At 41.0% G+C, this 57,671-nt stretch carries 37 protein-coding genes and 1 pseudogene (1 of these 38 running past the window's edge); 20 read left to right on the forward strand and 18 right to left on the reverse strand.

Translation table 11 applies throughout. The features are described 5' to 3' along the window. The first annotated feature begins 112 nt into the window (after positions 1-112). The 5 genes from D0T60_RS10275 to D0T60_RS10295 all read left to right on the forward strand — a co-directional run bounded on the left by D0T60_RS10275 (position 113) and on the right by D0T60_RS10295 (position 6,836). Positions 113-2,995: a sugar-binding domain-containing protein gene (locus D0T60_RS10275; protein ID WP_163218097.1), complete on the forward strand. Its 2,883-nt coding sequence runs from the start codon at positions 113-115 to the stop codon at positions 2,993-2,995. Between the two features lie 6 nt (positions 2,996-3,001). Continuing rightward, complete coding sequence (locus tag D0T60_RS10280; RefSeq protein WP_163218098.1) at positions 3,002-4,180, forward strand: rhamnogalacturonan acetylesterase; 1,179 nt, start codon at positions 3,002-3,004, stop codon at positions 4,178-4,180. A 27-nt stretch (positions 4,181-4,207) separates the two neighbouring features. Continuing rightward, complete coding sequence (locus D0T60_RS10285) at positions 4,208-5,695, forward strand: glycoside hydrolase family 28 protein (protein ID WP_163218099.1); 1,488 nt, start codon at positions 4,208-4,210, stop codon at positions 5,693-5,695. A gap of 14 nt (positions 5,696-5,709) precedes the next feature. After that, a complete protein-coding gene (locus tag D0T60_RS10290; RefSeq protein ID WP_163218100.1) occupies positions 5,710-6,375 on the forward strand; it encodes a GDSL-type esterase/lipase family protein in 666 nt (221 codons plus the stop codon). A 275-nt stretch (positions 6,376-6,650) separates the two neighbouring features. Next, on the forward strand, positions 6,651-6,836 hold the full coding sequence (locus D0T60_RS10295) for a hypothetical protein (protein ID WP_163218101.1): 186 nt from the start codon (positions 6,651-6,653) through the stop codon (positions 6,834-6,836). Positions 6,837-6,933: 97 nt separating this feature from the next. Here the strand turns inward: D0T60_RS10295 and D0T60_RS10300 are convergent, their stop codons facing one another. Next, a complete protein-coding gene (locus tag D0T60_RS10300; protein WP_163218102.1) occupies positions 6,934-9,429 on the reverse strand; it encodes a beta-galactosidase in 2,496 nt (831 codons plus the stop codon). Between the two features lie 388 nt (positions 9,430-9,817). On the opposite strand from D0T60_RS10300, the gene D0T60_RS10305 reads away from it, so the two are divergent. Genes D0T60_RS10305 through D0T60_RS10315 form a run of 3 tightly spaced genes read left to right on the forward strand, consistent with a single transcriptional unit; the run spans position 9,818 to position 13,206 of the window. Beyond that, on the forward strand, positions 9,818-10,471 hold the full coding sequence (locus D0T60_RS10305) for a succinate dehydrogenase cytochrome b subunit (RefSeq protein ID WP_370524413.1): 654 nt from the start codon (positions 9,818-9,820) through the stop codon (positions 10,469-10,471). Positions 10,472-10,507: 36 nt separating this feature from the next. Beyond that, positions 10,508-12,451 carry a fumarate reductase/succinate dehydrogenase flavoprotein subunit gene (locus D0T60_RS10310; protein WP_163218104.1) on the forward strand — a complete coding sequence of 648 codons (1,944 nt, stop codon included), beginning with the start codon at positions 10,508-10,510 and terminating at the stop codon, positions 12,449-12,451. Further along, the gene (locus tag D0T60_RS10315; RefSeq protein WP_163218105.1) at positions 12,451-13,206 is read left to right on the forward strand and encodes a succinate dehydrogenase/fumarate reductase iron-sulfur subunit; all 756 of its coding nucleotides are present in this window, start codon (positions 12,451-12,453) and stop codon (positions 13,204-13,206) included. The genes D0T60_RS10310 and D0T60_RS10315 overlap by 1 nt, the downstream gene beginning before the upstream one ends. An 88-nt stretch (positions 13,207-13,294) precedes the next feature. Here D0T60_RS10315 and D0T60_RS10320 read toward each other — a convergent pair whose 3' ends face one another. From D0T60_RS10320 to D0T60_RS10350, 7 genes are all read right to left on the reverse strand, one after another. Continuing rightward, positions 13,295-15,355 (reverse strand): acetate--CoA ligase family protein, encoded by a 2,061-nt coding sequence (locus D0T60_RS10320; protein ID WP_163218106.1) that lies wholly within the window; start codon positions 15,353-15,355, stop codon positions 13,295-13,297. A gap of 127 nt (positions 15,356-15,482) precedes the next feature. Beyond that, positions 15,483-17,573 (reverse strand): M3 family metallopeptidase, encoded by a 2,091-nt coding sequence (locus D0T60_RS10325; RefSeq protein ID WP_163218107.1) that lies wholly within the window; start codon positions 17,571-17,573, stop codon positions 15,483-15,485. Between the two features lie 25 nt (positions 17,574-17,598). Beyond that, entirely contained in the window at positions 17,599-18,708 is a 1,110-nt protein-coding gene (locus D0T60_RS10330; protein ID WP_163218108.1) for a hypothetical protein, read from the reverse strand. 9 nt (positions 18,709-18,717) lie between these two features. Next, entirely contained in the window at positions 18,718-19,794 is a 1,077-nt protein-coding gene (locus tag D0T60_RS10335) for a DNA adenine methylase (protein ID WP_163218109.1), read from the reverse strand. A 112-nt stretch (positions 19,795-19,906) separates the two neighbouring features. Next, entirely contained in the window at positions 19,907-20,998 is a 1,092-nt protein-coding gene (locus tag D0T60_RS10340; protein WP_163218110.1) for an endonuclease/exonuclease/phosphatase family protein, read from the reverse strand. Between the two features lie 3 nt (positions 20,999-21,001). Beyond that, the gene (locus D0T60_RS10345) at positions 21,002-21,943 is read right to left on the reverse strand and encodes a rhomboid family intramembrane serine protease (protein ID WP_239059540.1); all 942 of its coding nucleotides are present in this window, start codon (positions 21,941-21,943) and stop codon (positions 21,002-21,004) included. Beyond that, positions 21,921-22,643, reverse strand: coding sequence for a rhomboid family intramembrane serine protease (locus tag D0T60_RS10350; RefSeq protein ID WP_163218199.1), 723 nt, complete (start codon positions 22,641-22,643; stop codon positions 21,921-21,923). Before D0T60_RS10350 ends, D0T60_RS10345 begins: the two co-directional genes overlap by 23 nt. Positions 22,644-22,858: 215 nt before the next feature. On the opposite strand from D0T60_RS10350, the gene D0T60_RS10355 reads away from it, so the two are divergent. After that, positions 22,859-23,131, forward strand: a complete 273-nt coding sequence (locus D0T60_RS10355; RefSeq protein WP_163218112.1) for an HU family DNA-binding protein — start codon at positions 22,859-22,861, stop codon at positions 23,129-23,131. Between the two features lie 63 nt (positions 23,132-23,194). Here the strand turns inward: D0T60_RS10355 and D0T60_RS10360 are convergent, their stop codons facing one another. Next, positions 23,195-23,524, reverse strand: a complete 330-nt coding sequence (locus D0T60_RS10360) for an outer membrane beta-barrel protein (protein WP_163218113.1) — start codon at positions 23,522-23,524, stop codon at positions 23,195-23,197. A 566-nt stretch (positions 23,525-24,090) separates the two neighbouring features. Continuing rightward, positions 24,091-24,438 (reverse strand): WYL domain-containing protein, encoded by a 348-nt coding sequence (locus D0T60_RS10365; protein ID WP_163218114.1) that lies wholly within the window; start codon positions 24,436-24,438, stop codon positions 24,091-24,093. A gap of 88 nt (positions 24,439-24,526) precedes the next feature. On the opposite strand from D0T60_RS10365, the gene D0T60_RS10370 reads away from it, so the two are divergent. Beyond that, positions 24,527-29,989 (forward strand): alpha-2-macroglobulin family protein, encoded by a 5,463-nt coding sequence (locus D0T60_RS10370; protein WP_163218115.1) that lies wholly within the window; start codon positions 24,527-24,529, stop codon positions 29,987-29,989. 25 nt (positions 29,990-30,014) lie between these two features. Next, positions 30,015-31,229 (forward strand): hypothetical protein, encoded by a 1,215-nt coding sequence (locus D0T60_RS10375; protein WP_163218116.1) that lies wholly within the window; start codon positions 30,015-30,017, stop codon positions 31,227-31,229. Positions 31,230-31,280: 51 nt separating this feature from the next. Here the strand turns inward: D0T60_RS10375 and D0T60_RS10380 are convergent, their stop codons facing one another. Then, complete coding sequence (locus tag D0T60_RS10380; protein WP_163218117.1) at positions 31,281-32,108, reverse strand: hypothetical protein; 828 nt, start codon at positions 32,106-32,108, stop codon at positions 31,281-31,283. A gap of 541 nt (positions 32,109-32,649) precedes the next feature. On the opposite strand from D0T60_RS10380, the gene argS reads away from it, so the two are divergent. After that, positions 32,650-34,443, forward strand: coding sequence for an arginine--tRNA ligase (gene argS / locus D0T60_RS10385; RefSeq protein ID WP_163218118.1), 1,794 nt, complete (start codon positions 32,650-32,652; stop codon positions 34,441-34,443). Between the two features lie 18 nt (positions 34,444-34,461). Here the strand turns inward: argS and D0T60_RS10390 are convergent, their stop codons facing one another. From D0T60_RS10390 to D0T60_RS10410, 5 genes are all read right to left on the reverse strand, one after another. Beyond that, positions 34,462-36,024, reverse strand: a complete 1,563-nt coding sequence (locus tag D0T60_RS10390) for an ATP-binding protein (RefSeq protein WP_163218119.1) — start codon at positions 36,022-36,024, stop codon at positions 34,462-34,464. Positions 36,025-36,063: 39 nt separating this feature from the next. Then, positions 36,064-38,412 (reverse strand): type I DNA topoisomerase, encoded by a 2,349-nt coding sequence (topA, locus tag D0T60_RS10395; RefSeq protein ID WP_163218120.1) that lies wholly within the window; start codon positions 38,410-38,412, stop codon positions 36,064-36,066. A gap of 205 nt (positions 38,413-38,617) precedes the next feature. After that, positions 38,618-40,489: a TonB-dependent receptor gene (locus D0T60_RS10400; RefSeq protein WP_163218121.1), complete on the reverse strand. Its 1,872-nt coding sequence runs from the start codon at positions 40,487-40,489 to the stop codon at positions 38,618-38,620. Between the two features lie 5 nt (positions 40,490-40,494). After that, entirely contained in the window at positions 40,495-43,521 is a 3,027-nt protein-coding gene (locus tag D0T60_RS10405; protein WP_163218122.1) for a tetratricopeptide repeat protein, read from the reverse strand. A gap of 61 nt (positions 43,522-43,582) precedes the next feature. After that, positions 43,583-44,128, reverse strand: coding sequence for an NUDIX domain-containing protein (locus D0T60_RS10410; protein ID WP_163218123.1), 546 nt, complete (start codon positions 44,126-44,128; stop codon positions 43,583-43,585). A 53-nt stretch (positions 44,129-44,181) separates the two neighbouring features. On the opposite strand from D0T60_RS10410, the gene D0T60_RS10415 reads away from it, so the two are divergent. The 5 genes from D0T60_RS10415 (at position 44,182) to D0T60_RS10435 (ending at position 51,368) form a co-directional block, all read left to right on the forward strand. Then, on the forward strand, positions 44,182-44,877 hold the full coding sequence (locus D0T60_RS10415) for a ComF family protein (protein ID WP_163218124.1): 696 nt from the start codon (positions 44,182-44,184) through the stop codon (positions 44,875-44,877). A gap of 415 nt (positions 44,878-45,292) precedes the next feature. Further along, positions 45,293-46,954, forward strand: coding sequence for an alkaline phosphatase (locus D0T60_RS10420; protein WP_163218125.1), 1,662 nt, complete (start codon positions 45,293-45,295; stop codon positions 46,952-46,954). A gap of 159 nt (positions 46,955-47,113) precedes the next feature. Further along, entirely contained in the window at positions 47,114-48,319 is a 1,206-nt protein-coding gene (locus D0T60_RS10425) for a hypothetical protein (RefSeq protein WP_163218126.1), read from the forward strand. 82 nt (positions 48,320-48,401) lie between these two features. Next, positions 48,402-50,477, forward strand: a complete 2,076-nt coding sequence (locus tag D0T60_RS10430; RefSeq protein WP_163218127.1) for a TonB-dependent siderophore receptor — start codon at positions 48,402-48,404, stop codon at positions 50,475-50,477. Positions 50,478-50,489: 12 nt separating this feature from the next. Beyond that, the gene (locus D0T60_RS10435; protein ID WP_163218128.1) at positions 50,490-51,368 is read left to right on the forward strand and encodes a DUF4249 domain-containing protein; all 879 of its coding nucleotides are present in this window, start codon (positions 50,490-50,492) and stop codon (positions 51,366-51,368) included. Here D0T60_RS10435 and nrdG read toward each other — a convergent pair. Continuing rightward, the gene (gene nrdG / locus D0T60_RS10440) at positions 51,267-51,824 is read right to left on the reverse strand and encodes an anaerobic ribonucleoside-triphosphate reductase activating protein (protein WP_163218129.1); all 558 of its coding nucleotides are present in this window, start codon (positions 51,822-51,824) and stop codon (positions 51,267-51,269) included. The genes D0T60_RS10435 and nrdG overlap by 102 nt on opposite strands. Further along, positions 51,824-54,034: an anaerobic ribonucleoside triphosphate reductase gene (locus D0T60_RS10445; RefSeq protein WP_163218130.1), complete on the reverse strand. Its 2,211-nt coding sequence runs from the start codon at positions 54,032-54,034 to the stop codon at positions 51,824-51,826. The genes nrdG and D0T60_RS10445 overlap by 1 nt, the downstream gene beginning before the upstream one ends. A 441-nt stretch (positions 54,035-54,475) precedes the next feature. Here D0T60_RS10445 and epsC point away from each other — a divergent pair, with 441 nt between their 5' ends. From epsC to D0T60_RS10460, 3 genes and pseudogenes are all read left to right on the forward strand, one after another. Then, positions 54,476-55,366 (forward strand): serine O-acetyltransferase EpsC, encoded by an 891-nt coding sequence (gene epsC / locus D0T60_RS10450; protein WP_163218131.1) that lies wholly within the window; start codon positions 54,476-54,478, stop codon positions 55,364-55,366. Positions 55,367-55,392: 26 nt separating this feature from the next. Then, a pseudogene (locus D0T60_RS10455) lies at positions 55,393-56,547 on the forward strand (class I SAM-dependent RNA methyltransferase); the annotation flags it as partial. Positions 56,548-56,602: 55 nt separating this feature from the next. Next, a protein-coding gene (locus tag D0T60_RS10460; protein ID WP_239059541.1) for a S9 family peptidase crosses the window boundary here: on the forward strand, positions 56,603-57,671 show its 5' portion. 1,091 nt of this gene lie beyond the right edge of the window; the window shows 1,069 of its 2,160 coding nt (coding positions 1-1,069); the start codon lies at positions 56,603-56,605; the stop codon falls past the right edge of the window.

Raw genomic sequence — 57,671 nt, forward strand, 5'->3', positions numbered from 1 at the left:
TGCTATTCTTTCTTTTGTCTGAATTCAAAGTAATAGATTGAAAAATGATTTAAAACGCTCCTCGGCAGTGGGGAGCACAACTTAATTTACGTATGAAAACTTACATGATACCATGAAAAAACTATTCATCTCTTTTATATGGTTTTTAGTAGTCTCATCAACTCTATCTGCCCAACAAATCCTTAGCCTATCCGGCGAATGGGAATTCGAAATAGATAGGCAAGACATCGGAGTCAAAGAAAGCTGGTTTGCCAAAAAACTATCCGACCGAATCAATCTGCCGGGGTCTATGCCCGAGAAACTGAAGGGCGACAATGTAAATGTACACACTCAATGGACAGGTAGTTTATACGATAGTTCTTTCTACTTTAATCCATACATGGAAAAGTTCAGGGTAGAAGAAAACTTTAAGGTTCCCTTCTTCCTTACACCAGATAAACATTACATCGGTGTGGCCTGGTATCAAAAAGAAATCATCCTCCCTAAAAATTGGAAAGGCGAACGTATTGTATTATTCCTCGAACGCCCACACATTGAAACAACGGTTTGGGTGAACAACCGCGAAGTTGGTACGCAAAATAGCCTTTGTGTGCCTCATGTGTATGATATCACCTCGTTAGCTTCCCCCGGTAAATGCAGAATCTCCATTCGGGTAGACAATCGCATCAAGAATATCAATGTAGGTCCCGATTCGCATAGTATTACCGACCAAACCCAAGGAAACTGGAACGGTATTGTAGGCAAAATTGAGTTGCAAACTACCCCCCGGATTCATTTTGACGACATTCAAATCTATCCCGACCTTGCCAACAAGAAGGCAATTGTGAAGATGAAAGTCAAAACAGAACCGGCAACCAATGCAACCATTAATATACAACTATCGGCAGAGAGTTTTAATTCGCCCGTTAAACACAAAGTACCCGCTGTTATCCAACGCTTTACGATAGCGGATGGAGAACTATTCGAAATGGAACTACCCATTGGCGACGGCATGCTTACGTGGGACGAATTTGACCCTGCTTTATATATGCTCCAAGCAGAACTGACAATAGGTAAAAAGAAAGATATCAGGAAAGTGCAGTTTGGTATGCGTGAGTTTACCATCCAAGGCAAATGGTTTTATGTAAATGGAAACAAAACCATGCTACGTGGCACAGTAGAGAATTGTGACTTCCCGCTCACCGGTTATGCACCAATGGAGGTAGCAGACTGGGAGCGGGTATTCCGCATCTGCCGGAATTACGGTCTGAATCATATTCGTTTCCACTCTTTCTGTCCTCCGGAGGCAGCATTTATTGCCGCCGATCTGGTAGGTTTTTACCTTCAACCCGAAGGCCCAAGCTGGCCTAATCATGGTCCGAAGCTCGGCATGGGGCAACCCGTTGATACTTATCTGATGGATGAAACCATCCGCTTAACTAAAGAATATGGCAATTATGCCTCCTATTGTATGCTGGCCTGTGGCAATGAACCTGCCGGACGCTGGGTACCCTGGGTTACCAAGTTTGTTGAATATTGGGAGAAAGCAGACCCTCGGCATGTATATACCGGTGCTTCTGTAGGCGGAAGCTGGGCATGGCAACCACGCAATCAATATCATGTAAAGGCAGGAGCCCGCGGTTTGAGCTGGGCAAGCCAACGACCGGAATCGATGTCGGACTTCAAGGAGAAGATAGATACAGTTAGTCAGCCATTCGTATCACACGAAACCGGGCAATGGTGTGTTTTCCCCAACTTTGGCGAGATACGCAAATATACAGGAGTAAACAAAGCGAAGAACTTTGAGATATTCAGAGAGATTCTTGAAGATAATAACATGGGGCATAAATGGCACGATTTTATGATGGCTTCCGGTAAATTGCAGGCGCTTTGCTACAAACACGAAATTGAAAAAACACTCCGCACACCCGATTATGCAGGTTTCCAATTACTTGCCCTGAATGATTATTCGGGTCAGGGAACTGCATTGGTAGGTTTACTGGATGTATTCTTCGAAGAAAAAGGATACATCAATGCACCCGAAATGAGACGCTTTTGCAGTCAAACCGTACCTTTAGCACGTATTCCTAAATTTGTATATAAGAATGATGAAACATTCAAAGCAGCCATTGAAGTGACACATTTCTATAAAGCACCTTTAAAAAACGCAAAGGTAACATACACCATCAAAGATGTATATGGAAAGGTATTTGATAAAGGAATCGTATCAACCAAAGATATTCCTGTAGGAAACTGCTTTGAACTGGGCGAGATTAATTATCCGCTCAAAGCCATTGCCTCTCCCCAAAAGCTAAATCTGGAGATTCGTATAGAAGGTACCGACTTTGTAAATGATTGGGACTTCTGGGTGTACCCTGCACAAGTTGAAATAATAAAAGGCAATGTATACATCACAGATACATTAGATACACGAGCGAAAGAGATTCTTCAAGAAGGAGGAAATGTATTGATAACCGCCGCCGGGAAAATATCCTACGGAAAAGATGTAAAACAATACTTTACGCCTGTATTCTGGAATACTTCCTGGTTTAAAATGCGTCCGCCCCATACCACAGGTATCTGGGTAAATAACGATCATCCTTTATTTAAAAACTTCCCTACCGAGTATCACAGCAACCTGCAATGGTGGGAGCTATTGAATAAATCGCAGGTAATGCAATTCTCCGATTTCGAGAACGACTTCCAACCCTTGGTGCAAAGTATCGACACCTGGTTTATCAGTCGCAAAGTCGGAACTTTATTCGAGGCGAAGGTTCTAAACGGCAAACTAATGATGACAAGTATGGACGTTACAAGCAAACCGGACGAAAGATTCGTGGCCAGACAAATGTACAAAGCCATACTCGACTATATGAACTCGGATTATTTCCGCCCCACAGACAGTGTGGCACCCCAACAAATCGAGGATCTATTTACCAAAGTAGCTCCTAAAGTCAACTTCTTCACAAAGGATGCTCCCGACGAATTGAAAGTACCAAACAACAAAAAGATATAAAAGAATATGAGAAAAATTACATTCATTTTAGTAGCTACTATATGTGCTTTCTGTCAGGCACAGCAAACATCGTATTCATTCGACTTTACCAAAGAAAAGGAGGTAAGACCAGGAATATCTGTCGACGTGCCCGATGGAAACTATAAAGTGACGATCAAAATCGGCTCTAAAAAGAAAGCGGGAATGACTACCATTTATGGAGAATCCGGAAGATTATTCATAGAGAATCTACCCACCAGAAAAGGAGAAATAGTAGAAAGAACATTTACTATTAATAAACGAAATCCTAAGATATCAGATAAAGAATCGGTTAAAATCAAACCGAGAGAAAAGACTAAGAAGAATTGGGACGATCAGCTCTCCTTTGAATTTAGTGGAGATGCCCCTCAGGTAGCAGGATTATCTATTGAAAAGGTAGAAGATGCCATCACTGTTTTCTTATGCGGAAACTCTACCGTAGTAGATCAGGACAATGAACCTTGGGCCAGCTGGGGACAAATGATTCCTCGTTTCTTCAATGAGAAAGTAGCGATAGCCAACTATGCGGAATCAGGCGAATCGGCCAATACATTCATTGGTGCCGGAAGACTCAAAAAGGCACTCACCCAAATGAAAGCCGGAGATTACATCTTCATTGAGTTTGGACACAACGACCAAAAACAAAAAGGACCGGGCAAAGGTGCCTACTACTCATACATGACCAGCCTGAAAACGTTTATTGATGAAGCTGTAGCCAAAGGTGCTCACCCTGTATTGGTAACCCCTACACAACGAAGAAGATTCAATGAACAAGGAAAGATTGTTGATACACATGCAGATTACCCGGAAGCCATGAAGTGGTTGGCTGCCAAAGAAAACATCTCTCTAATCGATCTTCACTCTATGACACGTACCTTATTTGAAGCATTGGGAGTTGAAGATTCTAAAAAAGCATTGGTACACTACCCGGCTAATACATATCCCGGACAAACCAAGGCATTGGAAGATAACACCCACTTCAACCCGTATGGTGCGTATCAAATAGCCAAGTGTGTGATTGAAGGCATTAAAATGAATAAGTTACCTCTGGCAGACAACATTATATCAGACTATCAGGGATATAACCCTGCTCAACCTGATAAGGTAGAGTCATTCCACTGGGTGCAACGCTCTTTTGTAGAGATTGAAAAACCGGACGGAAATTAAGATAGAACACTTAAGAAATAGGAATATATGAGTTTAGATTTTAAGGGTCTGATTGTATGGATTGCAGCGATTGCAACTCTGACAGGATGTACGACACAATCCTCTGCTGAACAAATCCCCTCCTTCAGCTGGATAGAATCGGACCATAAGGTAGATTTTTCATGGGTAAAAGATGTGGGAGCTAAACAGTTCCCGGAAGGAAACGTTTTCAAGGCAAACTCATTTGGAGCTGTTAACGATAGCACCCACCTAAGCACAAAAGCCATTCAGGAGGCTATTGATGCTTGCCATGAAGCAGGGGGTGGTACTGTTTCGTTCGATCCGGGTTATTATGTCACAGGAGCACTGTTTATTAAAGAAGGGGTAAACCTGGAAATCAGTGAAGGGGCTACCCTCCTTGCCAGTACAGACATTGATGATTATCCGGAATTCAAATCGAGAGTAGCAGGCATCGAAATGATGTGGCCGTCTGCCGTACTCAATGTAATGGATACTAAAAACGCAGCCATTTCCGGCAAAGGACAAATCGACTGTCGCGGCAAAGTGTTCTGGGATAAGTACTGGGAGATGCGTAAAGAATACGAAACAGAAGGGCTGCGCTGGATTGTAGACTACGATTGTAAGCGCGTTCGCGGTATCCTTATCTCCAACTCCTCGAATGTATCCTTGAAGGATTTCACCCTGATGCGTACCGGATTCTGGGGCATACAAGTGCTTTACTCCCAATATTGTACAGTGGATGGTTTAAAGATCGATAACAATATCGGCGGACACGGCCCAAGTACCGACGGAATTGACATCGACTCTTCCTCTTACATTTTGGTAGAAAACTGTACCATCGATTGCAACGACGATAACATCTGCCTGAAAGCCGGTAGAGATGCCGACGGTTTGCGCGTAAACCGCCCTACCGAATATGTAGTTATCCGCAATTGCGTAGCACACAAAGGCGGTGGGTTAATGACTTGCGGCAGCGAAACATCCGGAGGCATTCGTAATATCTTAGCTTATAACCTAAAAGCTTACGGCACATCTACTGCCATGAGACTAAAATCTGCCATGAACCGCGGAGGAGTTATCGAAAACATTTATATGAGTAATGTAATAGCCGATGATGTAAAAAATCTATTGGTAGCCGACCTTAACTGGCATCCTACTTACAGCTACTCAAAGCTCCCCGAGAAGTACATTGGCCAGAAAATACCTGAGCACTGGCAAGTAATGCTTACTCCCGTGGAGCCTAAGGAGAAAGGATATCCCCACTTTAAGAATGTATATATGGCTAACGTAACAGCTACGAATGTAGACCAGTTTATTTCCACCTCGGGAAAAGACGAGACATTGCAACTGGAGAACTTTGGCCTTTATAACATGGATATAGAAGCACAAAAAGCAGGAAAGATTGTGTTCACCGAGAACTTTACTCTAAAAGATATCCGACTTAAAACAACCGAAAACGATCAGGTAGAGTTAACCAATAACTCTCAACTGACTGCACAGATTCTTTATAAATAAAACATCTATTATCAATGAAACGAATTACCCTTCTTCTATTATTAGTTTGCTGCATAGGATTGCAAGGCTTTGCAACCAAAATCAAAGTAGCCTGCATTGGGAATAGCATAACCGCAGGGATCGCCGCCTCCGACAGAGCCGCCAAAGGATATGTAGGTGTATTCACGGAAATGATGGGAGAAGAGTATGACGTTCGCAATTTTGGGGTTAGCGGTGCTACCTGTTGCAGAAACACACATAAACCCTATAATCAATTAGAGGCATTTACAAAAGCGAAAGAATTTGAGCCTGATATCGTTACCATCGCCTTAGGCACCAATGACTCGCAACCCAAAGTATGGAACAGTGGTGAGTTTGCCAAGAACTTCGAAGCAGATCTTAACTACTTATGTGATGAATTTGCCAATCTATCTTCCAAGCCTCAAATATATTTGTGTCTTCCTATTCCCATCTTTCCGAGTGAACGTTGGCAGCATCAGCCTGAGGTATTAGCCAACGAGATTATTCCTATTATAAAAAAGGTAGCCGAAGAAAGAGGATATCCAATTATTGATTTATATAGTGCTTTATCTGATAAAGGTGAAGAGTGTTATCCGAAAAATGATAAGTTACATCCGAATGACTTGGGGCATAGGGTGATTGCGGAGACGATTTATCAGGTGGTTGCGGCTAAAAGGTAGAGAGTTCTTCTAAGCTGGTTTTCTTTTAATTGTTCGACCTCAGAGATTTCTCGTGGAAAATCTGTTCAGATCGATTTTTTCGACCAAAAAGTGTCACAAGTGTCACACACCGCTCTAACAAGTTGATTTACAGGATTGAATAGTGGGTGATACTTTTCTAAAAAGCATCACCGAAGTGTCACAAGTGTCATCCTGACAAGTGGTGTTTTGTCCGAAATTCAGATACAGTTTTTAAACTTTTTCTCCACCCGGGTGGAGAGGGTTTCTCCATCCGGATGGAGAAGACTCGTACATCCGGATGGAGAAACCACCTACACCCGGGTGTGGAAGAATGTATGAAACTATTGAAGAATAATAGCGGAAATACGTATACCAATACAACGGCTATCGTTTTATCCTCAGATCAGACATACGAACAAGGTGAGCGCTACTCCATGACAGCGGCGATGCAATTGCAATAATAACTGCATCACTTGGAACGCGAAAGCCAACTAAAAACCCGGAATTTCTATCATCCAAATCTCTTAAGGTGATAGAACTTCCGGGTTTTCATCAATTTTATTCCCCATGCATAATCGTTAATTCATATTGCGGAAGCACTGTTATCCCCTTCAGAAGCGCATCTTTATCTTCCGCTTTTCCCTTTCCATTCAATTGATTTTCTTCTAAATAGATGCTTAGAGGATTCTTTAGCGGAACAACTTGTAGTAGCATTTCTTTCGTTTTATGCTTCAAACGTCTTAATGAATATTTAAAGGGCAATCCATTGTAGTAATTGTCGGCTATTAGCTCTCCATCCTGATACAAAGAGCCGGTATCTCCTTTATAAGTTATCATTATATAAGCATTTGAGATATAAGGATTTCTTATACTCGATACCCGCAACCGCCAGTAACGTGAGCCTTCTACCGGACGGAAATTCACAAAGTATTGCGGCCCCGGACAATTAAGAGGAACGGAATCCAGACGATCATCTTCCGGCAGTTGCGGTTCACCGGGAATGTACTCGCTAACATCTTCCACCGGTTCAAAACCAATTACAGGATCAGTTTCCGGCAGAATGAATCGGTGGTGTTTCCACAACTGCTCTTCTTCTGTATAGTATTTTGCTTTATCCGTAAAGGATAACGAAAGATTCTCCTTAGGATAAACACTCAGATTGAAGGTAGAATAGCGTAAACTCCGCAACACTAATTTATCTTTATAGGGAATAATTTCTCCCTGAGTTACACACAACCTCTCGGTGCCACCTATATTGACTTTCCAGGAGTTTCGGGCTTTTCCATGACCGATAACAAAAAAGTTAACCTCTTTATCATCCGTAGTGGTTACTTTTATTTCTTCGCATTCATTTTCATCGGCCGATAATTGTATTACATAATAACCCTTTACTTCCTCTACCAGCGTACTTTCACTTTTTATCTGTTTAATGCCGTCTGCTTTCAATATAATCTGAGGTGCGATACCTTCTGTTTTAAAGAACACGTAAGTAGGGCTTTCATTCTTTAAAATACAAAAAGGTTGTACGGTGGCATACGCCAAAAACAGTTTATCTAAAGTAAGCTTAAATGGTAAAATCAATTGTTGACTTCTCCAAATAGTCATTGCAGGAAAGGAAATCAGTTCTCCCCTTTTCGTTTTTATTTGTGGTTTTATAAGGTGCTCCTTCATTTCCAACCCTCTTTGGTAGTTGTTGATGAAAAGGAAACCTCCTTCACCATCGGAACGAACAGCCATTCGCAGCGTATTTTTGTCTTTCGGATCTTTGCACAACAAATTGGGGAAAAAGGGACTTGTTGTGGTTAGCTTATCTCCAAAATCGTTCAGGAAATAATGGAGTACTTTATACTCGACCCAAGACTGTCTTACATCTCCAAACTCTCCAAGAGGAGAATAAAAATCATAACTGATAATGGGATAATCATTCGGATACTTGGTTGCCTTTGATTCCTGAAGGGTGCTCTTCTTACCAATCTTATTGGAACCTCCGTGATACATGTAATATCCTAATAAGTTGGCTCCCGAGCCGGCTTTTACATAAGCTAAAGAAACTACATCATCCGGATCTATCACCGGACGGCGATGATAGGTAACCTGATTACCCCCTCCCATTTCTGCGGTAGCATACGGATAACGATATCCTTGCATGGAAGCGTTTTCCTGCTTTCCGAATAAATCATTTCCAATCAAAGGATCGTTTTGCAAGGGGCCGAACAGGTAATTGGCCGATAGAGGAAGCTTACTTGTACTTTTGCTCCAGGGAGCTTCGGGATAGCTTCCCCAAACGGGAATCAGTTCGTTTTGTCTCAGGTTGGAACCGGGCCAGCCGGTAGCCGTATAATAAGGAGTATCAATGCCTGATTCCATCGCTATCTTTTTCAGGTTGAGTATATGCGCCAGCCCTTTGGCACTATTAAACCTAAATTCGTTTTCTATTTGGGTACCGATAATGGGGCCATCATCTTTAAAGTACAATCCTTTGGTTTGTTTATAGATCTCTTTAAAGAAACGATCTACGTATTTCAAATATTCGGGGTTATCGTTGCGGGTTCCTCCTTCCAGCTTTTGTACCCAGTCGGGAAGTCCGCCATACCTTACTTCTCCATGACACCAAGGACCTATGCGAAGAAATAAGTAGATATCATGCTTTTTGCATAGTTCGGCAAATAGCTTTAAGTCTCTGTCTTCCGTCCAGTCGAACACGCCTTGTTCTTCTTCGTGGTAGTTCCAGAACACATACGTAGCAATGATGTCAATACCCGAAACCTTCATCTTTAGAATAGATTCTTCCCATTCGTCTTGTGGCAGGCGAACGTAGTGCATCTCTCCCATCACCGGGAACCAAGGTTTCCCATCGCGAATAAAATAAGAATTGTTAAGCGTCAGTGTTTTGCCGCTTTTGGAAACATGGCTGCCTTGCGATAGTTTCACTACCGGCTTGGTTTCTGTCTTTATTGAAAGATCGGTGAGATACACTTTTGCACTCTCTGTTTGAGCAAAGGCTATGGAAACACAGAAAAAGAATAAAGCAAATAAAAGAAGAAGTCTTTTCATTGTATTACGGATTAAAGATATAAACTTAGAACACGGAGACACAAAGGCACAGAGTGAAATTAAAGTCTCTGTGTCTTTGTGTCTCCGTGTTCCAAAAATAGCTAAAAGTTCATATATTCCTCTCGCTTTTTCACTCTTTTGAACGTATTTCTATTGATTTGTACTTCCTTACATTAAAGAATGGGCGCTGGTAGCACCACCACAGTTAAAAACCTTCTCTCCGATTACGGAATTATTTCTTTAATTCCTTGCTTTATCTACCTATTTCATCTAATTTTGCGGGATTAAATCAATACAGACGGTAAAGATTAATAGTTTTAATAATTAAATAATTTAAAATCGATCATTTATGTGGTTAAGTAATTCATCTGTAGGAAGGAAAGTGGTAATGAGCCTTACCGGGATTGCCCTTATCCTGTTTCTGACATTTCACATGGCGATGAATCTTGTTGCGATTATCAGTGCGGAGGGTTATAATTGGATCTGCGCTATGCTTGGAGCCAATTGGTATGCATTGGTAGCAACAGCAGGTTTAGGTGCTTTGGTTGCTATTCACTTTATTTATGCTATCTGGCTAACCTTACAAAATCGCAAAGCACGCGGTAGCGAACGCTATGCGGTAACAAGCAAGCCCAAAACAGTGGAATGGGCGTCTCAAAACATGTTTGTACTGGGGTTAATCGTAGTACTTGGGTTAGGGTTGCATTTATACAACTTCTGGTTTAAAATGATGTTTTCCGAATTACAAGGAATACATTCTGCTGCCGAGAATGGAGGTATTGCTCCTACCGACGGGTATGCATTTATCGAATACACATTCAGCCAGCCTGTATATGTAGTACTTTACCTCATTTGGCTGGTTGCTCTTTGGTTCCATCTTACACATGGTTTCTGGAGTTCTTTGCAAACTATGGGTTGGAGCAATAAAATATGGTTCGAACGCTGGAGAAAAACATCGTATGTTTACTCAACACTGGTTGTAGGCGGATTTGCGCTGGTAATTATCGTATTTTTCGCTAAATCTTTGTGTGGAGCTTGTTAATAGCAGTTTGTAAATCATTAAATTAGAAATAGCATTATGACTAAAATAGATTCAAAAATTCCTGAAGGTCAATTGGCCGAAAAATGGAGTAACTATAAAGCTCACCAGAAACTGGTAAACCCGGCAAACAAACGCCGTCTGGATATCATCGTAGTAGGAACCGGATTGGCCGGTGCGTCGGCTGCCGCTTCTCTCGGTGAAATGGGATTCAGAGTATTCAACTTCTGTATTCAAGATTCTCCCCGTCGTGCTCACTCTATCGCTGCACAGGGAGGTATCAACGCTGCTAAGAATTATCAAAACGACGGTGACTCGGTTTATCGTCTGTTCTACGATACTATTAAAGGGGGTGACTATCGTGCCCGCGAAGCAAACGTTTATCGTTTGGCAGAGGTAGCGAATGCTATCATCGACCAATGTGTGGCTCAAGGTGTTCCTTTTGCACGCGATTATGGTGGTACACTCGACAACCGTTCTTTCGGTGGTGCTCAAGTATCCCGTACATTCTATGCCCGTGGCCAAACCGGACAACAACTTCTTTTGGGTGCTTACTCGGCATTGAGCCGCCAAGTACACCAAGGTAATGTGAAGTTGTACACTCGCTACGAAATGCTTGACCTGGTAATGATCGACGGTCGTGCGCGTGGTATTTTGGCTCGTAACTTAGTAACAGGTAAAGTAGAACGTTTTGCTGCTCATGCCGTAGTAATCGGTACAGGTGGTTATGGTAACGCTTTCTTCCTTTCTACAAATGCGATGGGATCGAACGGTTCTGCAGCTATCCAATGCTACAAAAAAGGTGCTTATTTTGCGAATCCTTGTTTCGCTCAAATTCACCCGACTTGTGTACCTGTGCATGGCGACAAGCAATCTAAATTGACTTTGATGTCTGAATCACTTCGTAATGATGGTCGTATCTGGGTGCCAAAGAAAATCGAAGATGCCAAAGCATTGCAAGCCGGAACCAAGAAAGCCAACGATATTCCTGACGAAGACCGCGATTTCTACCTGGAGCGCCGTTACCCTGCTTTCGGTAACCTTGTACCTCGCGACGTGGCTTCTCGTGCAGCAAAAGAACGTTGTGATGCAGGATTTGGAGTAAACAATACAGGCTTGGCCGTATTCCTCGACTTTAAATATGCTATCGACCGCTTGGGTGAAGATGTAGTTCGTGCCCGTTACGGTAACCTCTTCGATATGTACGAAGAAATCACCGACGAGAATCCATATAAAACTCCGATGATGATCTTCCCCGCTATCCACTATACAATGGGGGGTATCTGGGTTGACTATGAGTTGATGACTTCCATCCCGGGTCTGTTTGCTATTGGTGAAGCTAACTTCTCCGATCACGGTGCCAACCGCTTGGGAGCTTCTGCGTTGATGCAAGGTTTGGCAGACGGATACTTCGTTCTTCCTTATACAATCCAAAACTATCTGGCCGATCAGATTCAGGTTCCTCGTTTCTCTACCGATCTTCCTGAGTTCGTAGAAGCTGAGAAGGAGATTACAGATAAGATTAAGAAACTGAAATCCATCAACGGTAAACATTCGGTTGACTCTATCCATAAGAAACTGGGACACATTATGTGGGAGCTTGTGGGTATGGCTCGTACAAAAGAATCGTTGGAGAAAGCTTTGAAAGAGATCAAAGAAGTGAAAAAAGAGTTCTGGAGTGATGTTCGCATCCCCGGTGATGTGGATGATTTGAACATCGAACTGGAAAAAGCACTTCGTTTAGATGACTTTATTGAAGTGGGTATGTTAATGGCTCTCGACGGATTAAACCGCAACGAATCTTGTGGTGGTCACTTCCGCGAAGAGTATCAAACACCCGAAGGGGAAGCCCTTCGTGACGATGCAAACTACTCTTATGTAGCTTGTTGGAAATATAACGGTGAAGATAAAGAACCTGAATTAATTAAAGAAGATCTGAATTATCAATTCACCAAAGTACAAACCCGTAATTACAAAGCGTAATGGAAAAGAATATATCATTTAAACTGAAGATATGGCGCCAGAGAGGGCCTAAAGCTAAAGGAGAATTTAGAACTTACGAAATGAAGGATATCCCAACAGATACTTCGTTTCTGGAAGCACTCGATATTCTGAATGAAGACCTCGTAAACAAAGGAGAAGAACCAATTGTATTCGACCACGACTGTCGCGAAGGTATCTGCGGTATGTGTTCTTTATATATTAACGGACATCCACATGGTCCTGCATCGGCTGTTACTACTTGCCAGATGTATGTGCGTCGTTTCAAAGACGGAGAAACTGTAACTGTAGAGCCTTGGCGTTCGGCAGGTTTCCCTGTAATCAGAGACTTAATGGTAGACCGCAATGCTTTCGATAAGATTATGCAGGCAGGTGGTTACGTAAACGTAAATACAGGTGCTCCTCAAGATGCGAATGCCATCCTTATCTCTAAAGAAGTAGCCGATGAAGCTATGGATGCTGCTGCTTGCGTAGGTTGTGGTGCTTGTGTGGCTGCTTGTAAGAATGGTTCGGCTATGTTGTTCGTATCTGCTAAAGTAAGCCAGTTAAATCTTCTTCCACAAGGAAAGGTTGAAGCATCTCGTCGTGCTAAAGCCATGCTTTCGAAGATGGATGAACTTGGTTTCGGCAACTGTACCAACACACGTGCTTGTGAAGCGGAATGTCCGAAAAGCATTTCTATCAGCCACATTGCTCGTCTGAACCGCGATTTCATTAAAGCTAAATTGAAAGATTAAGCAGTATACAATACTTAAAAAGGTCCTTGCTGATGGAATATCAACAAGGACCTTTTATTTATATACGTATTTCAAGCAAGAGAGTTTGTTATTTCTCTATCCTGATCCTCGCATCCACCGCTATAACATCCTTCTCTGTTGCCAACAACGGATTAATATCCATTTCCTTTATTTCTGTGGCAAAGCGAAGTAGCGTAGACAAACGAACAATGATTTCGGCAAACTTATCCTCATTCACCCCTTTCTGTCCGCGTGTTCCTTTTATAATCTTATAAGCACGTAAGGAGCGAATCATGGAATAAGCCTCTTCGTAAGATAAAGGAGCTAAACCGGAAGATATATCCTTCAGCACTTCTACAAAAATACCACCCAGCCCGCAAAGGACTACATGCCCGAACTTCTCTTCGTATTTCGCACCGATAAAGAGCTCGGTTCCTTTAAGCATCTGCTGCACCATGATGGCTTTTGCATCGGGTATCTGCATCATACGATCGAACTCTAAAGATAGATGCTGCTTGCTTGTTATATTCAAAACAACACCCCCTACATCCGATTTATGCACAGGACCTACCACTTTGGCTACTACCGGGAATCCGGTTCGTTGGGCAAAGGCCAATACACTTGCTTTATTGTCGGATACAAATTCTTCTACTATTGGAATACCTGCCGAATGCAACAACTCTTGTACATAATTGGGGGCAATGTATCCATCCTCGGGTATAGAGTCGATAATGCGACGAATACGGGGAACATCTACTCCAAACAATTCTATTTCGTTTGCTGCCGGTTTCGAAGCATTCATAATGCGCGAAAGAGCAGTTCCCAAGGTAACCTCATCGGCAAAGTTCACATGCCCTTTCTTTAGAAACTCCTCTACCTCTTTACCGGCGGTATTGATAGAAGGAAGAACAGGGAAAATGGGCTTCTTATTGATTAGCATCTTTTGATGCAATACTTCGTATGTTTCAAACATTGTTACCAAACCCGGAGTACCGAAGATGGCGAGAATTGCATCTACATTCTCAAACTTATTCTCGCAATAATCAATAACTGTACTAAGTTGTTCGGGCGTACCGGTTGCCAGAATATCTATCGGGTTACCCACAGACGCACCTGAAAACAACTTAGTCTTCAGTTCATCGGCAACCGGACCTTCCAGGCTGGGCACATTCAGTCCTCCTTTTGAAAGAGCATCGGTAAGCATCACTCCAGGACCACCGGCATGGGTAACAATAGCAAAATTACGTCCCTTAAGCTCGGGCAATGTAAAGATACAACCAACGGTGGTCAGCTCCTCACGTGAATAACACCGCACAATGCCGGCTTTACGAAACAATGCCTCCACAGCAGAATCGGAACTGGCGATAGCACCTGTATGAGAGGATGCTGCCCGACTGCCACTCTCGGAGCTGCCCGACTTTATAGCTGCAATCTTACATCCTTTCTTTATTAAAGAAGAAGCATGTAGCAGCAAGCGGTCCGGATCTTTAATGCTTTCTACATAAAGCAGTTTGATATTCGAATCTTTCTCGGCATCAAAATGCTCATCCATATATTGCAAAACATCTTCCACACCAATTTGCTTGGCATTTCCTACCGACCAAACAGAATTGAACTGAAGTCCTTTTACTACAGCCGACTCCAAAATGAACACAGCCGTTGCTCCGGAGCTTGATATAAGATCAACTCCTTGAGGATTCAATGTAGGAATAGGTTGTGTAAATACACTGTGATGACAAATATTCAATAAGCCAATACAATTAGGTCCAATCAGAGCAGCATTGTATTTATTGACTGTTTCCAATATCTGGTTTTCGAGAATGGCACCTTCGTGTGTCTCTTCTCCGAAGCCGGCAGAAAGAATAATAAACGCTTTCGTTTCTTTTGTACTCGCCAATGTTTCTACCACAGCAGGACACAGATGGGCAGGAATAGCCAGAATGGCCAAATCGGTATTCGGTAGCTCGCTTACATCTTCATAAGCTTTTACTCCCTGCACTTCTTTCTCCTTGGGGTTTACAGCTCTTAATTCGCCTTTGTACTTTCCTGCCAGAATATTCCGGAGAATAGCTCCTCCGGGTTTATGTACATTGTTGGAGGCACCGACTACTACAATGCTTTCGGGGTGTAATAATTGTTGTGTTATCATGATATTAGTTATAAGTTACGGGTTACAAGTTACGAGTTACGAGTTACGGGTTACGGGTTACGGGTTACGAGTTACGAGAACTTAACAAAACTTGTAACTCGTAACTTGTAACCTGTAACTAAAATAATTACTTCATTCCTCTGTTCTTTAACATAGCATCCAGCTTAGGTTCCGCACCTCGGAAATTTGTGTAGAGAACCATCGGATCGTCACTATTTCCACGTTCCAACACGTTAGAACGGAACAGGTTGGCTGTCTTTTTGTCAAAGATACCATTTTCTTTGAAAGCTTCAAAGGCATCAGAGTCAAGAACGTTCGCCCAAAGATAACTATAATAACCGGCGGCATATCCACCTATGATATGGTTGAAATAAGTAACACGGTAGCGAGGAGCTATTTCGAGTATTAACCCAAGCTTATCCATGGCTTCTTTTTCAAAAGCAACTATATCTAAATTTTCGGTTTCAGTCAGGTTGTGCAAATTCATATCCAATAAGGCAGCTGCCAAGAGTTCGGTAGTCATAAATCCCTGGTTGAAAGTGCTTTGTGCCTGGATCTTCTCAATCAAAGCGTCGGGAATGGTTTCTCCTGTCTGATAATGTTTGGCATAAGATTTAAGAACTTCGGGTTCTGTAGCCCAATGCTCCATAATTTGCGAAGGAAGTTCAACAAAGTCGCGCACTACATTGGTACCCGATACACCAACATAATTACATTTGGTAAGCAGGCCATGAAGACCGTGTCCAAACTCATGGAAGAGGGTTTCCACTTCATCTAATGTTAATAGAGAGGGGGTATCGCCTACAGGCTTGGTAAAGTTGCAAACATTGCATACTAACGGACGAACATCTGCTTTTTGCTCTCTGAAATTGCTCATCCAAGCGCCTCCACTCTTTCCTGAGCGTGGGAAATAATCTACATAGAAGATACCCAATTGAGAACCATCGGCATCTTTCACTTCAAATACTTCTACATCCGGATGATATACAGGAATTCCACTAAGCTGGGTAAAGGTAATGCCGTATAGTTTATTGGCAACATCGAATGCGCCATTGCGTACGTTCTCAAGTTTGAAGTAAGGTTTCAGTTCTTCTTCATTCAGGTTATATTTGGCTTCACGAAGCTTTCCGGTGTAGTACCACCAATCCCAAGCTGCCAATTTTTCTTTTTTGCCTTCTTTATCCATTAAAGATTGTAGCTCTTTGGCTTCTGCTTTAGCTTTAGGAAGTGCATATTGCCAAAGGTTATTTAAGAAATCCATAACTACGGAAGAGTTCTTTGCCATGGTATTATCCAATACAAAGTTCGAATAGTTATCATAACCTATCAATTGTGCTTTTTCCAAACGAAGCTTAATTACTTTGGCTATAATCTCTTTATTATCATTGGCATCATTGTTATTTCCGCGGTTGATATAAGCTGTATAAACCTTTTCGCGCAAGTCTCTGTTATCGGCATATTGCAGGAACGGAAGGCGACTGGCATTATGCAAAGTAAATAACCATTTACCTTCTTGTCCGGCAGCTTTAGCTTCTTCGGCAGCACTTGCCTTAAACCATTCCGGCAATCCGGAGAGTTCTTCTTCTTTTTCTACAAATAGTTGAAAGGCGTTGTTCTCATTCAAAATGTTGTTGCTGAATGTAAGGCCAAGTGTAGAAAGTTCCTTGTTTATTTCGCGAAGGCGAGCTTGCTCTTCTTCACTCAAATTAGCTCCGGAACGTACAAATGATTTATACACTTTATCCAGTAATCTCTTTTGTTCGGTAGTCAGGTTCAGTTGATCTTTCTTCTGATTAACCGCGTCTACCTTTTTAAACAGGTCTTGATTCAGGTAGATGTTGTCATTATGCTCTGAAAGCTGAGGAGCAATAGCCATAGAAAGTTCAGTAAGTTCCTTGGTTGTTTCTGCTTCGGTAACATTAAAGAATACACCACCTACTCTGTCTAATGTGGGTGAGCTATTATCCAAAGCTACGATTACATTTTCGAATGTAGGTTCATCACTACTTTTTATAATGGCATCAATGTTGGCAGTTTGCTCTTCGATTCCTTTCTCAAAGGCAGGTTTGTAATGTTCTAACTTGATTGCTTCAAAAGGAGGAACACCATATTCGGTTTCAAACGCAGTAAAGAACGGATTATCCGTTTTGTTTGTATTCGTACAAGAATTCATCATTATACTACAGGCTACTGATAAAATAATTAATTTCTTTTTCATAGATGTTTTATAGAATATAGTTAGTTTATTTTATGACAAAAATCACATCTGCCAAAGCTGAAAACATATGTGGTTTACCTTTAAACTCAAAGGTAACTTGCAAGTCTTCAATCTTCTTATTTTTAAAGTTATCTAAGTATTCAACGATTGTTGGTTTTAATAAGTCTATATTTCGTTTTAATTTCCATGAATTATTAAAATCATCCGTATCTACTAATACAAGAAATAAACGGTTTTCTGAGCCAAAGCGCATTTCACCCTGGTTTTCATATAACCATTTTGCTAGCAACTTAGGGTTTTCCTGTGCCTCTTTTAATATTTGGATCTTTTCATCTTTTAGTGTTTGCAATGTTTGTCTACAGAAGTCATCATTACGGTCGCTCATTTTCTCTGTTATTTCGTAGAAAATGTCATTTGGTTTTGCACATTTATCATACATGACATTTGCTACCTTTGCCTTTTGCTTTAAGAAAGTAAGTTCCACAGGGAGTCCTTTTTCTTTCCGTTTCTGTTTAATGTATTCAGCAGGAAGATAGGTAACTTTTAAATCAAAAGGAATATCACCAATAAAAAAGTCAACACTTTTTATTTGTCCTACTGTGGGTAAAACCTCAGGATGTGATTTAAATATATTCTCAATCAAGATACTGCTCCAATAGTTATACCAACTATTCAACACATACCCTTGTACGGCTGGGTTTATTTCTGTTTCAAATTTTGATATTAAATGATCAAATGAAGGATTCTGTACTTTTACATACCTACTAACCAGATATTTATCCAGAGAGTTTTGATAATCGCCACCCCATTCAAAATTTTTAAGTTTGTACAGTTCTGAAACTAATTTCTGAATATCAATATTTGCAATCTGCCGATTGCTGATACACTTAATGTATTCATCCAATAATTCATGTGATTTGTCGATATTCTTAGAAAGCAAATCAAACAACAGACGAAAATTATCGCTCTGTTTTTTTAAGCTAATCTCATAACCTGTAAAATCCAGAAAGCCTTTTACCAATTCCACTCTGATAATGGATTTGAGTTTCAGCCACAATAACCCAACTCGACTGCAACTAAACTCCTCTAAAGCCTCGTTCCGGTGAAGGCTATCCCAATAATTAAAGTCTTCCATACTCTATATTTACAGATAATGATGTAAGCGACTCTTTGGCGCACAAACAAATAAGATCTCTTTACTACCTGCTACGCTACCTTTACCACCTCTACCATTATGATATGTTTTATATTCAATCTTCACATCACGAAATCTTGAAATCATTTTTTCAAATGTTTGAATATCCGGATAGCTACGATTATTATAACTTATCAGCCAATATGGAATATCGTTCGATGCTTCAAACAACTTTTCGAAAGAAGTAATTATTTCACTTTTCTTATCAAAACCACTATATTTTTGCGGTTCATATCGTCTTATTCCATTAACAAATTTTTTGTCCCTCCAATATTCTGTATAAGTTTCGAGTAAATGATAAAATCCTTGATAATCAGCATGGCTATTGCAATAAGGTGGATCAAAATAAACTAAATCTATATTTGATAATTTCGGCAATAAATCCAAAATATTCTCATTAAAACTCTGGTTATCTTTCCCATTATCAAATATGGCATTGTTATATTTAGGCAAAAGCTCTGAGAATATTTCTTTTATTGGTCGAACTAAACTTCTATTTCGTTTTATTCTCTCAGGATCGCTAGCATAAACCAAAGCTTGTGTATGCCCAAAATGTCCCATTGTAATTTTTCGAGTCAAACTGCGATTCATAACAGCAAAAGCAAGTGCTTGCTTATATTGACTATTTAGTAAGGGAATATTGGCTCTGAAATTATCTATAAAAACAGACTCCTCTCTCTTAAAGAATACATCAGTAAAAACATCTTCCATTAGAGTGAAGTTATCCTTTTTCGGTGCTTCTTGAAATAGAATAGCTAAATCGTCTGCGTTTAATTTTTCCGACTTATTTTCGATTAACGCCTTACCTATTTGGGTATTGAAATTTAAAAAATCATTTGCAATAGTTCTTAAACCTAACTGTTTGAAAAGATAGCCAACTGATTGAGAGCCGGCAAAAGCGTCAAGAGCTACATCAATATCTTTAGGGATAAACTTATTAATCCACGATAAATGAGTGTGTTTTGCCCCCAAATATTGTGGCTCAGGAAATTGGTAATCAAAATATCTATAGTTATCGAACAGCATGTTATATCTTTAAATCTACAAATTTACAAAAAGTTAAGGAACAAACGCTATATCCACTATCAATATCATATATGTCATCCATTAATGTTTGGTTTTAGTAGACAAGGATTCCTTACTTCCTTTTAGATATATAACACCACATCGGATAATGGTCGGAATCCTTAATTGAACGATCGACCGTACAATTATAAGCTTTCAAATTTTTACTCATTAATATATGATCGATCCGGAAGTAGAATTTATTTCGATTGAAAGAGATACCAAGTCCGCTACCTGACTGACTAAAAGCATCATTCAGCTCTTTGGTTAACAGATGATGCGGATAAGATAAAGGAGAATCATTAAAATCGCCACATACAATAACTGATTTATGAGGAGCGTTCTTCACCTCCTCCCGGATAACCTTTCCTTGTTTTCCTCGAATAGCTACTGCTTCCTTTAGCTTCCCAAGAAGATACCTGGCTCCACGTTTTACCTTGGCACTTTCGGGAGATTCAATCAGGTTCTCATACAGCTTTCTGTCTTCTGTTGTTAACTTGTTGGATTCCAGGTGATTGTTTATTAAGGTAATAGTGTCATTCCCTATCTTTATTTCATAAACCACAGAGCCATTACTATCACTTTCATACGAAAGCACTCGGTCGGAAAGTATCGGATATTTGGAGTAACAGGCAATACCATTATTCTTTAATTTCCCAAGCTTGTGTATCCTTCTGTATGGATACTCTTTCAACACATCATTTATGTTTTCCTGTGTGAGGTATTTCCTGTTCGATGCAGGCACAAACTCTTGCAGGCAAATAATATCAGCTCCACTGTTTTTGATGTAAGCCAGAATGGGGCTTTTCCCGTCAACCTTTTCCATTGTGTTGAAGTTCATCACATTGTAGGTTAGGAGTTTGATGCTATTTTCGGGAATGTTTTTGGTTCGTATATTAACAGGTATGTAAGCTCTTATCTGAGGAAAGCACAATAATAAAGCCACCAAAGGCACTAAAGCCAGTTTATAGCGAATCGGCAACCAGAAGACTAAAAAGCAGACGTTTACAATCAGGAATATAGGAAAAATCAATCCCATACAGCCCAGCAATGGTACTTTCGCAGGATTCATGTAAGGGCTATAAGCTGACAACAAAAGCAAGATAATAAAAACAACATTGCCTGTCATTATCAGGAGAATAGCTATTTTCCCCAAACTTTTCATCTTCTATTTCTTACTTGCGTCAAACAAACTTTTCTTTTCTTCGGTAGTAAGACTGTTATAACCAGACTTTTTCAGCTTATCCAGAATTCGGTCTATCTCGTCCGAACTCTCTTTTTTGCGGGCGTTGTAATCATAGTCCATATTCCGGCTATGGTTTACTTTCATCTTTGCTTTCTTGGGTTTCTTCTCCCAAGTATCTTTACTGAACAAACGAATAATTCCATCGAATAGTTTATTGATCCAGGAGGTTAAATCGGCTCCTTTGCTTAAGCTTGCAGCAAACCAAATACCGGATAAAGCTCCACCAATATGGGCTATGTGTCCTCCTGCATTGCTTGCCAGTCTTTGAACGAGCTCAGGATTCGTCATATCGCCAGGAACCAAAAATACCAGATCGAGTATAATAACTCCAATAGCCAGATATTTTAGTCGTACCGGCCCGAATAAAAGTAAGTTGATACGATAATCCGGCGCCCGATAAGCGGCAGCCGCCACAATGGCGAGTACAGAAGCAGATGCTCCTACCATCACCGAGGATTCTACCACAGGCTCAAAATACGGGAAAACATTAAAAGCAATCATATAGAGCAACCCGCCACAAAGTCCTCCAAAGAGGTAGAGTCCTCTAAGATGTTTGGAAGAAAAGAATTGCAGGAAGATATTACCAAACCAATACAGCCACAGCATATTAAATAATATATGCAGAATACCGGCATGCATAAACATGTAGGTAAATAACGACCAGGGCTGATTCAGGAGATTTGTAAAAGAAGCCGGTAATTCAAACCAACTAAAAATAGAATATGCGCTTCTGTTGAACAGCAAAAAGCCGACAGAAAATAGAGACATCAACAGAAAAACACCTACATTGATGTAAATCAGTTGAATTGTTATATTACCTTTTCTAAAGTTATTCTTCAGATTATCGAAAATAGGTTGTCTCATTGTCATTCCTTCCTCTTCCTTGCCAATACATAACTCCCTTCTTCTTCCAATAAACAATTAAGAAGAATCCGAATATCATACCTCCCAAATGGGCGAAATGAGCCACATTATCTCCCGGATTATTTGCAAGACCCATCAGTAACTCTACTACGGCATATCCTATCACAAAATACTTCGCCTTAATTGGAATTGGCAAGAACATAATAAATATTCGTTCATTAGGAAATAACATACCGAAGCCAAGAAGTATGCCAAACACAGACCCCGAAGCTCCTACGGTTCTCCAGTAATTCAGATATTCACCAACCAGCAAAGTCGATCCGTCGGGTATTCTTACATGCGTTTTAGGATAACCGGCGAATAATGATTCAAACTCGATATACTGTACCAATTCCTGTATCAATCCGGCACCCACACCACATACCAAATAAAACAGCAAGAAACGTTTACCACCCCATACCTGCTCAAGCACGCGTCCAAACATAAATAGAGCAAACATGTTGAATAATATATGCGAAAAACCTCCATGCATAAACATATAAGTAACTAATTGTGCAGGGTTAAAGTTATCCGCCTTAAAGAAATGCAATGCCAAGTATTCGTTAAGGTCTATTCCATACCCTCTCGCTACATAAGTAGCCAGGAAAAACAAAATATTTATTATGATAAGATTCTTAGTTACCGGGGGCATTGTATTCATCATACCTTCTATCTCAATTTTTAGTGTAAATCGAAACAAAAATACAAATAAATTCTGGTCAATACCGGAAAAAGATTCTGTATTTATTCTTTTTCAATAATTTGACGCACTTTTTTGATAAATCTATTTGATATTTTAGTTTGTTAGTTATATATTTGTGTGTATAGGATCTCGTTCTTTTAATAATTATATCATTTTAATCAATTTACTGAATTATGAACAAAGCAGAACTTATCAGCGCAATTGCTGCAGAATCGGGCTTAAGCAAAGCCGATTCAAAAAAAGCATTGGATGCTTTTATTGTTAGTGTAACCGATACCTTAAAATCTGGTGGAAAAGTGTCTCTCGTAGGCTTCGGTACTTTCTCTGTAGGAAAAAGAAGCGAAAGAAGAGGTATTAACCCAACAACCAAAGCCTCAATTATTATTCCCGCTTGCAAAGTAGCTAAATTTAAAGCAGGAAGCGAGTTGGCAGCAGTTATTGAGTAATCTAAGATTGAAAGTAAAATAAAAAATAGAAGAGCACCGGGTAAGAAGGTGCTCTTCTTTTTATTAAAACCTTGATGTATCATTCGGGTCCTCGCTCGCTTCCCGGTTGAACTTAGCGCCCCCACTAAAATAGAATACGGCTCTCAGCATAACCTGACTAAAACTTCTTGATGTTCGGATGTTTCTAACTATATTACTATAATATCGGGTCAGCTCAAACTTTCTGGAATCGAATACATCTTTAGCAGTAAGCGAAATATTCAAATTCCGGTTTTTTAAGAATTTACCACTCAACCCCATATCTAAATAGGCGTAGGATCTGTCGTCGGTATATAATTGTTTGGAATTAATCATATAATTACCACGCCATTCTCCACTATATACTTTTACCATTTCAACCTATATGCCTTTACCCTCTCAACCTACACACCTTGGCACTCTGTAGGCATATATTCACAAGATACAAAGGTATATACCTAAGCAGTCTGTAANCCTTTGCAACCATTAGGTGTACACTTAAGCGACCCTTAGGTATATACCTTTGCAACCATTAAGTATACACTTAAGCAATCCTTACAAATACATCTATATTAATAAGGTACGCGCACCTATGTTTATCGCAATCATATACTTGATTGTACCAAATAAGAAGAACTGAGAATTCAGTTTGGTCAGACCTAACGAGGCAAAAGGTCGGACCTAATTATTGAAAAGGTCCGACCTAATGTAGCGTTAAGTCTGACCTTTCAGCAGAACCGGTTTCATATTGAAATCACTCCACAAACAAACAGATTTATAAAAAGCTGAACAATATTACACCAATAAACATTAGTTTGCGCAATACACATTTTCGTTTTGCCGCAAAAAGTTCTCCCCATCAGTACTGGTCGGTAACAAGTTTTGCAGCAAAACGAAAATGTAAATCAGTTAAACCTCTAAATAGATTTTATAGAAGATGGCTATCCCTTATGTAGTGCGGAAGAAAGTATTTCTTTGTTTGCATAAATACCGAAACAGTGTTCAAAGATTGTTTTCATATCAAATGTAGTATCCTTTTGAAATGTCCGGTTTGTGTGAGTTAATTTCCGGATACGATCCAGTCCCCATATTTTAAGGTTATTGCCTGCTTGATTTGAAGCGCTTACTTCCGCCGCCAGCAGATACCACCTGTTTCTAAACTCGCGCAAAGCATACGGTTGCACTCTCCTTACCCTTCGAGAATCGGGAGTGGTGTATTTATCATACTCAATCTCTATTTCCACCGATTTCCGGATGGCATTGATTAGTTCATTAAAGCGACGGTTCAAAAAAGTTTTTGCAGAAAAATAAAGAGTCTGCTTAAATTTTGTTTCTTTTTATTTGTATCTTCGTTCATACATCCTCAAATTCAATACTATGCATACAAAAATACGATTTGCCACATTCTGCCTGATTCTTTCTTTATTCTCTTTAAATACACAAGCACAATCTTATGACGAGCTTTGGTTGGAAGCCATGAAAGCCTCCAGAATGCTTCCACAAACATATATATCCATCACAGAGCAAATCCTCCAAAAAGCTTTAACTGAGAAAAACTCTCCTCAAGTGCTTAAAGCGTATACGGCAAAACGTATGACGCAAGAAGAACTATCGCCCGATAGCATTTATTCAAATTTAAAATTTATGGAAAAGTGGGCAGCAGAAACCAAACAACCCATTGATGCAGCCATTTTAAATACAATCCTTGCATACGGCTATTGCCGGTATATAGACAAAACAGAATCTTACGGAAAACCATCTAAAGAACTCTGGCAATGGAGCAGCCAAGCACTTATAGAGAAAGCTATTAGCCATATAAACGCTGCTTTGCAAAACTCCGAAACGTTATTAAATACCCGTACCGAAGACTACGAACCATTTACGGCTAAGGGAGACTTTGGGCTCTACTTCGATCATGATTTATACCATATTCTTTTTTTCTACTGTATGGAAGCAGCTCAAGAAGCTGCCTTGGCAGATAAAGATGTTTACCCCTTCATAAGCGAATGTTACAACAAGGCGATTGATTTATATACCCAAAGAAAGAATAAAGATGCTGCCTTATTGCTTATGCTGGAAAAGATTAAAGGAGAAAATCCACCTTTGCTTTACCAAAAGATTCACTCGGAAAGCTACTTAGAAAGCCTGGAACAACTGATTACCGACAACCACCAAAATGAGTTGATTGTAGAAGTGTACATAGCAAAGATTCAAGAGCTCATAGAAAGAAAAAGAAACAAAGAAGCCCTGCAAATATGTAAAGAGCTACAAAGCAGATTTCCCGATTATAAACGCATCCCGGCTGTGGAACGGCTAATATTAAAAATTACTCAGCCCGAACTGAATATTCATTTCAACCAATCTGCCTATCCCGGTATGCCTTTTGCGCTTAATATTACTTATTACAACCTTGATAAATTTAATATTCACTTATATAAAATCACATCCAACAATAAAGAGGAACTTTTTAATATAAAGCATTATGACGAAAGAACATTTACCAATTTACCTTCCGAGAAAATAAGTACGCAAGAAATCCGGCTAATTAATAAAGGCGATTATATTAATAAAGACACCACCATAACCATTCAGACCCCTCCGGAAGGCCTTTATCGCATAGCCATAGAAGCCAACGACCGGAAGGGCTATAAAACCGAAGAAGAAATACTAACGGTTCAAAGACTAAAAATACTATCTCGCCATCTGCCCGATAGCTTACTGGAGGTATGGGTAGTAGATGAACAAACAGGAGAACCGGTTCCGGATGCCACAGTGTATTGTTATCAGGCAGAAAAAGGAAAATATCAGGAAAAAGAAGTACTGAAAACCGATAAAACCGGTAAAGCCCAAGTGCGATGGGGAAATCTGACATATATAAAAGCAGAAAAAGGAAACGATACCCACATGGCATTGCTGAATATCCGCAGATATGGAACAGGCACTCAAGAAAAAAAAATCGGCATAGAACTATTTACCGATCGGGCAATATACCGCCCGGGGCAAACGGTGTATGTAAAAGGAATTGTGTACAATCATTCACCCAAAATATCTGTAATAAAAGGAAAAGAGCATAAGGTTATTCTTCAAGATACTCAAGGAAATACAATTGCAGAGAAAATACTGAAGACAAACGAATTTGGCTCATTTGCCACAGAGTTTACACTCCCAACCGATGATTATAAAGAAGAGTACTACCTGAGATGCGAAGACGGAAGCGCTTATATTAAGGTTGAAGAATACAAAAGGCCATCATTCAACATTACATTTCTTCCGCAGAAAGAAGCCTATCGGATAGGCGACTCCATATTAGTGCAAGGCAATGTAAAAACATTTAGCGGAGTTCCTATCGAAGAAATATCCGTGCATTATCAAATTACGGGTGATAATTATAACGGAGTACCTCTCTTTAAAGCCGGTGAAGTAACCTTAAATAAAAATGGAGATTTCTATATCCCAGTACACTTGAAAGCAGACGTCAATGGAACAGGAGAAAGGAAACAATTCTCCATTAAAGCAACAGCAACCCACATCACCGGAGAAACACAAACATCAGAAACACGAAAGTATGTAAAACAAAATTTCTTCACCTACAATTCTAATTTCTTTGGTTGGATTAATCGCGACGACAGCATAAAAATTGCCATACAAACCACCAACTGGGATGCGCAACCGATTAAAACCACCGGCACCTATCAGATTTGCCCTTATACCGATTATAGTGCAAAAACAACTGCACAGCCGGTTCTTACCGGGAGTTTCGTTTCCGGCACAGCAATGAACCTGAATGAGTTAAAAGAATATCCCTCGGGAGCCTACAAAGTAGTACTAAAAGGAAAGGATGAAAAAGGACACGAGGTTTCTGATGAAAATACGATGATATTATTCTCTCTTAAAGATACAAAACCCGTTATCCATTCCCATTTATGGACTTATGTAATAAACAAGAATTATGACAAGAAACAACCTATATCATTCATTGTAGGCACCTCCCAAAAAGATGTATGCCTGCAAATGGATATTGTCAGCAAAAAGAAGACTCACGATAATCGGGTTATTCATCTCTCGGACACCCTGCTTCGGTTCGATTTGCCTTATAAAGAAGTGTATGGAGAGGAAGTCACTGTACACCTCTCCTTTGTAAAAGACGGAAAAGTATATAATAAAGATATTGATTTCAAGAAAAAAACTCCATCTAAAGATCTTAAACTATCTTGGGAGGTTTTCCGCGACAAACTTAAGCCCAGACAGGAGGAAGAGTGGAAACTCAGTATAAAAGATGCGAACGGAAAACCGGTGCGTGCCGAACTATTGGCCATGATGTATGATGCCTCTTTAGACAAAATAAGAAGTTATAACCGAAACTGGCAGATGCCCTGGCACTACCGATACAACAGGCTACCACATCTCGGTTGGTATTATAACAGCCATCGCTTTAACTCGAATCGGGTTGACGTTAGATTCGAAAACACAAGTTATATCAAAATACCTTCTACGGAATATGATCATTTTTGGAATAGAAATATATTAGGCGGAGAGTTTTATGGCAAAAGGGCATTAAGCATTCTGGCATCATGCACAACTGTATCTCGCTCTAATTTCTCTGCCGATACCAGCAACAGCGAATCACTACAAAGTGTATTAGGAAAAAAGGAAGATGGCAACAATAAGAACGGCGACACAGCACCCTTAATTCTTCGTTCTGATTTCAAAGAAACAGCTTTCTTCCATCCATTTCTGCGTACAAATAAAGAGGGAGAAACAGTCTTTTCGTTCACCCTTCCCGAAGGTTTGACAAGCTGGAGATTTCTTGGATTTGCACATACCAAACAGATGCAAACAGGTAGCATCGAAGGTCAAATCATCTCTCAGAAAGAGTTTATGTTAACTTCAAACATACCGCGTTTTATTCGCACAGGCGATGAAACTACGCTTACGGCAGCCGTAACCAACCTGATGGAGAAAGATGTATCCGGAATAGTTACATTCACGCTATTCAATCCGGAAACAGAGGAGGTGATAGCTACTCAACAAAAAGACTTCACCACTGCATCGGGTAAAAAGAGCACGGTAACTTTTCCTTTTACCCCTACTGATGAATACGACTTAGTAGGTGTTCGCATGATTGCTTCCGCAGAGGGCTTTAGCGATGGAGAACAACACCGCATTCCGGTATTGAGCAACAAAGAAACGGTGGTCGAAACCATGTCTGTTACGACTCAGGGAAAGCAAACATATCAGTGTTCACTAACTCCATTGCTGGAAGGAGATACGCTTGCAGCAAAGAATCGCCGCCTCACCATAGAATTTACCGGAAACCCGGCATGGTATGCCGTTCAGGCATTGCCTACACAAACAAAACCGGCTCAAGAAGATGCCATCTCTCAGGCAGCCGCCTACTATGCCAACACACTTACTGCACATATCGCAAAAACTCAACCGGATATACAAACCCAAACCTCCACTATAGCAAAGCTGAAGAATTTACAGTTATATGACGGATCGTGGACATGGTTTCAAGGCATGAAAGGCAATCAAAGCGTTACTTGCCGGATAGTAGAAATGTTGCTACGCTTAGAATCCATAACGGGCGAAGCACTCCCCGATGAAATACTCACCATGCGAAATGCTGCCTTTAGGTATTTACATTCGGTGATTCGCAGTAAATACAGGCAAAAGATTGTGGAAGAAGAAATAAAGAAGCAAACAATTTACCCTCTTTCCTATCAGGATATAGAGTATTTGTACCTGATAGCCATATCTAATGATACCATCCCCAAAGAGAATGAGAGCATATATAACCATCTCATGGCTAAGATCAGCAATGTCGATTATTGTAGTTTTGTCCGACCACTCAGCCTTAAGGCAAAAATTGCCATCACTCTTTATAAAGCCGGAGAAAAGGAAAAAGCGCACGCACTTATTGCCTCGTTGAAAGAATATGCCGTACAAACGAAAGAGCAAGGGATGTACTTTGCACTAAAAGGCTATTATGGCTACTCTAAGGATATTAAAATTCCAATGCACGTGGCCGTTATGGAAGCCATAGATCTTATCGAAGGAAACACCGAAGTGATTGAACAAATGAAAATATGGCTATTGAAGCAAAAGCAAGTGCAGCAATGGGACTCCCCGATAGCCACCGTCGATGCAATTTATGCGTTATTGAATAGGGGAGAGAATCCGCTTGACAATCAAGGAGATGTAGAGCTTCAATTGGGCAATAAAACAATCTCAACCAAACCGGCAGACAAAAACAAAATGCCCGGATTATCTTATATAAAAGAGGTTGTTGACGATCCTGTTCTACTTGCCAACACAAAGTCTATTACTGTAAAGAAGAAAGACAATGGCTTGGCTTGGGGAAGTATATCTATGCAATCTTTAAAAAGCATCCGCACCACCTTTAAAGATAATGAAGCTTTAACTATTAAGAAAGAACTCTTTTTAGAAAAGGTATCGGAAACGGAAAAGAAACTTATTCCCATAACCAACGAAACCTCTTTAAAGGTAGGAGATAAAGTAGTGATTCGCCTCACCCTCTTTACCGACCGCCCGATGGATTTCATTCAGGTGAAAGATCAACGGGCAGCCTGCTTCGAACCGGTTGAGCAAAGCTCAGGACATAGATATGCAGGAAAGGTTGGTTATTACAAAAAAACAAAAGATACATCTACTCTTTTCTTCCTCGAATCAATGAATCAGGGAGCTCATTTATTGGAGTATAGTTGCTATGTAAATAGATCGGGCAGCTATGAATCCGGGTTAGCAAGTGTACAGTCAACCTATTCTCCCGAATTTGTATCATACGCACCTTCGGAGAGAGTATATGTGGAGAAATAATCAGATCATTTAATACATTTATTCTATGCATACAATAAAAACAACACTACCATTCCTTTTATTTCTATTCTATTTATCTGCCAAAGCAGACATTGCTCCTAATCCAATATCGGCACCCAACCTAAGCCCTCTTGGTTCAACTTCTGTACGAATGGTATCGGAAGTCGTTTCGGTAGATCTTTATAAAAACGGTTCTACTGTTGAGGTTCTTTTTGAAATGAAAAACCTTGGGAAGACAGAAACCGTAGAAATAGGATTCCCCATTATGGACTTCTACTATGGTTGGCAGAGGTCTTTATTTATTGGACAAAAAAACGAAGGCGATCGGTTTAAAGTTTGGGTAGATAATCAACCTATAGAGGATGTCAAAATAGTTGGTTTCGATTTTTACGAAGTAAGTAAGTCCAATAAACCTCTCCATGAATTGAAGAGAGATATTCTGAAAGAAGACAGTATTAAACAAGCAAAATTAATTGGGAAGCCATCGGAGGAGGTTGTAATTGGAGATATGGCCGATCTTTCAATTACCCCCTGGTACATTTGGCACACCACATTTCCGGAAGGAGAAACCCGTAGGATTAAGGTGCGCTATTCTCTGCCGGCCGGAGCCAACAAGCAATCTAACTTTTTCAACTACTTGCTACATACAGGCGCAGGATGGAACCAAACGATTGGCAAGGCAACTATTCGCGTAAAAATACACGATATTCCCCAAAAAGAAATACAGAAGATAAAACCTTCGGGATATAAGAAGAAAAACAATGTGGTTAGCTGGACTTTTACAGACTTCGAACCCACAAGGAAAAACGATATTTATATTTTCTACGATAAAGAATATCCGCTCAACAAAAGAAACACTTCGGAAGCATTGATTTATCTTGATAATACAAAGGAAGATCTTGGTAGTATTGATACTCAAGAAATTGCATCTATCCGGATTGATAAAGATGATAAACTGAATTTCCCCAATGGAGTTATCTTCATGCGCAGCAAAGAGTATGAATTTACGCTCGTCAAAGAGTTTATCCGAGGATATTCACGTCCGATATTCAAAGAACTCGCCTGCATAAGTACAGACGATTATTACAAAAACTACAGCCTAAAAATAAAGGACTCTCAAAAGGAAGTAGACGCTTCTTATGATGATTTAGATGCTATAAGAGATATTATCCAAACAATTAATATACGGCAAATGAAAAGTGGCCACAAACAAATTGTTGTTAGGAAGAAAGAAGAATGACGCAACTTTCTAAAACAAGGTTGCGTCATTATAGATTCGTTCGTATATTACTTATATGTCATTACTCCCTTTTATCTGTATTGGGGCGAGTTGCGTACTAAGTGTTTCGCCATTTTCTTTCTTCACAGATATCGTGAATGTATAGGTATCTGTGGTTTCTGGTGCGCTTGTAAGCTCCAGAATCCACGTTGCACCTATTGTCACAATTTGTGAGAAATCTATTTCATCTAAACGAGAACCCACAACAGCAGATGGAAATGCAAGAGAATAATGAGGTGCTGTATCAACTTTGTATATATTATCTCCGACAGGCTGCTTGTATGAATTTGCTATCACAAGATATGGATTTTCAAAATAACATCGAAATAAGCTATTAAGATTTGTTCCGGCGAGCATCAATGCAGAGAATGATTTATCACAGGTAATTGTCATACTACTTACAGATGGATCTGTTACACTGGCATCACAAAGTACTGAGAGTGGATAGAATGGAATTTCACAAGCATTATCACCCAAACCTGCAACAAAATCTCTAAAGTATCTGCCTTCTGGTGTATCCTCTAATGTAGCACTTATTCCATGACCTTGCACAAGTGGTACGGGATGAACCACAAAAGCAATTCCATCGGAAACAGCATACATACAGTCAGCTTGTGTCTTTTTTACTTTGGTATAGTATATATATTTTTCAGCTTCATCAACCTCAAAATTATAATAGAGATAAGAGTCCAAACTTTCCATAGGAATAATTTGCTGTATATATGAAGTTCCCACTCGCGGAGGGTAAGTGTATGGTGTATCTCCGCTATTATTATCGCTACAGCCAACTAAATTCACAGCCATTGCTACTGTTAGTATTTTATATATCCACTTTTTCATAACATCAAATATAGTTATTTTCTAATGAATGGTAAGTAGGTATTCAGAATTAGTTTATATCATTACCCCCCCTCCGCCCTTTGGGCACCTCCCCCTTGCAGGGGAGGAGTCGATGCCGCAGGAATTCCTCCCCTGCAAGGGGGAGGTGCCCAAAGGGCGGAGGAGGATTTTCTCATACTATGAATTAATTTTGGTATGCTTTTCTATTGATATGAATGCCCGATGGGCATTAGATGTGCACACCATATTGCATTCACTTGCCCGTAGGGCATTCATATCAATAGAAAACAAATTATACAACCACAAATCCCCGTAGGAGGATTCATTGATAATGAGTAGATGATAACAAATAGTATAAAGTAATCATGCACCACAGAGTACACAGAGGATTAAATTACGATGCCACAGGAAAATTAAAGCTCCGTGTCCTCTGCGTCCTCTGTGGTGAGTTATTAAGTAAATGAATGAAACCTTTTCCGCACAATCTCCTCCATTATCGGCTATTTTCACTAAATTTGCGCTCTGATAATTAGGAACAACCATGAATATAGAAGAAAAACTCATAAATTCCGTTATGAACGGGATAAAGACACTTTACGGACAGGACGTAGCTGCCGCACAAGTGCAATTGCAGAAAACGAAAAAAGAATTTGAAGGACACCTTACATTGGTTGTTTTCCCTTTCCTTAAAATATCAAAGAAAGGCCCGGAGCAAACAGCGCAAGAGATTGGAGAGTTTCTTAAGAATAACGAACCGGCTATTGCTGCCTACAATGTAATAAAAGGCTTCCTGAACTTAAGCATAGCATCCGGCGTTTGGATAGAGTTATTAAACACCATCCATGCCAATGAACAATATGGTATCACTACTGCTACGGAATCATCGCCTTTGGTGATGATAGAATATTCATCGCCTAATACCAATAAGCCTCTTCACTTGGGGCATGTGCGCAACAACCTATTGGGTAAAGCACTGGCTAATATCATGGAGGCCAATGGTAATAAAGTGGTGAAAACCAATATTGTAAACGACCGCGGTATACATATCTGTAAGTCGATGTTGGCTTGGCAGAAATTCGGTAACGGAGAAACACCGGAATCATCGGGCAAGAAAGGCGACCATTTAGTGGGCGACTATTATGTGGCTTTCGATAAACATTATAAGGCCGAAGTAGCCGCACTGATGGAAAAAGGCATGAGCAAAGAAGAAGCCGAAGCCGCCTCACCCCTTATGAACGAAGCACGCGAAATGCTTGTGAAGTGGGAAGCCGGTGATGCCGAAGTACGCGCACTTTGGTCGATGATGAACGCTTGGGTATATGCCGGGTTTGATGAAACTTATCAGAAACTCGGTGTAGGTTTTGATAAAATATACTACGAATCGGAAACATACCTCGAAGGAAAAGATAAAGTACTGGAAGGATTAGATAAAGGCTTTTTCTACAAAAAAGAAGATGGCTCGGTATGGGCAGATCTCACTGCAGAAGGACTGGATCATAAGTTACTGTTGCGTGCCGATGGTACTTCCGTATACATGACGCAAGATATTGGTACTGCCAAACTTCGTTTTGACGATTACCCTATCAACAAAATGATTTATGTGGTAGGAAATGAGCAGAACTATCACTTCCAGGTATTATCTATCTTGCTCGACAAATTAGGTTTCGACTGGGGAAAAGGTCTTGTGCACTTCTCTTACGGAATGGTGGAGCTTCCCGAAGGAAAGATGAAATCTCGCGAAGGAACAGTAGTGGATGCCGACGACTTAGTAGAAGAGATGGTAAGCACTGCCAAAGAAACCTCTCAAGAGTTGGGTAAACTGGATGGCTGCACCGAAGAGGAAGCCAACAACATTGCCCGTATTGTAGGTATGGGTGCTTTGAAATACTTCATCCTGAAAGTGGATGCACGTAAGAATATGACTTTCAACCCGAAAGAATCTATCGACTTCAATGGCAATACCGGTCCGTTTATTCAGTACACTTATGCACGTATTCAATCTGTTTTGCGCAAAGCTAATGAAGCCGGACTTACTATACCAGCAGCACTGCCCACAGGAATATCATTGAGCGAAAAAGAAATGGGATTGATACAAATGGTAGCCGACTTTGCTACGATTGTAAAACAAGCCGGAGAAGACTACAGCCCCTCTATCATTGCTAATTATATTTATGATTTAGTGAAGGAGTATAACCAATTCTATCACGATTATAGTATTCTGCGCGAAGAGAATGCGGATATTAAGATCTTCCGTATAGCCCTATCAGCGAATATAGCGAAGGTGATTCGTCTTGGAATGGAATTACTGGGGATTGAGGTTCCTAATAGAATGTAATTGAGGGAATAAACTACATCACACTTCAACGAGGAAGCGATTAATATTTCGCTCCTCTTTGTTGAAGTCTACACCAACTTTTACTTTCTCCCGAGAATCCATCGCATAGGGTTCGAGATATCCCCTTTCATTTATTTGCCGAAGAGCTTCTTCGGCACTTCCATTTAGCTTAAATTCAAAGACATAAATACGATCTTTGGTTTTCACCACAGCATCGGCACGCCCTTTGGCACTACGTACTTCAGTTTCAACAAATTGTCCCATAAGGCGAAATATCAAATAAAAAACAGCTTGGTAATGTCTTTCGGTTTGATCGCTCAGTTCATAAGGGATACCTGCAAAAAAGGCTTTGAGACGCTCAACGAAGGAAGATACATCACCAGATAAAAGCTCCTTTACAAAATGACTGATATGGAAACCTGTTTCATCATTGGTGACTTTTGTATAATAGGGCACTAAGAATTTTATAAATCCATAACGCACCTCATCATTCGGAAAAGCCAATGTGTACATTCCAAACGTCTTTTCATAGTCTTTTATGGTGAGATAACCACTTTGATAAATCATCGGAAGCGGATTGTTGGCATCTACACGATATTCCGAGAATCCGTCTATATCTACCTCTACGCCATCAATCAATAAACGCAAATCATAATCGCTCTGCTTGAGTAAATCTACCAGATAGGTTGGTGTACCGGTTTGAAACCAGTAATGACTAAACGCACCCGATTTTAAGGCATTTAATACACTGAATGGGTTAAACATCCCCTCACCTTGTTGATGAAAGTGATAACCATCGTACATGGCAGTCATCCTATCAACTGTTTCCTTAAATGTCAGCTCATTGCGCTTGCTTAATCTCTCCAATTCCGGTTGGAAAGTATCTGTCAGTTCTTTAGAGGTTATGCCACATAATTCGGCATAATCTTCCCACATACTGATATCTTGCAACTGGTTCAGGTCGCTGAACACACTGACTTGGGCAAACTTAGTAACTCCGGTCAGGAATACAAAACGCAGGTAGCGATCGGCACTTTTCAGTGCCCCGTAGAAGGCTTTGAGGGTTTGTTTATATGCTTCGGTTAGTTCTTCGTTTAATATGGATTGAAGCAAGGGCTTATCATACTCATCAATAAGCACAACTACCCCCTTCCCGGTTTGTTCGTATGCACGGCGAATGATGCCACTGAAACGGGTAGAATACGAATCTTCACTCTTATTAGCACCATATAATGCTTCCCATTGTGCTAAATGATACTCCAATATAATGCCTAAACGTTCGGGAGCATCATACTTCTCGGCATTCAAATCAAGATGCAGCACAGGATATTCATTCCATTCTGTTTCCAGATGCTCAATGGCCAAACCTTTGAACAAGTCTTTACGACCTTGAAAGTAAGACTCGAAAGTGGAAATCAGTAAGCTTTTGCCAAACCGCCGGGGGCGACTCAGGAAATAAGGGGTTGGGGTAGAAGCCAACTGCCAGATCAATGCAGTTTTATCAACATACAGACACCCCTCTTCGCGGAGTTTTTCAAAAGTCTGTATCCCTATGGGAAGCTTACGTGATACTGTACTCATACGCTTACATACCCTCCTACCTTCTTATTTCTTCAGTTCTTATTTCTTCTTCGCAAACCGTCCTCCCCGTTTAGGAGCAGTGGCTGCTTTCTCTTCCTGCAATTTGATAATATCCATGCAGGTAGCCAAGTTCAAATCTTGCGGAACCACAGTTTTAGGTATTTTATAATTGGAGCCCTTATAGGCAATGTACGGGCCATAACGACCGTTCAGGATTTCAAGTTCCGGTTCTTCTTCAAACTTCTTTATCACTTTTTCGGCCTCTGCTTTGCGTTTGGCGTGAATCAGTTCAATAGATTCTTCCAGTGTTATTTCCATAGGATCCGTACCTTTAGGAAGTGATACGTATTTGCCGTCATGGCGTACATAAGGACCAAACTTCCCTATTCCCACAGTCACTTCTTTTTCTTCGAATTCTCCCAGGTTACGAGGCAATTTAAACAGATCCAACGCTTCTTCCAGCGTAATGGTTTCCATAGAGAATCCTTTTCTCATTTGAGCAAAGCGTGGTTTCTCTTCATCGTCGCTCGAACCAATCTGAACAACCGGACCAAAACGACCGATTTTCACTGATACGGGCTTACCGGTTCCGGGTTCCTCGCCCAATATACGCTCTCCTACTTTATGTTCCGACTTAGTGGCTAAGGTTGACTCTACGGATGGATGGAAACCTGTATAGAAATCCTTCATAATAGCTGTCCACTCTTTTTCGCCTTCGGCTACTTCGTCGAACTCTTTCTCGACGGTGGCCGTAAAATTATAGTCGAGGATGTTGGGGAAATATTGATTCAAGAAATCATTCACCACAATACCTATATCGGTAGGGAATAATTTCGATTTTTCGTTACCTACCGTTTCTTTGCGGGTGGCATCTTCTATTTCGTTCTTTTTCAGAGAAAGCACATTGTAAGAGCGTTCTTCGCCGGGTTTATCTCCTTTCTCCACATATTCACGTTGCTGAATGGTAGAGATGGTAGGAGCATAAGTTGATGGACGTCCGATGCCCAACTCTTCCAATTTACGCACAAGGCTTGCTTCGGTATATCGCGGAGGGCGTTGTGTGAAACGTTCTGTGGCAGAAACTTCCTGATAGTTCAGCTCCTGACCTTTTTTCAAAGGAGGCAACAGATTGCTTTCGTCTTCTTGTTCTACGTCATCATCAAAAGATTCTTTGTATACCCGAAGGAAACCATCGAATTTAATTACCTCACCGGTAGCTACAAACTTATCTTGTCCGTTGCTAAGGCCAATGGTAGCGGTTGTTTTTTCTACTTCCGCATCTGCCATTTGCGAGGCAAGGGTGCGTTTCCAGATCAGGTCATATAGTTTCTTTTCTTGTGCGGTACCTTCTACATTCTGATTGCTCATTACAGTAGGGCGAATGGCCTCGTGAGCTTCTTGCGCTCCTTTGGTCTTCGTTGCATAATGGCGGATTTTTACGTAATTATCGCCCATCAGTTTAGTAATGGCATCTTTACTTCCTGAGATTGCATCTTCCGAAAGGTTCACCGAGTCGGTACGCATGTATGAGATTCGTCCTGATTCATAAAGTTTCTGCGCCACCATCATGGTTTGAGCTACGGTAAAACCGAGCTTACGAGCTGCCTCTTGTTGCAACGTAGAGGTAGTAAATGGAGCGGCCGGACTCTTTTTCAGCGGACGGGTAGTAATATCTTCGATAGTATATGCCGCAGATTTACAAGATTCGAGGAATGTTTGTGCTTCCTTCTTGGTTTTCAGACGACGGCCAAGTTCTGCTTTCATTTCTACGAACTTACCATCTGTATCGGGTACCAGGAAGATAGCGGTTACTCTATAAGAGGCTTCACTCTTAAATGCCTGTACTTCTCGTTCGCGTTCTACAATCAGGCGCACGGCTACCGACTGTACACGTCCGGCAGATAGTGCGGGTTTTACCTTCTTCCACAAAATCGGAGAGAGTTCAAAACCTACAATACGATCGAGTACGCGGCGTGCTTGTTGGGCATTCACCAAATTAATATCTATGGAACGTGGATTTTCTATTGCCTTTTGTATAGCCGTTTTCGTGATTTCATGAAATACGATGCGTTTGGTTTTAGTCGGGTCCAGGTTCAATACTTCAGATAGGTGCCAAGAGATGGCTTCTCCCTCGCGGTCCTCATCGGAAGCGAGCCAAACCATTTCTGCATCTTTAGCCTCTGCTTTTAATTCGGCTACCAATTTCTTCTTCTCTGCGGGTATTTCATACTGTGGAGTAAAGTCATTCTCCACATCAATACTAAAATTTTTCTTCTTTAAATCGCGTATATGACCGTAGCTGGAAAGCACTTTATAATCTTTCCCCAAGAATTTTTCAATCGTTTTAGCCTTTGCAGGAGACTCTACAATAACAAGATTTTTCTGCATAACATATATTTTATCAGGCGGCAAAAGTAGAAAAAAACATCATTCTCACCTTATAATATATAGAGTTTCTACTGTTTTTTGCAAAAAAAAGAGTTTTTTACGAGTTTATGATGAAGTGCTACCTAAAATTTGCCGGTAGCACTCTCTTTAATTGTCAGTAGCATTTTACTCAATTGCCAGTAGCATTTCCTCCAACTGTCGATAGCTAAAATTTGAAACTTAAACCACCAAGGAAGTTAATGCCCGGCGAAGGATAACTTAAATAATAGTCATACTCTTTATCAAGCAGGTTCGAAACACGGGCATAAACAGATATATCTTTGAAAAGGCGATAGGTGGCACCAAGGGTGAGGTTGTTGATGGAGGAGGGTTTATAGCCCGGATACCAACACCAACCAGGAGGGTTACCATGTCCAGCAGTACCTTGTTCTTCAATAATACTCTTTTCGCCGGTTTCCTCTCTCTTCATATATTCATAACCGATAGCTATATCTAATGCTGGTATAGGCCGAATATTTAGTTGAAAGTTCAATTCGTGAGTTGGTTTTATTAGTAGTATTTCATTTCTTGTATACTTCCACCATTGTACATCTTCTATTCCGATATAAGAATGCCATGTTTTCTTTCCTTCCTTCCAACTATAGAACTTTCCTCCTAAAGATACGGACAACCAGTCTTTATAGTCATAATTAAATTGTGCACCTGCATAAAAATTACGAGTGTCTATATTCGACATGAATATGTAAGAGGAGTTATCATATATCATAGAAGGCGTATACATTTCTGTTATTATAAAATCTTGTCCATAACCTAAATCACTCTTAATCTTTTGAAACCCTCCATATATATTAAGCCAAAAGCCATTAAATGGGCTTGCTTTGAATCCTATATTTGCATTTATTTGCTCAAAACCGTCTTCAAGTTGGTTAGCATGAAAGAAACGTATGTCATCATTATAAAATGGATACGATTCAATCAACATTCCATAAGGATTAAATGACTCCAGATTACGAAAATCATTTCTAATTCTTCCTCCTGTAGCTTGCGCATAAAGTATGTATTTATCTGCAAAAATATAGTTTACCTTTACATCCGGAGCTATCTGTATCTTCTTGCCAAATCCAAAACCTAAATCAATATTGATGCCTGCTTTTAAGTTCCAATTTCCGTTTGTGTACTGATAATAGGGTTTTAATGCCAAAGAGGAACCATTCTTATATTCATCAAAGTTATAGAATTTATTCTCTAATCTTCCGTATATACCAACAGACTGAAATTCATCAATGCTTGCCCATACATCAGCATACGTGTGCAACATATTTTCTGTTATATTATCCTGACTGGGCATGGGAATATCATAATATTGAAAATCGCTATCGGCTTCGTCAGCATAGTAATAGCTTGGAAATTTATTTGCACGCGAGTAGTTCAAATACTTCATCCCTGCTTTAAACTGAAGAGGCAACTCCTTATCAGTTGAAGCAATATCAATACCTATATCTCCCGAAGTAAACTTCTTACGATTGACAACATCAACCTGTTTCAGTTTGAAATTACTCAAACCAAAGTTCCCTGTAACATTCATATCTAAACACGAGAACTTATGCAAATAGTCTATTCCTGCTTTGGTCTTATAATAATGACGATCCCACTTTTTATTAAATGGCAAATCTACTTCTTCATTTATCCCATCCATCGCAAAAGACAAATTCAGTTTATCTATTGCAGAAAGATTGAATAAGTAGTTGGCTCTAACATCCAGACTACCTTTGGTGCCATAACCTAAGCGAACATATCCCGGTTTATCTTTCTCTTGCTTTTCTTTTCCTGTATAGGCATCCATGATACCGCCCGGAATGGAGGTCGACGGATTAATCACTGCATCATACTCTACCTTGCGAGGAGTAACTGTCAGCTCGTCTACTTTGGGTACTACGTTTACTTTGCGAGCATCCATGATGTTCGGATTATACTCCTGTTCTACTACTACAGTACGATTTAATGTAGTATCGGGCTGGGTTTGTGCCTGTGCCATTAACGAAACACAAGCAGCTATCATTGTAAGTTTGAATCTCATAACCATTATTTCTTTAGTTTTTTCAGTCTGCTTTCAATCATGCTCTTTATGCCATCGTTGCCTTCATAGTTTTGTTGCAAACTAAGTAGATATTGGCGAGCATCCAGCGTATTGCCCATTGCCACGTATACATCCGATAAGAGTATAAAACCACAAGCCAACCAATAAGTATGCGGTGTACTCATGTCGATAAAGTTCAATAGCTCTTTCTCTGCATCTTGGTATTTCCTTTCTTTATAAAGCTGCTCGGCTACCAAATACTTGGCTTCGGCACCATATAGGTTGCGAGTGTCTTTAGCCAGGAGTTTCAAGTCGGGCATAGCAGTTTGTCCGGCTTGTTGGTTCAAGTAAGCTTTGGCGCGATAATAGGTGGCTTCGTTGCTCAATTCGGGAGTTAACTTGGGGTTTGCAAGCAAAGCGGTGGCGGCATGAATGGTTTCCACATCTTCTTTCAGCAAATAGGCAGTGCGCAGAATGCCTGTCTCGGCCAGTAACCTGCGTTCCGGGGTAGCCGCTTTCTCTTTCAGTTGTTTGTAAACAGACAGCGCTTCTTTGTATTGTTTTGAGTTGAATTGAACTTCTCCACGCATTATCAAAGCTTCTTCGGTAAACGGACTGTTCGGGTATTCCAACAGTTTGCTTGTATGAAGCAAGATCCGATCATAACTGCCTTGCTCTTTAGCTATCAAAGTCAGGTAATAATGGGCATTCAAGCCGAAAGCTCCTTCCGGATAACTTAAAATATACTTCTCAAAGCTCTCTTTGGCTTGCTCTGTTTTTCCACGGGCATATACTCTTTCGGCAGCTACATAAGTTAGTGAATCCTGTTCGCTGGCATCGAAGCGGATGTTTCCCGGAAGTGAGGCAGCCAATGCGGCAAACTCATCTACTCTATTCATATCAATGTAGATGGATTTAAGGTCGCGCATGGCCAAACGGGCTTCGTCGCTTCCCGAATATTCCTGTACCACTTTCTTGTAGGAGGCGATGGCTTGCTCATAAGCTCCATCCTGATAATATAGCAATCCGATTTCTGCGGCAGCTTTTCTACTAACGGGGCTATTGGGATACTTCTCTACCAATTCATTGAATGCCAGAATAGCCTGTTGGTTATTCTCCATCAGTACATACGAGCGCCCTCTTTCATAAATAGCATTCACCAAATACGGAGAAGAAGGATACTTCCCGGTCAAACGATTCAGCAATGTGATCTTCCCTGCATAATCTTTTTGCAAACCGGATACCAATGCCAGTTGATAGAAAGAATAATCTCCGGCAGGAGTATCCAAAGCCTCTGCTTGCGAGTAGTAATGCTTGGCTTCACCGAAATTACGCACATAGAAGTAACAATCGCCTACCCGGTTGTAAGCATCTGCAAGCGTAGTATTGTTGTGGCTTTGTTTCTCTAAACGGGTATATTTCTCAAACCAGGTTAATGCCTGTGTGTAGTGTTTTTGTTGGAAAGCTGTATAGCCCAGGTTATAATGAGCCAAGGTATACATCTCTGCATTGGTTTGCTTATTCAATCTCAGGTATTCCGAGAAATCGCGTGCGGCTTCTTGCATCTTATCAAGGCGATAGTAAGACTCTCCTCTCCAGTAGCAAGCATCGGCATGAGTCTGCCTGTTGTATGTTCCCAAAACGATGGACTGATTGAAATAGTCGATGGCTTGTGGAAAGGCAGCATTGGCAAATGATTGAGCCCCCAACTGAAACAGTATTTTCTGTTTTGCCTCCATTATCTGAGTACTTGGCTTGGATATCCGCTCAATAGACTTCAAGGCAGCTTCGTAACTACGGGTATTCAGATAAACATCTACCAGGTAGCTACTGATTTTTTCTTTGTAAGCAGAATGAGGGAAATCGTTTAAGAAGCGTTCAAACACCGTTACCGATTCTCCGAAGGCAGAGAAAGAGGTTTCGTGTATGCAAAGCGCATAGTTGTAAGCGGCTTGCTCTTTTACCTTCATATCGGCATTGGAGGCGGCAGCTTGTTCAAAGGCCATGCGTGCTTTATTCTTCTCCATAAGTTGCAGATAAGAAAGGCCGAGGTGTAGATAGGCATTCTGCGTCAGGGCATCGCTCACTGTTACTACTTCTCCAAGTGTTGAAGCAGCTTTAGAGTAAACTCCGGTTTGATAGTAAGACATTCCCTGCATATAAAGAGCACTGCGTTGAGGTTGCGGAGTTTCGGCCATATAATTATCGAAGCGAGTAAGTGCATTGTTATAATCGCCTCCGGTATAATATATTTCACCAAGAATACGATGCATCTCATAGGCATACGTAGTGCCGGGAAAAACAGATGCATAAGGAGCTTCCAGATAATCTTTTGCCATTTTCATTGCCTGGTCGTACTGCTTTTGTTGCAGATAAATCTCTGCTATATAATATGGTACAAACGATTTGTATTTCTCGTCATTCTGCAAGGGAAGGAAAGCGGTCAATGCTTCCTCATAGCGTCCTTGTGTATAGCGTATATAGCCTATGTAGTAAGAACAATCTTTATTATACTTACTGCTGCTACCCCTCAGGGTTTCAAACCAAATGGCGGCCTGACTTACATTACCTACCGACAGGTAAGAGATGGCTTTACGGTAAGTCATATCATCGCGCTCTTCATTACCCAACCATTCAAGACGAGAGGAGCCAAACATAGCCAATGCCTCATTATACTTTTCTTCAAAGAAATAGGCAGAAGCCATCAGGGCATAAAGCCGATTGCTATAAGGGTTGTCGGGGTATTTATTCAGATAGGCATTTATCTGTTCTATGCAGTTCTTATCCTGCAATTCATATCCAAGGCTGGTAAGCATGTATTCGGCCTCCATCAAGTGGTCGTTCGTAGCTGTTTGTTTTACGAAAGCTTTTAATAAAGGAGCCGCCACTGTGTAGTTTTTTTGGAGGAACATTTCTCGTCCTTCTTTATAAAGATCGGAGGGAGACGAAACTCTTCCTGTTAGTTGTGCCGACCCTACAAGCGGAAGGCAACAAAAAGAGATGCAAATGAAACGTAAAATTCTATCTTTCATATCTTTAGAGTTTTCACAAAAGTACAATTTAAATTGAAAGTTGAAAGTTGAAAATTGAAAATTACCATTCGGTATTATCATTAGAGAGTAATGAATTAATGTATTTTTGCAATCCTTTACGAATGGAACCTAACCCAAACTCTTCTATCTGTATTTTATTTAAAGGCAGAAAGAAGGTGTCGGCTACATCGTCCATAGCTTTTATGTGGGATGTATCTTCTACTTTGCATACAAAAAACATATCCAGAGTATGCACCTCGAAGCCGGAATACATATAAAGGTTAGGCAGGGAGAATTGGTAGATAGCTTCTTTTACTACTAATCCGGTTTCTTCGAGTACCTCGCGGATGACTCCTTCCTCGCCTGTTTCCGCCATATCTATAAAGCCTCCGGGGAGGTCGAGTGTTCCCTTGGCGGGTTCTTTAGCCCGTCGGCAAACCAGTAGTTCGTTGTTGTGATTGACGATAAAGGCTACCGTAGCTGCCGAAGAATTAAAATAGTACACAAAACCACAGGCATGGCACTTCTTGGCTTTTTCATTGTGAACAGTAAACTTATTAGAGCCGCACTTGGGGCAATAGACAAATTGTTCTAAGGGATGTTTCATTGTTAATCAGGTTATGGCTGCAAAGATATAGAATAAAACGATACCTTTGCCGCATGAAAAAATGGATACATGCATTCTTTACACTTTTCTTTCCACCTTGCTGCATCGTATGCAACCGACCACTTAGTGAGAGTGAAGAATATATGTGTTTGAAGTGTAATATGGGCTTACCTCGCACCAACTACCACCTTTATAAAGACAATTATGTAGAGAAAATGTTCTGGGGAAGGATTCCCATTCAACGAGCCACTGCCTTTTTCTTTTATCAAAAGGGAAGTGAGTATAACCAATTATTACATCAACTAAAGTATAAGGGCTACAAAGAAATCGGCGAAGCCATAGGAAGAGTATTAGCCACCGAGATTCAGTCGTCCGGTGACTTTTTCCATTCCATTGATGTCGTTATTCCTATTCCTCTGCACTCCCGGAAGAAAAAGAAACGAGGGTACAACCAGAGTGAATGGATAGCGAAAGGGATCAGTAATATAACGGGGATTCCGATGGATACCGTTTCTGTTGTCCGTGAGAAAGATACGGATACGCAAACGCGGAAATCGAGGATGGCTCGCTGGGAGAATGTGGAGGGGATATTCAGGTTAATTGATCCGGATGGTTTTCAAGGTAAGCATGTATTGCTGGTGGATGATGTGTTGACGACGGGGGCGACGATGGAAGCGTGTGCGGAGGTGTTCAATGAGGTGAGTGGGGTGAGGGTTAGTGTGCTGGGAGTGGGGCTGGCGAGGGATTAGGGGGTCTTGGGGTTCAACAGGTAAAAAGAGTTCACCACAGGTTTCGCAGATTAACACAGATTATTTATTCTTTTTCTACAGCAGATATTACTACTACATCATCAGTATTATATATTGTTATAAGGTCGCTATAGCGTTTGCCATTTTTGTTTCATCGCGTTTTTGTATCCTTTTATCCGGCAATGATATATCGTTTCTTTTCTTGTTTTAGCTTTTTATAAACTTATTCCGACAGGCAGAACAGAAACAAACCTCACCATTTTTCTATGATTTATCTATTTAAGAAAACCATGATTTTGAATTCAATCTTCAATCAGTTTGCATTCAATTTACACTTCCGGGTTTTTGCTGCTAATGGGGAAATAAGAATCCTTTTTCATGAAGGATATAACCGTATTTTGTGTACCTTTGAAACATGAAACAAAAAATAATATTATCCATATTGGCACTTGTATGTTTCTGCACTATCTATGCGCAGACGTACAATGGGAATGCTTACAGGAAAAGCGTTACCCCCACTAAGAATGTAATTGTGATGATTCCCGATGGAACATCTATGGGTGTTGTTTCTGCCGCCCGTTGGTATCAAATCTACAACAAACTGGGTGGAGAAAACCTGGCTATCGATCCGTATTTTTGCGGAACAGTAAAAACCTTCTCTTCGAATGCCCCTATTGGCGATTCTGCTCCTACCACCTCGGCTTATATGACGGGGATGCCACAACAAACAGGCAACGTTGCCATCTACCCACCGGCCGATCCGGAAAAAGACTTGGTGACCGTAGACCCCGAAATGGCTTATCAACCTTTAGCTACGATATTGGAGGCTGCACGCATCGAAAAAAATAAAGCAACAGGACTGGTGGTTACCGTAGAGTTTCCCCATGCCACTCCTGCCGATTGCGCCGCCCATCACTACAACCGTGGAAAATACAAACAGATTGCGCCGCAAATGGCTCATCAAAACCTCGACGTTATGTTTGGAGGTGGAGTAAGCATCATTACCGACGACATCAAACAGCATTTCCAAAACAAGAACATAGCTTATTATGCCAACGACATTAACGCCTTTCGTCGGCATAACGAAGGGAAAGTATGGTCGCTGTGGTGCGACAACCAAATGCCTTACGACATCGACCACGATAAAAGCGAAATCCCGTCTCTGCAAGAGATGACGGAGAAAGCTCTTAACCTGCTCTCGAAAAACGAAAACGGATTCTTCCTGATGGTAGAAGGAAGCAAGGTAGACTGGGTGGCACATGCCAACGACGCCGTGGGTTGCATCACCGAATTCCTTGCTTTCGACAAGGCAGTAGCTTCTGTCATGGAGTTTGCCAAGAAAGATGGTAACACCACCGTCATCATCCTACCCGATCATGGAAACAGCGGATTCACTATCGGTCGCCGCGACCTGCCCAGCTATGATAAAGCATCCATCCACCAGTTATTTGCCAACGTATCTAAATACAAACGCACAGCCGAAGGCATGGAGAGAATCTTATTAAAAGAAAAGCCCGAGAACTTTAAAAAGGTTATCAAAGAGTATACCAACATTGATATTACCGACGAGGAGTTAAAACAACTGATTGAATCGGAAAACTACAAGCCCCAAAACTACATGAAGGTAAGCGACGGCAAAAACATGATTGCCAAACTGGTAGAATTCATGAACAAACGTACCTACTTCGGCTTTACCACCGGCGGACATACTGGCGAAGAGGTATTCCTGGCCGCCTATCACCCCCAAGGAGACATCCCTACAGGAATGAATACGAATGTTGAAATCAATCACTATCTATCAGATGCACTTGGATTAGAAAAAAGATTGCCTGAGCTAACCCAAGAGATTTTCGCCAAGCATACCGATGTATTCGAAGGATTGAAATACAGTATCGACAAAAGCGACCCCGACTTCCCTGTTTTAATTATTAAAAAAGGAAAGAAGAAGCTGGAGATACCCGCCTTTAAATCGGTAGCTTATTTGAATAAAAAAGAGATTGAATTAGGCTCTGTAACAGTTTATATAAAGAGGAATGATACATTTTACTTGCCTAAAGAGCTGAAAAACAAGTTCTAACTCACAATATTGAAAGGTGAAAGCAAAAAATACTACTAACCAATAGATTATCAATTGGTTAAACTGTTACTTGCTTTCATCTTTTATCTTTTCTTTTTTTATTTTCAGTTTATTAACTACCTTTGCATTCACTATTCAAAACTTAATAAAAACATGATTATGAAAAAAATCTTATTTATCGCAGCTTTGTCTGTTGGATTCCTGTTTGCAGGGTGTAGTAGTGATGATGATAACAATGGAAACGGTAATGGAAATGGGTACACAGGTCTTCCTTACTCGGAACTTAGCCCTGAAGACCAAAAAAAGAAACTGGAAGAACAGACTAATGAGTTTCTGGAAATGGCAAGCAACCTTAAAGATTCAGAATCTATAGATGCTTTTGAAAGCTTGTCGGCATTATTAAATATTTCGTCGCCTTTTAGCAATGATAAAGATGATGAAGAAGGTGGCACAAAAGAGGAGCCAGCAATTCCGGATTTCCCAATACATCCATCGCGTGCAGTAGAAGACTTACTTACATACAGCACCCTGTATGGTGTTTACACTTGGAATCCTGAATTAGACTGGGGATATGGCGACTGGGAAAAAGAAGAATCTACCTCGGAACTTAAACTTATCTTCCCTACCAAAGACAGCGAAACAAACAATGCATCATTAGTAATTTCTGCTATAGAAAGCAACATTATTGCAGAAATTGATGGTAAAGAATTCTACTTGCCAACTTCTGCCAATGGTACATTTTACATAGGAAACAAGAAAGTAGGAAACATTGCTCTTACATCCGAATACAAAAACAACAAGCCTGTTCCTGCAAAAACCACAGTTACTGCTAATTTAGACAACTATCAAATGAAAACTACATTTGATAAAGCTGCTGCAAGAAAAGCTGAGTTTTCTGTTACCTACAATAACAAAAAGATGATTTCGATAGTAGCCGATTCAGATATCGATCTGGACACAGCACTCGAAAACGGAGATCGCTTGAAAGGCAAATTGAAGATGGTTGCTACCCTATTAACTAACTTAGAATTCACTTTCGATAGTGACTTAAAAAAGTTTAGAGAAGAGATAGACAAGTTGGGAGACTATAATACTGTTTCTGGGGATAAAATGGCAGATATCTACAACAAGTATATGCCTACAACTTTAGTTGACAAAGCAAGCAATACTACAATAGCCGACCTTGTTTGGAAAGGTGAAGGTACTTATGACTATACTGCTTATCTAAAGTTCAACGACAACACACTGGTTGAAGCCGAAGCCTATTTCCAAGGATTCAATTCTGTTATGGATAAATTGGAAGAGCTTTTTGGTATAGCACTCGACGATGATGAGGTTGCACCTGTTGAAGCTGAAAGAAACTAAAAAAAAAAGACACATACTTATCTTTTAAATAATAAAACTGTTCCTGCATAAGTTAATTGTGCGTGAACAGTTTTTTCGTAAAATGCTGAAAAAAATATTCCTACTCTGCTTCTTTATCTTTCCGTCTATCTATTGCGTTGCGCAAGGAGTGGCAGAAAACGACACACTAATACAACTGCTCGAAGAAACCGTCGTCATCGCCCGTTCCAAAAACCTGATACGCACCACCGAGGGAGGAAAAATCAACCTTACCACCGACAACCTCCACCAAGTACCTTCCCTACTGGGTACCCCGGACATTATTAAAGTACTCCAATTAATGCCGGGAGTACAAAACTCCGGAGAGAGCAACGGACACCTCTACGTTCGCGGTACCGACCCCGGACACAACTTAATACTCTTCGACGAGGCACCTATTTACGGCACCTCGCACCTTTTAGGCATTTTCCCTTTCTTCAATACAGATCATGCCAAGCGGGTAGAGTTCGATAAAACAGGCACGAACGCCCAATACAGTAGTAAGTTGGGAGCCACCCTGAAAGCAATATCCAACAACCAGCTTCCGGAGGCCTTTTCTATCAGCGGAAACATTGGGTTATTAGCCTCTCAGCTTCATACCGAAATACCCATCGGAAAGAAAACAGCTCTCTACCTCTCCGGTAGGCAAACGTATGTAGATCAGGTATTGATGCCCATCATCGAATCTATGACTTCCGACGAAGATGAAATCAGCGATCTGACTTACAATTTCTCCGACGTTAACGTCAGCCTATTAACCAAACCTGCTCCAAAACACCAAGTACAGGTGAATGCCTTTTTCAGCAAAGACCGCTTTGGGATGAAAGAGAAAGAAAGCTTGCTCGATGGCTCCATGAAGTGGACTAACCTTACTGCATCTGCCACCTGGAATTGGGAGATAGATGCTCAACGAAACTTTAAACAAGCCGTTTACTTCTCGCAATATGATAATAAGCTGTTTATCAATCAGGCAACCATTAACTTGGATGTTCAATCAGACATCAAAGACTGGGGTGCAAACAATACCTTTGAGTTCGAACTATTAAGGATTCCTTTGCAAACAGGTATGCAGTTTTCCGGATACCGGGTATCGCCCCAAAAGATCTTTGCCAATCAGTTTACAGAAAATATTCCGCAACCGGACAACCGGGTAGATGCCTCCTTACTCTCCCTGTTCTTGCAGGGGCAACCTCAACTCACCTCCAAGCTTCGTGCCGAAATGGGGATAAAGTTCAACTACTATCATAGCACGCATGCTTCAAAAAAGAAGAACTCTTTCACTCATATAGAGCCACGAATCAGTTTGCATTATGCTCCGAATACGAGCTTCAACAGTTACGTTGCTTATGCCTGCAAACATCAGTATATCAACCTTATTACCACTTCCAGCGTAGGCTTTCCTACCGATTTCTGGATTGCTTCTTCGGGAGATATACCGGCTCAGCAGGGACACCATTTCTCCATCGGTTCTGTTTACAAACCACTTTACAATATCGAAGTAAGTGCGAACCTCTTCTATTACCAACTGAACCGGTTAATCGAATACCCTTTCAACGTGCTTCAATTCAATGAAATAGGCAGTTTCGACGATGATATATATACCGGGAAAGGAAAATCCTACGGACTTGAGTGTATGGTAAGAAAAACAGGTCGCCTCTCCGGTTGGATCAGTTACACCCTGAGCCGTTCCGACAGAACATTCAGTGAGATAAACGAGAACAGAACTTTTCCTTCTAAATTCGACCGTCGACATAATTTATCGGCCGTAGCAAGTTATCGCCTCTCCCCTAAATGGAATGCTGCTCTTACACAAGTATTTGCGTCGGGTAGTCGATTTACCATTCCTACCTCCTGGTATTTTATCAACAACAACCCGGTAAAAGAATACGGAGACTATCACAATGCTAAAATGCCCGATTATATTCGTACCGATATCTCCTTCGATTACTTTCTAAAGAAAACAGAGCAGAAGGAGAGCGTACTGAACTTTTCCATCTACAACGCCCTTGGAGTAGTTAACCCCATCTATGTAGTTTTAGATGTTGAGACAAGCGAAACCGGCAATCAGATTAAGCCCCGTGCCCGCTATAAGAAACTATATACCATTCTTCCGTCGGTTAGCTGGCGGTTCAAATTCTAACACCCAAGCCTCATGAAATCAACCTATACAGCAGCTATCCTTTGTTGGATTCTTCTCTCCCTGTCGGCTTGTCAGCGAGGAAAATACTCCGACATCCCTGTCGACTCCAAAATAGTTATCGAAGGTTGGATTGAACAGGGAGATGTTGCCAGAGTTATTCTTTCTCACAGCGCACCGCTCACCGAGGAGGTAGATTCGTCCAATTACCTGAAGTACGTAATCCGGTCGGCCATGGTTATCGTTTCCGACGGTACAGAGAAAGACACCTTACGCCTAAAATCAGACTTACAGCACCTACCACCATACGTTTACACAGGCGAGAAAATAATCGGAGAAACCGGAGGTCAATACCACCTTACTGTTAAGTATCAGAATAAGGAGTTCACAGCCCAAACCACCATCCCCGCATCTGTGCCTATAGAAAGTGTGGAATATATTAAAGAACATCCGAACGACACTACCGGACACCTAACCATTCGCTTTACAGACCCTATCGGCGAAACCAACTATTACCAGGTAGCCACCTTGCTGGAAAATCACGACAACATATTCATTCCGGCATTATATGGAAATCTCTCCGACGATAGCTTCTCTTCTTCTCAGGTAGTATTCAAAATTACCCGCGGCATCACCGTATACCCGGAAACAAACTTCCAGGCTTACTTCACAGATGGAGATCAAATCCGGGTGAAACTACGTACCATGACCGAAGAGGGATTCAACTTTTGGAACTCCTGGCAAAATGAGATTATGAATGCGCTGAACCCTTTATTTCCGGCCAATAGTAGCTTAAAAGGTAATATAAAGGGAGGAGGGATTGGCTTCTGGGGTGGGTATGGGCAGGATTGCATATACATCCCCTCCCAAGCACACCACCTCTCCTTTCCTTAGCGAAGCCTGCACATCAATCAATCGTTGATTGCTGCTGCCTCTAAATAAGAGAGATTCATTGCGGTTTTTATGGTCATAGCGTCCATCTACCAATACATCGATATAAGGTAGTAAGGCAGATAGTCTTGTGTTATTTAGGATAAATTCAAACCGGAAGCCGGTATAGCACCAGATTGTTTTCCGGGTGCGGGATTTAATCTTGCGGGCCAACTCCGTAAACCCTTCCGGCTGAAAGAGCGGATCGCCTCCGCTAAAGGTTACATTGGCAAATTCATCGGCAAGCACCTTTTCTAACAGCTCATCGGTGGATAGAGACATGCCTTGGTTAAAGTCCCACGACTCCGGGTTATGACATTCCGGACAATGGTGACTGCAACCTGCGGCATAAATAGAAGTCCGGAAGCCCGGACCGTCTACTGTAGTATCTTCAATAATATCGAGAATAGAGAGTTTCATTAGGAGTTATGGATAACACGATCATTAAGTTCTGATAATTTCGCTTTGTTCCAACGGTTGGTTGTTCCTACCAGATAACCGGTAATACGCTGCAACTTATCTAAGTTCCGACTCTGACAGTTAGGACATTCCTCCAAATCGGAAACGGCATTCTCATACCCGCAGTCTAAACAACGATTACGGTTGTGATTTACAGAACCATAGCCAATATTATACTTATCCATCATATCTACTACTTGCATAATGGCTTCCGGATTATGAGTGGCATCTCCATCAATCTCTACATAGAAGATATGCCCACCACGGGTAAGATCATGATAAGGGGCTTCTATCTCCGCTTTCTTACGGGCACTGCATTTATAGTACACAGGCACATGGTTAGAATTGGTGTAATAATCGCGGTCGGTAATTCCCGGCAATGCGCCATATTGCTTTCTGTCTCTAGCGGTAAACTTACCGGAGAGTCCTTCGGCGGGAGTAGCCAATACACTGTAATTATGCTGATAGCTTTCGGAGAATTGACTTACACGATCGTTCATATAAGCCACCACCTTCAGACCCAACTCCTGGGCTTCTGCATCTTCGCCATGATGTTTTCCGATAAGAGCCACCAAACATTCTGCCAAGCCAATAAAACCTATACCTAAAGTTCCCTGGTTAATAACCGGGGCAATGGTATCGTGTGCTTTCAGCTTGTCGCTTCCTTTCCACAAAGCAGTCATAAGCAAAGGAAATTGTTTGGCATAAGCCGTTTTTTGGAATTCGAAACGCTCGTGCAACTGACGGGCGGTGACTTCCAACATGTGATCGAGTTTGGCAAAGAAGCGGGCAATACGCTCGTCTTTATCAGCTATTTCTTTGCACTCCAAAGCCAATCGTACAATATTGATGGTGGAGAATGATATATTTCCGCGACCGATAGATGTTTTCTGTCCAAAACGATTCTCAAATACACGGGTACGGCAGCCCATAGTTGCTACCTCATGATTATAGCGCAAAGGATCATTAGCATTCCATTCTTCGTGCTGATTGAATGCAGCATCCAAATTCAGGAAGTTAGGAAAGAAACGACGGGCAGACACTTTAGCCGCCAACTGGTAAAGATCATAATTACGATCTTCGGGTAAGTAGCTTACTCCTCTTTTCTTCTTCCAGATCTGGATGGGGAAAATAGCTGTTTCGCCATTGCCTACGCCTCTGTACGTACTCCGCAATAATTCGCGAATCACGCATCTACCTTCGGCCGAAGTATCTGTTCCATAATTGATAGAACTGAACACTACCTGATTCCCTCCTCTGGAATGAATGGTATTCATATTATGAATAAATGCCTCCATCGATTGATGTACACGAGACACTGTTTTATTGACAGCATGCTGAACCAATCGTTTATCTCCTGTAAGTCCATCAAGAGACAGCGTAATATAGTCGCGAATCTCCACATTATAAAGATGCGAATAGTCTTGCCCGTTCAGTTCTTCCAAAACCTTCACCTCCTCGATGTAGCTGCTGCGCACATAAGGAGCCAGATAGAAATCGAAAGCCGGAATAGACTGTCCGCCATGCATTTCGTTCTGAGCAGTTTCCAAAGAGATACAGCCCAGAATACTGGCTGTTTCAATTCGCTTAGCCGGACGAGACTCGCCATGACCAGCCGAAAAACCATGCTGAAGAATACGATCCAGCGGATGCTGAACACATGTTAAACTCTTGGTAGGGTAATAGTCTTTATCATGAATATGAAGATAGTTTCCGGCTACGGCATCTTTCACTTCCTCGCTCAACAAATAGTCATCTACAAAAGGTTTGGTGGTTTCGCTGGAGAATTTCATCATCATACCTGCCGGAGTATCTGCATTCATATTTGCATTCTCCCGAGTTATATCATTGGATTTTATTTCGATAATCTCCAAAAACATATCTCTTGTTTTTGCTTTGCGGGCCACGCTTCGCTGATTTCGGTAGGCAATGTACTTCTTGGCAACATCCTTCCGGCTACTATTCATCAGCGCTACTTCTACAGCATCCTGAATAGCCTCTACTGTCATCTGAGACTCTCCTTGAAAAGAAATATGATCGGTTATTTCGTTAATCAACTGCCTATCTTCTCCCTTTTCGGTATGAAGCATGGCTTTACGAATAGCTGTAGCTATTTTATCTTCGTTAAAACCGACCACACGGCCGTCTCTTTTGATAACTGTTTGTATCATGAGTTTATTTAGTTAAATACGCTGCAAAGATAAACATGATAGAGCATACAATTGTTCAAACGGATAACTTTTATGTCGTTAATATTTGTAAAGCCACTGACTATCAAATATTTATTTTTCAAAGTGGAAAACTTTTCAAAAGTTACACTCGAAAAACTTTTCTATTTCAGAAATGTTTCTATTTTAAGCCAATAAAATAAATGTAAAATTAAAGGAATAGCCAAAGAATACAGAACCGCCTGGTAGTAAAGGGGTTATCAACCTTAAAAAATGCAACCGGCATTTCGCATAAATGCAACTGGCATTTGGGGCAAAAGCAACCGGCATTCAAATTACTTGAAACTACCTATCCTATCTTTTTCGCAGTTTCTACAGAAAAAACCTGCTAAATGCTGCAATAATTCCTTATCTTTGCCTCATTATCACATTTTCAACGAGTAGATGATGCCATTCAATTTCACTCACATTCTGACACAGGCAGTCGATGAGCTTTCGGACAGCGAATCATACAAAGGACTGTTTCACCAACATAAAGACGGAGAGCCACTACCCTCGGCACCGGTTTTACGTGAAATCATTGAACTTGCACGAGCTATTCTCTTTCCCGGTTATTACGGAAATTCCACCATAAACAGTCAAACTATTCATTATCACATTGGAGTAAACATTGAAAAGTTATTCAATTTATTAACCGACCAGATTCTTGCCGGACTTTGCTTTAATGTAGAAGACGAATGTTTTGACTCAACCCAAACTAAACGCGAAAGGGCTACCCAAATAGCAACCGAATTTGTTGCCAAACTCCCCGGAATGCGGCGTATTCTTGCCACAGACGTGGAAGCGGCATACAAAGGCGACCCTGCCGCACAGAGCTACGGAGAAGTAATTTGCTGCTATCCCGCCATTCGTGCCATTACTAATTACCGCATTGCCCACGAATTATTGGTACAAGATGTACCGCTAATCCCCCGCATTATCACAGAAATGGCTCATAGCGAAACCGGAATAGACATCCACCCCGGAGCGCAAATTGGTTCTTATTTCACAATCGACCACGGCACAGGGGTAGTGATTGGCGCAACAACCATCATTGGCAACAACGTAAAACTGTATCAAGGGGTTACGCTGGGTGCTAAGAGTTTTCCTTTGGACGAGGACGGAAAGCCAATCAAAGGAATTATTCGCCACCCTATTCTGGAAGACGATGTGATTATCTATTCCAATGCCACCATCCTGGGAAGAATCGTTATAGGGAAAGGCGCTACCGTAGGCGGCAATATCTGGGTAACGGAAGACGTGCCTCCCGGAGCACGCATTGTACAACGAAAATAACTGCACATATATCATAATTAACTTACATGAGCAAACAATTTGAAATGATCGCTAAGACCTTCCAAGGTCTGGAAGAAACTTTAGCAACAGAATTAACCGCATTAGGAGCCGATGAGGTACAGATTGGACGACGTATGGTATCTTTTTCGGGAGATAAAGCCATGATGTACAAAGCCAACTTTTGTCTTCGTACCGCTATTCGTATACTTAAACCCATTAAACATTTCGAAGCAAAGAATGCAGACGAAGTGTACGAACAAGTAAAAGCCGTTCGTTGGGAAGAGATTCTGGACATCGACAAAACTTTTGCTGTGGATGCTGTTGTATTCAGCGATGAGTTCCGTCATTCCAAGTTTGTTTCTTATAAAGTAAAAGATGCTATTGTAGATTACTTCCGCGATTTAAACGGCAAGCGTCCGTCTGTACGAATCAGCAAACCGGATGTATTGCTCAACATTCACATTGCGCACACCACTTGCACACTATCTCTCGATTCTTCGGGCGAATCTCTTCATCGCCGCGGCTATCGCCAAGAAGCTGTTGAGGCTCCATTGAATGAAGTATTAGCCGCCGGAATGATTCTATTATCCGGTTGGAAAGGAGAATGCGATTTGATAGACCCCATGTGCGGTTCGGGTACAATACCCATCGAGGCTGCTTTAATAGCCCGCAACATTGCTCCCGGAGTATTCCGCAAGGAATTTGCTTTCGAGAAATGGGTAGACTTCGATCAGGATTTATTCGATTCTATCTACAATGACGATAGCCAGGAGAAAGAGTTCACCCACAAAATATATGGTTACGATAATAACCCCAAGGCCAACGAAATTGCCATTCATAATATAAAAGCCGCAGGAGTATCTAAAGATGTAATCCTTAAGCTACAGCCTTTCCAGCAATTTGAGAAACCGCAGAAAAAATCAATCATGATTACCAATCCTCCTTACGGAGAACGTATCTCTACAAGAGACTTGTTAGGATTATATCAGATGATTGGAGAAAGATTGAAACACGCCTTTACCGGAAACGATGCCTGGATATTGAGTTACCGCGAAGAGTGTTTCGAGCAAATTGCACTAAAACCAAGCGCAAAGATTCCGTTGTATAACGGTGCGTTGGAGTGCGAATACCGTAAATACGAATTGTTCGACGGAAAATATAAAACCTTTAAGAAAGAAGAAAACGAAAAACCTTTCCACCGTAAAGAAAGGACTAAACGTAATTAACCCAATATCTATGAAGAGAATTTTAAGACTAACCTTATGCATGGTTTTGCTGACAAGCATCAACGTTATGGCACAAAAACAACAGCCAACATTAGAAGAATTAATTCCCGGAGGATCTAAATTTCGCTTTGCCGAAAACATCTACGGTCTGCAATGGTGGGGAGATGTATGCATCAAACCCGGAATTGACAGCCTTTTCAGTGTGAACCCGAAAACCGGAAAAGAAACGCTCTTGCTCACCCGCCGGCAAGTGAATGAAGCATTGGAGAATAAGCTGCCTCATCTCTACACAGTACAACTACCCTGGCCGGGAGAGAAGAAAATACTTATCGGTCAGGCAAAAGGATATGTTATTTACGATTTCGAGAAGCATGCGCTGGATCAGACTTTTGCAAGAAAAGAAAGAGCCGCCAATCTCGATTTCAACCTTCAAAGCAAGCATACAGCTTATACCATTAATAACAATCTGTATGTAGACCAAACAGAGGTAACCAACGAGCCCGAAGGTGTGGTTTGCGGACAGCCTGTACATCGTAATGAGTTTGGCATCAGCAAAGGCACATTCTGGAGCCCCAAAGGAAATCTGTTGGCTTTCTATCGTATGGACGAATCGATGGTTACTCAATATCCTTTGGTAGACATCACCCAAAGAATAGGTACCGTTAACAATATACGTTACCCAATGGCGGGTATGCCCAGTCATAAAGTAACCGTGGGGGTATATAACCCGGAAAACCAAAAAACAATTTATCTGGATGCCGGCGACCCTACCGACCGCTTTTTTACCAACATCAGTTGGGCACCCGATGAAAAGAGCATCTACCTGATTGAAGTAAACCGCAACCAGAACCACGCCAAACTTTGCCAGTACAGTGCAGAAACAGGTAAGCTGGTAAAAACGCTGTTCGAAGAAACGCATCCCAAATATGTGGAGCCTCAACACCCCATCATCTTTTTGCCTTGGGATCATACAAAATTCATTTATCAGAGCCAAAAAGATGGCTACAACCATTTGTACCTTTATAATACAGAAGGAAAAGAGCTGAAACAAATCACCTCGGGAAACTGGTTGGTACAAG

Source organism: Bacteroides sp. 224, from assembly GCF_010500995.1.
Taxonomy (GTDB): domain Bacteria; phylum Bacteroidota; class Bacteroidia; order Bacteroidales; family Bacteroidaceae; genus Bacteroides.

Bases quoted from the DNA above. Each gene is read 5' to 3' on its own strand.
- D0T60_RS10435 (WP_163218128.1), top strand. From the start codon at position 50,490: ATGAAATCAACCTATACAGCAGCTATCCTTTGTTGGATTCTTCTCTCC.
- D0T60_RS10290 (WP_163218100.1), top strand. From the start codon at position 5,710: ATGAAACGAATTACCCTTCTTCTATTATTAGTTTGCTGCATAGGATTG.
- D0T60_RS10370 (WP_163218115.1), top strand. From the start codon at position 24,527: ATGCATACAAAAATACGATTTGCCACATTCTGCCTGATTCTTTCTTTA.
- argS (WP_163218118.1), top strand. From the start codon at position 32,650: ATGAATATAGAAGAAAAACTCATAAATTCCGTTATGAACGGGATAAAG.
- epsC (WP_163218131.1), top strand. From the start codon at position 54,476: ATGATGCCATTCAATTTCACTCACATTCTGACACAGGCAGTCGATGAG.
- D0T60_RS10445 (WP_163218130.1), bottom strand. From the start codon at position 54,034: ATGATACAAACAGTTATCAAAAGAGACGGCCGTGTGGTCGGTTTTAAC.
- D0T60_RS10380 (WP_163218117.1), bottom strand. From the start codon at position 32,108: ATGAAAAAGTGGATATATAAAATACTAACAGTAGCAATGGCTGTGAAT.
- D0T60_RS10375 (WP_163218116.1), top strand. From the start codon at position 30,015: ATGCATACAATAAAAACAACACTACCATTCCTTTTATTTCTATTCTAT.
- D0T60_RS10330 (WP_163218108.1), bottom strand. From the start codon at position 18,708: ATGGAAGACTTTAATTATTGGGATAGCCTTCACCGGAACGAGGCTTTA.
- D0T60_RS10405 (WP_163218122.1), bottom strand. From the start codon at position 43,521: ATGAAAGATAGAATTTTACGTTTCATTTGCATCTCTTTTTGTTGCCTT.
- D0T60_RS10355 (WP_163218112.1), top strand. From the start codon at position 22,859: ATGAACAAAGCAGAACTTATCAGCGCAATTGCTGCAGAATCGGGCTTA.
- D0T60_RS10345 (WP_239059540.1), bottom strand. From the start codon at position 21,943: ATGAGACAACCTATTTTCGATAATCTGAAGAATAACTTTAGAAAAGGT.
- D0T60_RS10275 (WP_163218097.1), top strand. From the start codon at position 113: ATGAAAAAACTATTCATCTCTTTTATATGGTTTTTAGTAGTCTCATCA.
- D0T60_RS10410 (WP_163218123.1), bottom strand. From the start codon at position 44,128: ATGAAACATCCCTTAGAACAATTTGTCTATTGCCCCAAGTGCGGCTCT.
- D0T60_RS10285 (WP_163218099.1), top strand. From the start codon at position 4,208: ATGAGTTTAGATTTTAAGGGTCTGATTGTATGGATTGCAGCGATTGCA.
- D0T60_RS10430 (WP_163218127.1), top strand. From the start codon at position 48,402: ATGCTGAAAAAAATATTCCTACTCTGCTTCTTTATCTTTCCGTCTATC.
- D0T60_RS10295 (WP_163218101.1), top strand. From the start codon at position 6,651: ATGGAGAAGACTCGTACATCCGGATGGAGAAACCACCTACACCCGGGT.
- D0T60_RS10310 (WP_163218104.1), top strand. From the start codon at position 10,508: ATGACTAAAATAGATTCAAAAATTCCTGAAGGTCAATTGGCCGAAAAA.
- D0T60_RS10390 (WP_163218119.1), bottom strand. From the start codon at position 36,024: ATGAGTACAGTATCACGTAAGCTTCCCATAGGGATACAGACTTTTGAA.
- D0T60_RS10280 (WP_163218098.1), top strand. From the start codon at position 3,002: ATGAGAAAAATTACATTCATTTTAGTAGCTACTATATGTGCTTTCTGT.
- D0T60_RS10300 (WP_163218102.1), bottom strand. From the start codon at position 9,429: ATGAAAAGACTTCTTCTTTTATTTGCTTTATTCTTTTTCTGTGTTTCC.
- D0T60_RS10350 (WP_163218199.1), bottom strand. From the start codon at position 22,643: ATGAATACAATGCCCCCGGTAACTAAGAATCTTATCATAATAAATATT.
- topA (WP_163218120.1), bottom strand. From the start codon at position 38,412: ATGCAGAAAAATCTTGTTATTGTAGAGTCTCCTGCAAAGGCTAAAACG.
- D0T60_RS10305 (WP_370524413.1), top strand. From the start codon at position 9,818: ATGAGCCTTACCGGGATTGCCCTTATCCTGTTTCTGACATTTCACATG.
- D0T60_RS10360 (WP_163218113.1), bottom strand. From the start codon at position 23,524: ATGGTAAAAGTATATAGTGGAGAATGGCGTGGTAATTATATGATTAAT.
- D0T60_RS10340 (WP_163218110.1), bottom strand. From the start codon at position 20,998: ATGAAAAGTTTGGGGAAAATAGCTATTCTCCTGATAATGACAGGCAAT.
- nrdG (WP_163218129.1), bottom strand. From the start codon at position 51,824: ATGAAACTCTCTATTCTCGATATTATTGAAGATACTACAGTAGACGGT.
- D0T60_RS10325 (WP_163218107.1), bottom strand. From the start codon at position 17,573: ATGAAAAAGAAATTAATTATTTTATCAGTAGCCTGTAGTATAATGATG.
- D0T60_RS10315 (WP_163218105.1), top strand. From the start codon at position 12,451: ATGGAAAAGAATATATCATTTAAACTGAAGATATGGCGCCAGAGAGGG.
- D0T60_RS10415 (WP_163218124.1), top strand. From the start codon at position 44,182: ATGAAAAAATGGATACATGCATTCTTTACACTTTTCTTTCCACCTTGC.
- D0T60_RS10400 (WP_163218121.1), bottom strand. From the start codon at position 40,489: ATGAGATTCAAACTTACAATGATAGCTGCTTGTGTTTCGTTAATGGCA.
- D0T60_RS10420 (WP_163218125.1), top strand. From the start codon at position 45,293: ATGAAACAAAAAATAATATTATCCATATTGGCACTTGTATGTTTCTGC.
- D0T60_RS10425 (WP_163218126.1), top strand. From the start codon at position 47,114: ATGAAAAAAATCTTATTTATCGCAGCTTTGTCTGTTGGATTCCTGTTT.
- D0T60_RS10335 (WP_163218109.1), bottom strand. From the start codon at position 19,794: ATGCTGTTCGATAACTATAGATATTTTGATTACCAATTTCCTGAGCCA.
- D0T60_RS10320 (WP_163218106.1), bottom strand. From the start codon at position 15,355: ATGATAACACAACAATTATTACACCCCGAAAGCATTGTAGTAGTCGGT.